Genomic DNA, 57,671 nt, shown 5'->3' on the forward strand with positions numbered 1-57,671 from the left:
TGAATGACAGGGATATCCAGACCCTCTGCCTTTACCTGAAAAAACAGAAACGGACCGTGGAAGAGTACCAGTGGCAACATTACGATGAACAATGCAATCTCCTGGAGCAACTGTTAAGGCAGGTGTTCTTGTGCCTTGAATGTGAGGCCGGTAAAGGCTCAGAAGCCGTCGTCGCCCAACTTCAACAGATGCAGACGGAAATCGCATTCGGTGGACCACTGAAGAGGCTGTACTTGGAGAACCACCGACTTTTCCAGTTTCATCCTTGGTATAAAGGTTTTCCAATAAATAGTCTCGATATCTCACGATTGGACTTTCCTCTACCTTCTCGGTGCAGTCATATATTGTTAACGGAGGTTTTTCATCAACCAGAAGGCCAGTCCTTGGGTGTGTATGTTCGGGGATTTCCGTGCTCAACCACCGATAGAAGCTCAATAACGCAACTGCATGGGATTGAATCGTCTTATCGGAGGATATATCTGGATCTGCCAACAAAGAGTGAAGATATAGATTCACTGGCACCACATTGATACCATCGGGGTCTATTAAAATTGGAAGTTTATGAGCAAATGGTTTTGAGTTGTCCCTAACGTCATGGATGATCTCGCCACTGTCAGGGTGTGGCCTACTTATAAATGAGGGATATTTCTCCGTACTAATCCACATAAGACAATAGTCAAAGCCGAAGTCATCTGGAAACGACCTATTTTGTTCAATCACATTAACACCTAAATCATCCGTTATTCACACTGCTAAGCCTTCCCCCAGGGGGTTACGCGTTCATACATCTACTTTTTCAAGATATTTCTTAACCAATAGTAAAAATTGTAACCACCCCTCATCTCGACGTCTAATTTATACAACCTGAAACATTACAACATGTGATGTCTAAAGTATTTCCCAACTGTAAGCGCATAGTTAGAGGAGAATGCCAAAATGCCATGGCGCTGCATTTCGGCTTTGATCTGAAAGACGGGTACGCCCATTTTAATACCGAGTAACTTAGCTTCACGCGAGCGCGCAACCACGCAGCCGTCATTGTTGGACAGCACCACAACCGGCGTATCTTTTAAATCAGGACGAAACAGCTTCTCACAACTGGCGTAAAAGTTGTTGCAGTCCACCAAGGCAAATACAGGCATGGGACAGTCACGACTTACGGCGCATGTTTCGCACCACATTGGTGACCACACCAAATATCTCTAACTCTGCCCCTTCAGGAATATGAATGGGCTCATACGCCTGGTTTCTTGGGATCAGCTTGACGCACGGCCTTAGTTGAAGCTCCTTTACCGTGAGTTCTCCATGGATGCCAGCGATGACAATGTCACCGTGTTCTGCTTGAACAGAACGATCAACCACCAAAATATCATCTGGGTGAATCCCAGCATCAATCATTGAATCACCTTCAACACGCACAAAGAACGTTGCAGCCGGTCGCTTGATGCACAGCTCGTTGAGGTCGAGCGTTTGCTCAACATAATCCTGCGCTGGGGAGGGAAAACCAGCAGAAACACGTTCCATGAACAATGGAATACGAAGGCGCTTGGCTTTGATGAAGGCAAGTGCGCCGCTACGGCCTATCAGCGAGACACTCATGACGAACCTCGAAAAAATAGAATTAATACTGTTTGTTTATACAGTATCTGATGCTATGCTGATTTCTACAAGTAAAATTGTAGGTAAAACTGTAGTTGTTCGAGTAAGACGTTGTGTCGTGGGTGATTTCTTTTTTGTGTTGAAAAGCTTGATGTGGGGATTGCTCGCCCTCGTCAAAGCCTGCAAGGCTTGGACAATACTGCTTCTGCCTACTGCTCTTGTTTCTGTTACTGATCCTGTTACTGCTACTGGTTAACGCATGGGTCAAGTAACCGTCAAACAAGGCTTGTTGAACCCTTTGCAAAGGGTTTAAAAACAGTTAGTAAAATTCTGCTTCGTATTGAATTTACTGGCTTAAAGCGAAGTCAGGAGCATCATTAAAATGCTCAGTCGAACTCAGTTCAAGCCTTTTTCAACCGTTTGAAAAGGGGTTGGCTAAGCCATACCTAAAGGGTATCGGTAAGGGTTACCTAAAGGGTTTAGCTAAGGCTTTCTGAAAGGCTTAGCCAAAGCCTTCATACATGGGTCACCCAGTAGAAAGATCAAAAAAACGCTGAGGTATCCAAGGTGCATTTAGAGAAACCTGTGGCACAGTGAAATAACCCAAAGCGAACAATAGAATTGAAGAGGAACCATCAATGACAAGAGCCCCTGCGCCATTTCCGCTAGAGCGCCTCGCGGATATTCCAGAAAGACCAGAAGATTTTAGATTGCTGGAGCGTATTCCATTAACCCGTGAGCCGCAGTCCTGGCCACTTGAACTTTCTCCTATGGTCGGTGATGAACAGCCAATGGTGCTGCTCGATACAGAGACAACCGGACTGTCTGCCGATGATGAGTCCATTATTGAGCTTGGTATGGTTAAGGTGCTTTACAGCCCCTCTGCTCAGCGGATTGTGTCGATTGTTGATGTGATCAGCTTGTATGAAGATCCCGGCAAGCCAATCCCCGAGCTGATTACCGAGTTAACCGGCATCACCGATGAGATGGTGCAAGGCCAGCACATTGATGATTCACTGGTAGCGAGTTGGTTATCCGATGATCCGCTGGTGGTTGCGCATAATGCTCAGTTTGATCGTCCTTTCTTTGAAAAGCGGTTTGCTGCATTAGGCCATCTATCTTGGGCCTGTTCAGCTAGCGGCATAGATTGGAAAGCACTGGGCTTTGAAAGTCGGAAACTTGAGTACCTGCTGCTTCGCTTAGGTTGGTTCTATGAAGGACACCGAGCTGCAACCGATTGTTTGGCGATGGCATGGTTGTTTCAATTGTTGCCCGAGTCCGTTACAAACTTGTTGTTTGAAGCAGACAGGCGAACTGTGTTAGTTCGTGCGTTTGGTGCGCCGTTTGACGTAAAGGACTATTTAAAAGAGCGTGGTTACCGCTGGCATGACGGTGTTAAAGGTGCCAACAAACATTGGTGGCGCGAAATCAGCGAAGACGAGTTGCCGCAGGAACAAACTTACCTGGATGATTTGTATCATCGTGGCTCAGAACATGCCCACTATGACTACAAAGATGCCCGCAATCGATTTAAAGCTTTGTAGCTCTCTACAAGGTAAGCCTTGCATATTTGAAAATCTCTGGAAAATGGAAAGTGAACTCATGGTTTAACCAATAAGAGGAATCTTTCCATGTACCAAGACACCTACATTGAATACTGGGGCGAAATCTTCATCTCTGCCCGCATCATTGAATTTGGCATCACGTTCGAGCGCTTTCTTAAAGATCCATGGAAGCATTTGATGTCCTGTGGCCAAGAGTCTGCCCCAGACGCGATCGCTGAAGGGATGCTGCCATTGCTACCAGCCCAGGCAGAAGTTGCCAGGCGTGTTCGAGAGAGTGAGCAACGAGCCCTGACCTCTACAGAGTCGGACAAAGGGGTATCGCATCGCGGTAACATCGTGGTGCCACTGGTTCGGGTAGCGCATTGATAGCGGCTATCAGCATTGGCACAAAACAAGGTCTTCACGCTCATGACTCAGCGGCAATTGTAATCCAGATCAAAAAGTTGCCGCTTAGTCTTCCCTACAAAATAATTTGTGATAGGATGATACCTAATAAATTTAATTAGGTTGAAGCCTATTCAGTGTTTTATGGCCATCTGTCCAGCTTCAACCGGTAGAGATTGCTAAGTCATTGCGGATAAAGAGCAGCATTGAGTGACACTATTCAATGTGATTACGCGATGTCTGACCGTACTTTATAAACAGAGTTTTAAGAATCTGGTTGAATTGGATAAACAAGACGCATGACAAATGATGGTCTGAAACAAACGGTAGTGGCGAAGCCAGATAGGCTTTCGCAGATAGCGCAGTTGCCACAAGCAACCAGGGATCGCATTGCACACATCGATTTCACCTTATTGTTTAAGGGAGAAGCGGTACGGGCGGACTTAGTCGATCGCTTCAGCATAGCCGCTGCACAAGCAACGAAAGACTTCACCATGTACCGAGAGCTTGCGCCAGGCAATATTGAATATGACCAAAAGCTCAAATTGCATAAGCGTGGTGAAGCTTTTGAACCCTTGTTCGACTACGACGTTGTGAGAACTCTGGCAACCATTAGCCAAGGCTACGGAGATGGCTTCACTGGAAAGGTAAAACCACCTCTTGCGTGTGAAGCGCCTTATCACCTTAACAAGCCGAGCTTATCGATAGTAGCGAAAGTCACCGAGGCCATACACAAAGGCAAAGCCTTGAGTATCACCTATGTGTCGTTATCGAGCGGTGAAACCACGCGTGAAATTGTGCCGCATACGCTGGTGGACAATGGCCTGCGTTGGCACGTTCGTGGTTTTGATCGCAAACATGGTGAATTTCGTGACTTTGTACTGACCCGAATTAAAGCAGCGGTTGTGCTTGAAGATTCCACTTTATCTGAAACCGAGTTCGAAACCCAAGACCGGCAATGGAACCGCTTTGTAGAGCTGGAGTTAGTGCCGCATCCTCGTATTGAGCACAGCGAAGCGATTGAACTGGATTATGGTATGGAGGGTGGCGTTTTAAAGGTTGAGATTAGAGCGGCATCGGCAGGCTACTTACTCAGACAATGGAATGTGGATTGTTCTACCAACGCCACACTCCAAGATGGTGGAGCTCATTTGTACTTAAAGAACAGAGCAACACTTTATGGAGTTAAAAACATCATGCTAGCTCCAGGGATTGAAAAAGAACTTGGTAACTAATACACAAAAACGAACTTGGCGCAGGGAATAAATTTTGATGAAAATAATCGATAACCTTAACAACCTATTAGGTGACGAGCTTCAACAGACGCTGACACCTAATACAAAGTTAAAGATTGCTGCGTCTTGCTTTTCTATTTATGCGTATGAGGCACTCAAAAAAGAGTTAGCGAAGATAGACTCACTTGAGTTCATCTTCACATCACCTACTTTTGTCGCGGATGAAGTTACCGATAAATTCAAAAAAGAAAAACGAGAGTTCTTTATCCCCAAAGCTGGGCGTGAACGCAGCCTTTACGGAACTGACTTTGAAATACAGTTAAAGAACAAGCTCACTCAAAAAGCGATCGCTAAAGAGTGTGCAAACTGGATCAGAAAGAAAGCGACATTCAAATCAAACAAAACTGATTCTCCAATGCAGTCGTTTGTTGTGACGGAAGCATCTAGACAGCAAGCAGAGGCAATAAGTGCAGTTTTTGCTCCGGTTAGCGGTTTTACGGCGGTTGATCTAGGGTATCAGCGAGGCAATGCTATTTCGAATTTTGTGCAAAAAATCGATGAGCCAAATTTCACAGCACAGTACTTACAGTTATTCGACCAAATTTGGAAAGACCCTGCGAAGCTTCAAGATGTTACTAAAACCATTTGCGAGCATATAGAATCTGTCTACCAAGAAAACTCGCCCGAAAAAGTCTATTTCATTATTTTGTATAACATTTTTAATGAATTTCTTGATGATATTACAGAGGATGTATTACCAAATGATCGAACCGGCTATCAGGACACCTTGATTTGGAAAAAATTATTTAACTACCAAAAAGATGCCGCGACTGGGATTATCAATAAGTTAGAGACCTATAACGGCTGCATTCTGGCTGATAGTGTTGGTCTTGGTAAAACATTTACAGCGTTAGCCGTCATCAAGTATTACGAGCTCAGAAACAAATCTGTGCTGCTTCTATGTCCGAAAAAGTTAGCGGATAACTGGCTCAACTTTAATCGAAACTTAAAGACAAATATCTTTGCTAAAGACCGTTTTAGTTACGATGTTTTGTGTCACACAGATTTGAGCAGAACCTCTGGCGAATCCTTCGGTACTCCGTTAAATAGAATCAACTGGGGTAACTATGACTTGGTCGTCATTGATGAGTCGCATAACTTTAGAAATAACGATGCAGTGAAAGATCGAGAAACTCGATATCAGAAACTGATGAATAAAGTTATTCGCGCTGGCGTAAAAACCAAGGTGCTGATGCTATCAGCGACACCAGTGAATAATAGATTTACTGACTTAAGAAACCAGCTTGCGCTAGCTTATGAAGGCGAGTCGAGCAATCTCACAAAGCATCTTAAAACCACAAAAAGCGTGGAACAGATATTCAACCAAGCACAAGCCGCATTTAACGCTTGGTCCAAACTAGACCCAGAGACGCGAACAGCTAAAGCCATTCTCGATGCCTTGGATTTTGACTTTTTTGAACTGCTTGATAGCGTCACTATCGCTCGCTCACGAAAGCACATCACAACTTTCTACGACACAACAGATATTGGCCATTTCCCTGAACGTAACAAGCCAATCTCGTTTCATTGTCCGCTTACTACTCGTTCGGATGTAGTTAGCCTGAATGAGATCTTTGAACAGCTTAAGCTACTCAAACTATCTGTTTATGCGCCAGTGAGTTATATCCTCCCGAGTAGATTGAAGAAATACGAGGAGATGTATGACACGCAAGTTGAAGGCGGAAAAGGTAAGTTAAAGCAAAGCGACCGTGAAAAAAGCTTAGTTGCACTGATGACAACCAACCTTCTAAAGCGTCTTGAGAGCTCCGTATACTCGTTCAGAAGCACCTTGCAATCTCTCCATGATAACCATGTTCGTGTTCTAGGTATTATCGACGAATTCTATAAGCGAGACGGGCAAACCGAAGTGAGCAGTCTCGTTGAAGCGCTAGAGTCTATTGAAGCAGATGAAGACGATTTGCCTTCTTATCACGATATGGAAATCGGTAACAAAATCAAAATCAAGCTAATGGATATGGATCTTCCATCCTGGCAGCAGGATTTAGATGGCGATTTGGAGCTGATCAAAGGGTTACTAGATTCTGTTAGCAAAATTAAGCCAGAAGAAGATGCCAAGTTGCAGCATCTGAAATCACATATTGCTGCAAAAATAAATAATCCGATAAATCCTGGAAACAGGAAAATCATTGTGTTCACGGCGTTTGCGGACACCGCTCAATATCTGTACGAGCAGTTGTCACCTGTGATGTTAAGCGAGCATAGAATCCATACTGCGATGATCACTGGTGGTTCCAGTTTACCTAAGACCACCTTAAAAACCGGACGAAAAGGTTACGACACACAAGAAGTGCTCACCTTGTTTTCGCCAGTTTCCAAATCGAAAGCCAGTGTATTACCCGATGAACCCGCTGAAATCGATTTGTTGATTGCTACAGACTGTATCTCTGAAGGACAGAACTTACAGGACTGCGATTACTTAATTAACTTTGATATTCACTGGAATCCAGTTCGGATTGTACAGCGCTTTGGTCGAGTTGACCGTATTGGCTCGCCGAATAAATGCATTCAGTTAGTTAACTACTGGCCTGATATATCGCTGGATGAGTACATCAACTTAAAAGAACGTGTTGAAAGTCGAATGACGATTGTTGACGTGACAGCGACTGGTGATGATAACGTCTTAAGTAGTCAAGCTAACGATGTGTCGTATCGTAAAGAGCAGTTAAAGAAGCTGCAAGAAGAAGTCATTGAGCTTGAAGATTTAAAAACGGGGGTTTCTATCACCGATCTAGGTCTAAACGAATTTCGGATGGACCTACTTAATTTAATGAAACTCTACGGCGAACCAAGAAACGCACCAAGTGGCATGCATGCGGTGGTTGAAGCTAAGCCAGAATTAGGGTTATTGCCTGGCGTGGTGTTTGCGCTGAAAAACGTCAATAACAGTATCGATAGAGATCTGCAAAACAGGCTCCACCCTTATTACCTTGTCTATGTATCGAATGAGGGGCACATCGTCGCTAATCATTTTGAGGTAAAGAGATTATTAGATTTAATCCGCAGTAGCTGCAAAGGGCAAACAGAGCCGCTCAGTGATATTTGTGCGTTATTTAATCGCCTAACACAAGACGGTCGAGATATGCAGCGTTACTCTCACCTTCTAACCGATGCCATAAAAAGCATGGTTGAAGTTAAGGAAGAAAAAGATATTGATAGTTTGTTCAGTGGTGGCGCTACCTCTGCTTTAGTGAATACATTTGCCGGGCTTGATGACTTTGAATTGCTGGCATTTATTGTGATCCAGCAAAAGCATCTGATGGAGAATAGTGCTCAGGATGAGGTTAGCTAGTTTATGAACTCACCTTGGATATTTCCTGACAACGCAAAGTTCGGTCGAGTCGTGCCTAAGAACAAAATATATGAGCACAGCGCGGCAACCACTGGGTTGAAGTCACTTTTTGTAGAGCAAGTAGATCAAATTCTTTGGGCTTACAAGCTATCGCCTAGCACGCTGAATATTCCCCAAACCAGTGAGGTCAGTGAAATACAGGTTTTCAGTGTGAAGCTTAAAGGTGACTCGATAGACGACAGCGTACTTAAAGCGATTGATTTGGCCATACCTTTTCCCATTCTATTTGAGGTATGGGGTGCTAGTGGTGAGCAAGGCCATTACGCCGCTTGCTATAAGCGTAAGGCAGAGAACGATCAGGCCAAATGGGTTTGTAGCCGTTATTTGTTCTCAGAAACGTTCTATTTAGTTAATGCATCAACAGTAACTTCTGAAGTATTGGGTTTGCCAACTGCAATCGATATGGAAGAGCTGTATCAAAAGCTTCTTGCTCGCTTGTTACCCATACCCAAACGAACCGCAGAGAGTATTGAAGAGGTCATTGAACGCTTGATGGCAATTCAGGCATTGGAAAAGCAAATCTCGCAATATAAGAAGAAGGTTCATGCTGAGAAACAGTTTAACCGCAAGGTTGAGCTCAATAAGCAGTTAAAGAATTTAAGGTGCGAGCTTGAAGAATTACTCGCATAAAGAATAAACAATTTCAATAAGTTAAATGGTGCTACATGCTTTTTATGCAAGGCATCACGCAAAAGGTGAACACATGGATAAATTAAAGATGCACAGCCCCGACATGACGCAGCAAAACATAGAGAAAATTCAGGCGTTGTTTCCGAACTGCGTGACGGAATCAAAAGGGGCTGACGGAGAGCTAAAGTTAGCCATTGATTTTGACCAACTTAAACAAGAGCTATCAAATTCAATCGTTGAAGGCCCGCAAGAGCGCTATCAGCTGAACTGGCCCGGTAAGCGAGAAGCACTACTAACAGCGAATGCACCTATTGCCAAGACCTTAAGACCTTGTCGAGAAGAAAGTGTCAATTTTGACACCACTGAAAACCTCTTTATTGAAGGCGATAACCTTGATGCGCTAAAGATGTTGCAAGAAACATACTTAGGTAGAGTCAAAACAATATACATAGATCCACCATATAACACAGGACGAGACTTTATTTATGATGATGATTTCTCTGAAAATACTGAATCATATTTCAAAAACTCATTACAGGCCGATTCGATAGGGAATAGGCTGGTGGCTAATATGGAATCAAATGGACGATTTCATTCCGATTGGCTATCTATGATGTACTCTAGAATAAAGTTAGCTAAAAACTTGCTCTCTGATAGTGGTGTCGTTTTTATCTCAATTGATGATGAAGAATATGCGAATTTAAAGAAAATTTGTGATGAGATATTTGGTGAGCAGAATTTTGTAGAAACATTTGTCTGGGTTAAGAAAACTGCACCGAATAATGTCGTTGTGGGCTCTGTACATGAATATGTTCTGATGTACGTAAAAGATTTTACTAAAGCAGAGTTGTATCTTTTACCTCGAGATCCAGCTAAAGATAAAGATTACAAAAATCCTGATAACGATCCAAGAGGACGATGGAAACCTGATAACTTGACTGCGGCTGCTAAAGGTGGTCGATCTACACCGAGCTTACTCTACAAGATTGTTAATCCGAATACGGGACAGGAGCATTTCCCGCCAGAAGGTAGGATGTGGGCTGTAAATCAGGAGGACATGGCAAAGAAAATCAAAGAAGGAACTGTTTATTGGGGGAAAAATGGTGATGGTAAGCCTATGGATAAAAGGTTTTTATCTCAAACCAGAGACGGTACAGTTGCCCAAACATTGCTTAATGATGTTGGCACAAACAGTACAGCATCTAAGTATCTGAATAAACTGTTCGATGGTTACGTGGTATTCGAGACACCAAAACCTATTGAATTAATAGAAAGACTCTTGAGGATTTCTACTCGCGGGAATGATTTGGTATTGGATTTCTTTGCTGGTTCAAGTGCTACCGCAGAGGCAGTTATTAAACTGAATAATGAAGATTTAGGTTCTCGTAAATTTATAATGGTGCAAATTCCAGAGCCATTAAAAGAAGGATCTGAAGGGTTTAAGCTGGGATGTAGGTCTATTGCTGATGTAAGCAAAGCTCGTATCAGAAAAATAGGAAGCAACTATAAAAATGCAAAGGATTTTGGCTTTCGAGTACTTAAAGTAGATTCATCAAACATGACGGATGTTTACTACTCTCCAGATCAAGTTACTCAGGGTTCGCTAGACTTATTGGTAGATAATATTAAATCAGACCGCACTGATGAAGATTTACTCTTTCAAGTATTACTTGATTGGGGCGTCGATTTAACCTTACCAATCAAAAAAGAAACGATTCAAGGTAAGCCGGTTTTCTTTGTTGATGATGATGCACTGGTAGCCTGTTTTGATCTGCGTATAAATGAAGCTTTGATTAAAGAGTTAGCTGCAAAAGAACCACTTCGCGTAGTGTTCCGTGATGACGGCTTTGAGTCTGACGCGGTAAAAATTAATGCTGAGCAGATTTTCAAGCAAGTTTCGCCGCATACTGAAGTTAAAGCGATTTAAGGAGGGAGCATGAAGTTAAAGTTCAAAGTCCAACCTTATCAAACTGTTGCCGTAGAGTCGGTTGTTGACTGCTTTGCTGGGCAACCTAATAGCTCCGGCGTAACCTACCGAATCGACCCTGGTGTTGCCAAAGATAAATTTGGTAATGCTGGCTGGGATATGAGCGACCAAGACGGTTTTAAAAATGCTGAACTCGCGATCACTGAATCGCAGCTATTGCAAAATATCCATGGTGTTCAAAGTAGACAGAACCTCCCTGTTTCAGAAGCGTTAGTCAGCAATGCTAGCTCTAAGATTAATCTCGATGTTGAAATGGAAACCGGTACTGGTAAGACATATTGCTACATCAAAACCATCTTTGAGATGAATAAGCGCTATGGCTGGAGCAAATTTATTATCGTTGTGCCTAGCATCGCCATTCGTGAAGGTGTTTACAAGTCGCTGCAAATCACAGGTGAGCATTTTGCTCAGAATTACGACGGTAAAAAGGCCCGGTTCTTTATCTATAACTCGAAACAATTGCACCAGTTAGAGAGTTTTTCTTCTGACAGTGGCATCAATGTGATGGTCATTAATATTCAAGCCTTTAATGCTTCAGGAAAAGACAATCGACGAATTTATGAAGAGTTGGATGACTTCCAGTCTAGGCGACCTATTGACGTTATTAGTGCAAACCGCCCAATCCTGATTTTGGATGAGCCGCAGAAGATGGAAGGCAAGAAGACATTAGATGCCTTAGCCAAATTCAAACCACTGATGGTACTTCGATATTCGGCCACGCATAAGACAACACATAATAAAGTGCATCGCCTGGATGCGCTTGACGCTTATAACAATAAGCTGGTTAAGAAAATTGCCGTTCGTGGTATTTCAGTAAAAGGCTTGGCGGGAACGACAGCCTATCTATATTTGGAATCCATCGAGATCTCGAAAAAAATGCCAGTGGCTCGCATTGAGATCGAAGTTAAACAACAAAATGGCATTAAACGCATACCCAAGAAGGTCACTAAGGGCGATAATCTTTTTGATCTTAGCAATGGTCTGGACCAGTACCGTGACTTTGTGGTTACTGATGTCAACGCGATTAACGACACGGTTGAATTCAAAAATGGCCATGTTTTAACCGCGGGCGATGCCACGGGAGACGTGACCGAAGAGACCATTCGCCGAATACAGATCCGCGAGACAATTAAAGCGCACCTAGAAAAAGAAAAAACTCTTTTCAGCCAAGGTATAAAGGTTCTCTCTCTATTTTTTATTGACGAAGTCGCAAAGTATAGAGACTACTCTCAAGCCGATGAGAAAGGTGATTATGCTCGTGTCTTTGAAGAAGAGTACTCTTTACTTGTACAGGAGTATCTTGATGAGTTATCTCTTTTACCCAGTGAGCAGACTGATGCCTATAAAGCCTATCTATCGGCCATTGAAGGCTCTAGAACGCATAATGGTTACTTCTCAATTGATAAGAAATCAAATCGTCTTCAGAACCCAGGCTTTAAAGTCCGTGGTGAAGATGCCGGGCTATCAGACGATGTAGATGCCTATGATTTGATTTTAAAAGATAAGGAAAAGTTACTTTCGTTTGATGAGCCTACTCGATTTATCTTTTCACACTCGGCCTTACGCGAGGGGTGGGATAATCCAAACGTATTTGTCATGTGTATGTTGAAACACAGCGACAATACTATCTCTCGTCGTCAAGAAGTTGGACGTGGTTTACGTCTGGCCGTCAATAGACATGGTGACAGACAAGATCATCCGGCAACTGTGCATGAAATTAATGTCTTGTCGGTGATTGCAAGTGAAAGCTATAAAGACTTTGTCACGAATCTACAAAAAGAAATCAGCGAGTCTCTCTCAGCGAGACCTAGAAAAGCAGATGAAGCTTATTTTACGGGTAAGACAATTACAACTGCTGATGGACCTGTAGAAGTAACAGCTGTCATGGCTAAGCAAATTTATAAGTATTTGCTTAAAAATGATTATACCAATGAAGCTGACGATTCAATCGCGCCATCATTCCACCAGGCTAAGGCTAGTGGGCAGTTAGCGCCAATGCCTGCTGAGTTAGAGCCTTACCGCGAGCAAATATTGACGCTGATAGACGGTGTTTATAGTGAAGCGCAATTGCCAGGTGTTGGTGATGATCGTAAACCTAAAATCAATCCGTTGAATGCTAATTTTGATAAGAAAGAGTTTCAGGAGCTTTGGCACAAAATCAATCGTAAAGCGGTTTATAAGGTTGATTTTGATTCGTCTGAGTTGATTAAAAATTGTATTCGGGTACTCAATAAAGAACTTAAGGTAACGCCTCTTCAATACACCATTCAAGATGGTGTTCAATTGGATGGCATTACCGACGAACAACTCAAAGCTGGACAAAGTTTCAAGGTGAAAAACACTGAGACTGAAACTCATCAATCGAGCATTCATTCTGCTGTTCGTTATGACTTGGTTGGTAAGTTGGCTGAAAATTGTGTGCTGACTCGCAAAACAGTCGCCGAAATACTGATTGGTACAGAACCTGTAGTATTTGCACAATTTAAGCAAAACCCTGAGCATTTTCTAGCTGAAGCTTCACGGCTTGTGAAAGAGCAAAAGGCATCTGTGATTATCGAGAAGCTATCATATGATCCAACGAACGAATCTTATGATGTTGATATATTTACGGCAGAGCAAAAAATCACTGATATGACAAAAGCCGTTAGTGGCGTTAATAAGCATATTTATGATTATGTTGTCGTTGATTCACAAGGCATTGAGCGGGACTTTGTTACCGAGCTTGATACAAGCAAAGAAGTCGTGGTTTATGCAAAACTTCCTCGTGGTTTTCTGATACCGACGCCTGTTGGCGACTACAACCCTGATTGGGCGATTTCTTTCAAAGAAGGAAGTGTTAAACACATTTACTTTATTGCAGAGACTAAAGGAACGATGTCTTCGCTTGAATTGCGTGGCATAGAAGATCGCAAGATTGAATGTGCTAGGAAATTCTTTGAAAAAATTAATGCAGAGATAACGAGTGAAAACGTCAAATATGATGTTGTAACGAGTTACTCGAAATTGATGGAAGTCGTAAGCGGCTAGTCGTTTCCGTTTTTATATCGGGCTGTCAGTTCATCTGGCTGACAGCTCACTTTTAGTTTCATAACAATAATTGGAAGATTCAGCCAGCAGATTGAGTCTAAATGTCGCTCACTCATGCGGTTAAATTTTAAGTATGGCTGTTTACGTGACGGAGAAATAGCATGAATCCTGAAAAGTACAATAGAAGTATAAGCTTGCTTTGCCCGACTTGTGGTTGTTCGGACTTTTCCTACGAAGACGGTTGCGATGAAACAATACAAGTAATGACTTGTGCATCTTGTGACCGAGAGTTTAATAAAGATGAGCTTATTCAAGAGAATAGCGAAAATATTGACGAGCACCTTTCTGAAATCAAGGAAGAAGTTTTAAAAGACGTTCAAGACGAACTACGTAAATCTTTAAAAAAGGCTTTTTCTGGTAGCAAGAATATAAGGATTAAGTAATGCCAGTAACTATTGATGCAGGTGATGTGATAGCTGGATTAGCTTTCCTTTTATCTGGCTACGCAACATGGCAAACGGTCAGCTTTAATAAGAGGCAGAAGTCACTTGTCGAAAGCCAGGAAAAGCTAAACACCATTCTCTTGGAAAAAGAAAATGAAGATGCTCTGAAAGGAAAGCAAGCTGACCTTGGTGCATCAATTATAAAACTTGGCAGCAGTAAGTATCGGCTTAAGGTTTGGAATAAAGGTGCTGCTACTGCAAGAAACGTCAGAATTGAGTTCCCCGAAGGTAACGATTTAGTTATTGAATCAGAAGTGACTGACAAATTTCCAATGGAAAGCCTCGAAAAGTATCAAGCCGTTGAGCTAATAGCCGCTGTTCATATGCAAACGAAACGAAAGCATGTTGTTCGGCTAGTTTGGGAGGATGATGCCCAGTCTTACAATGAAAAGCTGTCTTACCCCACACTGTAATGTAACTGTCGGTTTTCTCACTAGAACGAAAACAACTACAGATAAATGCATATTTCTTTCGGCTATCTAACATCTTCAGTTGCTAAAGAACCTTCACACTATCGTGTCGGAGGTTCACTATGTTCAAAAACCTATTTTTTCAAACCAAAGCACTACCAGAGCTGTCATCGCAACTGGATACAGAAATTCCTCGCTATCCGCCATTTCTGAAGGGGTTGCCAGCAGCGTCACCCGAGGATTTGCAGTCCACACAAGACGAGCTAATAGCCAAACTGCGTCAGGTACTTGGCTTCAACCAGCGTGATTTTCAAAGGCTAATTCAGCCCTGCATTGATCATCTGGCTGCTTATGTTCATTTGTTGCCAGCTTCTGAGCATCATCATCACAGTGGCGCTGGTGGTTTATTACGTCATTCGTTGGAAGTTGCTTTCTGGGCTGCACAAGCTGCTGAAGGGATCATCTTTGTTGCCAGTGGCACACCGGTTGAGAAAAAAGAGCTGGAACCAAGGTGGCGTGTTGCGGCGGCATTAGGCGGTTTGTTCCATGATATTGGTAAGCCTGTTTCAGACTTGTCTATTACAGACGAAGATGGACGCTATCAGTGGAACCCTTTTTTAGAAACCTTATCCCAGTGGACCACAAATAACAGCATTGAACGCTATTTTATTCGCTGGCGCGACGGACGGTGCAAGCGGCACGAGCAATTTTCAATTTTGGTTTTAAACCGGGTGATGACACCCGAGTTGCTCGCCTGGTTAACCCAACCGGGCCCTGAAATTTTGCAAGCCATGCTGGAGGCAATTGGCAATACCGATCCCGAGCATGTCCTGTCTAAATTGGTTATTGAAGCTGACCAAACCAGTGTCCAGCGAGACCTGAAAGCTCAACGAATTTCCGTTGACGACAACACCATTGGTGTCCCAGTCGAACGCTATCTACTTGATGCCATGAGGCGATTGCTTGCCAGTTCCCAGTGGTTGGTCAATCAGCGAGATGCCAGAGTTTGGATACGAAAATCGAATCAATCAACCAATCTTTACCTGGTTTGGAAAAGCGCGGCTAAGGAAATCATTGAGCTGTTGGCCAAAGACAAGATACCTGGCATTCCAAGAGATCCCGATACCCTTGCGGACATCCTCATTGAGCGAGGATTAGCCACAAAATCAGCCTCAAATGAGCGATATGAAAGCCTTGCCCCTGAAGTGCTGATCAAAGACGGCAAGCCAATCTGGTTACCCATGCTGCATATATCTGAGGCCGATTTATTGTTCAGTTCGAATGTACCAAGTGGTGTGAGGCTGTTTAGCAAATCTGAGTGGGAAGCAACACAGCAAACACAAGCAGAGCCTCAGAGTCGTTCCAGTGAGCAGCCAGGCTTGTCTGAAGCGTCATCATCAATTGAACTCAATAATTCGGCTGAGTCGCCATCGACAAAATCGTCCGAACAAGATGATGAACGTCGTCTTGCCAGTGATGTTAATCACCTTCAGGCAACTGAAAATGCTCCAGGTGATGAATGCGAAAAGCCTAACAACTCATATGATGGCGCTATCTCAAATAACGTAAACCAGCACGATGCAGAAGCATTGAATCTGCCTGAATCTTTGGCATGGCTCCCAGAGGCCAGTAGTGCGTTGGTTATGGTTGATGAACAGATACTGGTCCGCTATCCCGATGCCGTAAGACATTGGTGTGCTCCCCGAAAACTGCTTGCTGAACTCAGTCGATTGGATTGGCTTGAAATAGATCCGGCAAACCCGACGCGTAAAGCCAGAACTGTGACTACGAAAGGTGGCGTTCAGGAGCAAGGGTTACTGCTGAAAGTATCGATTTCTAAAGGGCTTACTGCACTGATTGACCTTCCCAAACAAGACGCAGAATCAGCGGCAGCAATTCAGAACGAAGAGGCTTCACCGCGACCGAGTCGAACTGAGACAACCAATGCCCGAGCAAAAGAGCCCTCCAAAAGAGCGGAGTGTAAGCAAAAGCCGATTGCGCCCAATGCGAACTCAAGTATCGACCCCAAACACGCGCAGCGCCAACAGATGGTTAATTTTGTGAAAGATTTGCCCATCTTACTGACCGATGGCGATTACCCAGACGTGGATCATAGTGCCGATGGTATTCGCGTCACGATTCAAACCTTACGCCAAGTCGCCAATGAGCATGGCATTCCAGCCGGACAGCTGCTTCGGGGGATCTCGGCCAGTGACCAATGCCAGTTTGATGAGGGGGAAACGGTTCTGTTTACCGCTCACGCTGAACGTTAATCCATTTGAAATTAAGCGGATTGCAAACGGTTATTTTGCGGAGCATGAATGAAAGAAAACGCATACGAGATGCCCTGGCGCACGAACTATGAAGCCATGGCCGCAGCAGGTTGGCTGGTTGGGGCAACAGGGGCAATAGCCGCAGAAATGCTGACTGAGTTACCACCTGAACCATTTTGGTGGATGACAGGGATTTCCTCGGGCATGGCGTTGTATCGCCTTCCTGAGGCTTATCGCCTTTATAAGTTGCAGATGGGGCTAAAAGGCAAACCATTGGCATTTATGGAGCTGTCGCATTTGCAAAAGGTGATGGCAAAACATCCTGATGAATTGTGGTTAGGGTATGGCTTTGAGTGGGATCAACGTCATGCCCAACGCGCTTATGAAATCCTAAAGCGGGATAAGCAAACCTTGCTTAACCAAGGTCACGGCAAACAAATGGGTTCGACCTGGATTCATGGTGTCGAGCCCAAAGAAGAAGATGTGTATCAGCCAGTTGGTCACACCGAGGGGCATACCTTAATTGTCGGAACGACCGGTGCCGGAAAAACCCGATGCTTTGATGCGATGATCACTCAGGCCATTTTGCGTAATGAAGCCGTGATTATTATTGACCCTAAGGGAGACAAGGAACTTAAGGATAATGCGCAGCGAGCCTGTATTGCCGCCGGTAGTCCTGAACGCTTTGTGTATTTTCATCCAGGTTTTCCAGAGCATTCAGTACGTCTTAATCCCCTGAGAAACTTTAATAGGGGCACTGAAATTGCCAGTCGTATTGCGGCATTAATCCCATCTGAAACCGGTGCTGATCCATTTAAAGCCTTTGGCCAAATGGCACTGAATAACATCGTGCAAGGTTTGTTGCTTACGTCACAACGCCCTGATCTGAAAACACTGAGGCGATTCTTGGAAGGTGGCCCAGAAGGCTTGGTAGTAAAAGCTGTCACGGCTTGGGGTGAGCAGGTATATCCGAACTTTAGTGTGGAGATTAAGCGCTTTACCGAAAAGGCCAACACCTTGGCTAAACAGGCCATGGCGATGCTGCTTTTCTACTACGAACGCATTCAGCCCGTTGCCGCCAATACCGATTTGGAAGGCCTTTTGAGTATGTTTGAGCATGACAGAACCCACTATTCCAAGATGGTGGCCTCATTGATGCCGGTGCTCAATATGCTCACATCAAGTGAACTTGGCCCACTGCTATCACCGATTGCAAACGATGTGGATGACAGCCGGTTAATTACGGATTCTGGCCGAATTATCAACAATGCCCAAGTGGCGTATATCGGCTTGGATTCATTGACCGACGCCATGGTTGGCAGCGCCATTGGTTCGTTGCTTTTATCCGATCTCACCGCCGTGGCCGGTGACCGCTATAACTATGGTGTTGAAAATCGTCCCGTAAATATCTTCATCGATGAGGCGGCTGAAGTCGTCAACGATCCCTTCATTCAACTGCTCAACAAAGGCCGTGGCGCAAAAATGCGTTGTGTGATTGCTACTCAGACCTTTGCTGACTTTGCCGCTCGTACAGGCAGTGAAGCTAAGGCTCGCCAGGTGTTAGGTAACATCAACAACCTGATAGCTCTTCGGGTGATGGACGCCGAAACACAGCAGTACATTACCGACAATCTGCCTAAGACTCGGTTGCAGTACATCATGCAAACTCAAGGTATGTCGTCCAACTCGGACAGCCCCGCGTTGTTTACCGGCAATCATGGCGAACGCTTGATGGAGGAAGAAGGCGATATGTTTCCACCGCAGTTATTAGGCCAGCTTCCCAACCTGGAGTACATCGCCAAGCTTTCAGGTGGCCGCGTGATCAAAGGCCGCATTCCTATTTTAACCAGCTCTACACAGGCAGCATAAGGAGTCTGTATGCATCATTCTGTCTGTCTGAAAATGACAACACTTACCAGTAAAGAAATGCTCGCTCAGTGGCAGCAACATAACCCCCAGTTCAAGGAAACCTTAAGACTGCTTGAAACCGACTGGCCTCATGCTTTGGCCTCGGTGTATTGCTTGGCGGACTATTTAACGGATGCGCTCACGTTAGATGGCCATTCCATCTTTGATTTGTGTCTGTGCAATGGCTTGGGTAGTTATGAAGAAGTCAGTTGTGATGATGACAGTGTTCGCCTTTGGCATTTCATTGAGGCACTGACCTGGACTGCCGCCAGTGCTTTAACGGGGATTCGTCTGCGTGATCCTGACCATTTCGAGTGGGCCGCCGTGGATGGTGTGTATTTCTACACCTGGATTCGTAATCGTCCAAATCGGATGACGTATTTGGCTGAAGGACGCATCGAGGTGCGTTATGTCAGTGGTCATACGACGACAAAGCGGCTTCAACAAGTGATTAAAGCCCGGATTATGACGCCAACCGTTGCAGCCATGCTGGCACGAGTAGAAGAGGATGTTTGGCATGAGCAAGCATAAGTCGGTTTGGCTGCTGTGTCTGGCACTGATGCTGGAGATTATTGCCATTGGCGTGTTAGTGCCCGGTGATTGGACTGGCCGGGTTATTAATAAAGAGAAGCAGATGATTCAAAACCAATTGGGCACACAAACAAGCTATTGGATTGGTCAAACTAGCCATGGCTGGTATCAGTCATGGATTGTGGATACACAGATGGAGCAATCTGTGCGTGATTTTCTAATCCCCACTGAAGAGCAACGACTGCGCTCTAAAGGGATGGAGAACATGGGAGGCTTTTGGTTTGTGTGGGTAGAAGACCGTATTCAGGCATTTTTTGATGTGTTGTACCAAGTGTTCACTCGATTTGCTTTGCTGATGGTCTGGTTGCCCTTTGCGCTTATTCTCATGTTACCGGCGTTGTGGGATGGCTTAATGACCTGGAAAATTAAGAAAACAACCTTTGATTTTTCGAGCCCTATCATTCACCGCTACAGCATGATTATCCTGGGCTCAGGTGTCATTTTGCTGTTTATGGGATTGTTCGCCCCGCTGGCTATTCCACCGGTGGTTCTACCGTCGATGATCATCGGCTTGGCATTGATGGCAGGGTTGGCGTTAAGCCACTTGCAGAAGAAGATATGAGGCCAGTTAGGCCTCATCTTGTAGAGCTAAAACCTTACGCCTACGGTATTGCCATTCTCGTCTTCCGCTGGCAAATGATAAGTATCAATAAGGTGACCTTGAAGCCAAATATATTGCGGCATCCAAAACGAGTACTGTCGTATAAGAGCCAATACTTCTTTCAGCGGTTTGTTTGCATGAGGCTCGGCAAGGCGAAAGTACATGAATGAGTAATCATCTCGAAAGTACTCCTGAAGCTCTGAATCTGATAGCGTTTCTTTTAGCGGCCTGTTTTGTTCGTCGTCCTCATCATGGGAGTTGGCATAAATTTCAAATAGCTGCTTTTCAGTGAGCATCTCCAAGAAATGGTCTTCAATTAAAACCCCATCACTGGTATCGACATCCATACCATCTTTGACATCAAAAGCCATGACACATCCAGAAGATAACGCCACCTCTGATGGCTTAAGTACGTCATTGGCTTGTACAACCTGATGCCAATGATTAAAGCCAACAGAGATTGCAATTTCATCGAGTGCTTGAGTGTGTGTAATGGATTTTTCACGTTTAAGCTTTCGTGCTTTTTGCTTTAAACGTTCAACCGTGTCAGAGGAAATGATTTTAGTAATTTGCATTGAGTTTCTCCTATTAGCGAATACGGTGCCCACTGCAGAGGTCGCAGAAAAAACCTAAGCAAAAAATAAATTTGATATGCATGTCGTCCCATCCGGGTTTGCTAAAGTGGGCAGCTGGTCTCGACACGACCAATATCCCCATCATATCAACCGCATCAAAAAGATTAATTGTTAGTATTGTCTGAGTAGAACCCTCAAAACCTTCAAGAATTCGGCATCTAGCTGACCACTGAAGCTGCCAATCCCAAGGCATCCTTCACTTCTCAATTCAAACAACGAGGAGTGACTATGGAACCTGTGAGTATTCCGTCCTATATCGATGACCCGCCGCACTTCCTGCTTTGGAGTGCCGATGAGATGGCTCCCATTCTGTTGGGGCTAGTGATCGGCATTTTTACCGGTAATGCCTTGGTTTTATGCCTGCTGGGGTTGGTGACAACCAAGCTCTATCGGCGTTTTCGTGATGGTCGCCCAGATGGTTTTATTCTTCACGCCATCTACTGGGCTGGGCTGTTGCCAACCAAAGCCAAGACGATCCCTAACCCATTTATCAGGAGCTATCTGCCGTGAAGTTCGACGTGTTTTTAAAATCATGGCAAGGCACGCAATTAGAGAACCGATGGCAGCGGTTCCTGATTGCGGTGCTGGTGCTATCTAATTTGCTGCTTGCGATAGCGGCATTTTCTCGCAATACCGTGGTAGCTATTCAACCACCAACCTTGTCTGAAACGGCTGAAGTGTCACGAAACCAAGCCACTCAACCTTACCTTGAATCCTGGGGACTCTACCTGGCTGAGCTTATGGGCAACGTGACGCCGGGTAATGTGTCTTTCATCCGGGTTGCCATTGAGCCGCTACTTTCTCCAGCGGTGTACCAGCAAGTGGTCGATGCACTGGAGATTCAGGCAAGACAGATCCGTGAAGACCGAGTCACGCTCAAATTCCAACCCAGACAAGTGGAGTATGAGTATGAAACCGGCCATGTCTTTGTGACCGGTTATTCCTTGGTCTCTGGGCCATCTGGAGATGAACAGCGCCAAACTCGCACCTATGAGTTTGACATCGATATTGAGCAATACCGTCCAAAGCTCAGTTGGATGGATACGTATGAGGGGCAAGCTAGAACGAAGGGAGTTCGTGAAAAGTTGACCCAAGAGCAAAACCGGAGGGTGAATGATGCGAACCAAAATTAGTCGATGGATAACACCAAGCTTAATCGCAATGAGCTTGAGTGGCGTCCTGTTATCTCAAGCGTCGTATGCAGACGTGGAATTGCCGATTGTGCCAGCCAGTGTGATGAAGCAGTCTGCTACTGCAAATCCACCGGTTCAAAGCAATTCGGTTGCAGCGGATACGCCAACAACGCTACTGATGACACCGGGGGTTAATGAACTGATCCCTGTAGCACTTGGTCATCTGAATCGAATTGTGACGCCGTTTGAATCGCCTCAGGTGAGAACAACCAGTGATGCTCAGACGCAAATCAAGGGGAATGTTGTATATGTGGCCACGGACAAAGAATCACCGGTTTCACTTTACATCACTCCGCCTGGTCTGGAAGCGCCCGCGTTATCTGTCACCTTAGTACCTCGTCGTATTCCACCGCGTGAAATCACCTTAGCTATTGATGGTCAGCAGTGGCCTATTAAGGGCGTCGTGAACCGCAAAGCCGCCACTTGGGAAACAGCTCAACCTTACGTCGATAACCTACGTGACTTACTGAGACGCCTTGCACTAAATGAGTTACCACAAGGCTATGACATCCGTTTAGCTGGCCAAACTGACACAAGCCCGAAATGTTTTCAGCCGGGCTTAAAGTTTGGTTTTAAGCAGGGGCAAATTGTGTCGGGACATTACTTCACCGTCTATGTAGGACTGGTTGAAAGCTTTGCCGATGAGCCGATAGAAGCCAGTGAATTAGCCTGTCATGCACCAGATATAGTGGCAAGCGCTTACTGGCCTCGCAATATCTTGTTGCCGGGTGAAAAGACTGAGTTGTATGTGGTTGTTCGCAATCATCGTGAAGAACCAGTGGAAAGTCAGCGACCTTCGCTTCTTGTGGGAGGTAAGTAACGATGAAAGCACAATGGGAACAAATGAGCCCGAACATGAAGCGGGGCCTATCGGTTGCCGGTATTGCTGGTGGTCTCATTCTTATGGTGATGGTGTTTTCACCTAATCCTGACGATGGCTCAAGCAGTCGGAACCGACAGGAAACAATTCGGCACATTCTTACGGATACCAATACTCGTGATGTTGGGGTCGATAGTTTGGCTGCGAACGTAAAACTACTCAGTGAGCGCAATGAACAGTTACGTCGTGAAGTTGAGCGCTTGCGTCGCGACGTCGATTCAGGACGGCTAAGCCCAGGTTCGCCTTCTATACCAAGTGAGGTCAATGCGGAGCTGGCCCGCCTTAGAGCGGAACTTGATGATGTTCGCGCAGGAGGTGATGCAGCAGTTGAAGGCAAAAATAGCCGTTTTGAAGTGCCTTTATCTGCCATGGAATTACCCAAAGACGAAAAGCCTCTGCCGTCTAACCCAGACGACTATTTTGCCAATGCGCCGCTGCCTGATCCGCTCTATCAGCAGCCAGCCAATGGCCAAGGTACACGAGCACGAGATGTTCCATTGCCGCCAATCACGATTCGTATGATTGAGCCTGAAGTGGTTGCTGAACCAGAGGTTGTTGTGCAAGAAGCGCCGCCTTTGTATCTACCGGCGGGCAGCATCATCTCAGGTACTTTGATCACAGGTTTGGATGCCCCCACTCACGAGTCCGCAAGACGCGAGCCTTTTCCAGCATTGCTGAGGATTCAAAAGGAAGCCATTTTACCCAACCGATTTAGAGCGGATATCAAAGAGTGTTTCTTGATCGCCGCAGGTTACGGTGATTTGAGCTCTGAGCGTGCCTATTTGCGAGGCGAGACCATTTCATGTGTGAGAGAAGATGGCGGCGTCATTGAAACACGACTGGATTCTTATGCCGTAGGTGAAGACGGCAAAGCCGGTATTCGTGGCCGATTAGTGTCGAAACAAGGCCAACTGGTGGCTAAATCGATGATGGCCGGATTCCTACAGGGCTTGGCAGGCGCATTTGATGTGAATCCTGTACCAACGATTCAGACGGGTAATGCCGGTGATACTCAGCTGTACCAGCAAGTCATGAGCCAAGAAGCATTACAAGGCGCTGCGATTAAAGGCACAGGTAAAGCATTGGATCGAGTGGCCAAGTTCTATTTGGACATGGCTGAAAATATGTTCCCAGTCATAGAGGTAGACGCTGCCAGGAAAATTGAAGTCATAGTCACTCGTGGTGCCTCGTTGTCGTTGGCCACTTCGCAAGGGGGAGGTGCAAGAAGATGAAAAAATCCTGCATGTTGCTAACCGATCGAAGTCCGTTTCAGACAATAAGATGTGTATCCAGAGGAGAGTTAACCATGACGACATCAATGCAGAACAACCCAAAGCACCAGTCAAAACAGTGGTCTAAAGCTGGATTACTTTTATTGGCAGTCGGCTCAACCTTATTGTCTGGCTGTAGTTCATTGGGTCTTGGGAGTAGTGAATATGGATGCCCAGGTATGCCTGACGGTGTGCGCTGTTTATCCGCTCGTGAAGTCTATGAGCTGACCAGTAATGGCGCTGCACCCAAGACGATTGATGCTGTGGCGACTCGAATTGGTTCTCCCTCTGGGTATTCACAATCTGATTTAGAGACAGGACTGCTGAGCCATCCAGCATTACCTGAGACGCAGCAATCTGCACCTATTCGCATTCCTTCAAGGGTAATGCGGATTTGGATTGCGCCTTGGGAGGATGACCGTGGAGATCTGAATTTATCCAGCTACGTGTTTACCGAAATTGAACCGCGCCGGTGGGATATTGGGGTGTCAGCACCTCGAACGGTTTCGCCAGTGCTACGTCCACTTCAGACTCAAAGCGATTCAGCCTCAGCGGGAGCTGATGGTAAGCGCGATAACTTGAGTATCTACGGAGAAACTAACGAATGACAAATGCAGTTCGCACCATTCAGACTCAGCGCCTAATGACCATTGGTGCGCTTGGTTTAATGGCGTTAATGATTTCGGAGCCCTCATTTGCGGGCACCGGTGGTGATGCTTTCACTGATGTGTGGGATACCCTAAAAGATTGGACCCAAGGTACTTTGGGACGGATCGTAGCGGGAGCCATGGTACTGGTGGGTATTGTGGGCGGTATCGCCCGCCAAAGCTTGATGGCTTTTGCCTTGGGCATTGGTGGCGGTATGGGTCTCTACAATACGCCAACCGTCGTTGAAAGTGTTATGTCTGCAACCTTACCTGTTGTTGCCAGCACTCAAGAAGTTATTGGCACAACTGTTCCAGCAATCAGCGCCGTTTTACTGGGCACCTGAATGTGAGCCATAGTAGGCAGTTCACTTAAGGTAATCAAACTAGGTCTACACAACATCGGGTTATTGGTGATGTTGTGTAGACCTTTTCATTTCAACAACGCCGCATTAGCGGGCTTGGTTTACAGTATTTGGTATATTAATACCTAAAGTGTTAAAATCACTGTCACAATAAACTATATGGTTTATACTGTTTGTGATATTCATACTTTGGGTGTTAAAATGTCATCTAAGATAAACTGGCTTGTTGCTCATACTTCTCCTGGTGCGCTAGTACTTCAGCAATGGCTGACTGAAAACGGTGTGAGCTATTCCTTGGCTCAAAAGTACGCGCAGAACGGTTGGCTAAAGAAGCTATGTTCTGGCGTGTATTATCGTCCAGATGCGCGGGGCGATATAAAGCCAACTTGGGTTGATGCCATTCAAGCATTAGATGTGCAATTGGGCGTTTCAGTTCATTTGGCTGGATTGAGCAGCTTAACTCACCAAGGACTGAGTCACTATTTACAGCTGAACAAAGAGCAAGTTTGGATTTGCGTTAAAAACAAGTCGTCCTTACCGAAATGGTTTCGTGAATTCCCTTATCAGAATTGGTTTTACTGTGGAAACCATAAGCTTGAAGTGAATCCCGAGAAAGATTTGAAAAGGATCACGGTTAAAGAGAAAGAACTCACTGTCAGCTGTGCAGAACTTGCTGCCTATGAAGTGGTAGATGCGATTGGAAAGCTGATTTCATTTGAGCATGTCGCAGAATTATTTCAGGGTTTAGTCAATCTTAGCCCTAGAAAAGTACAAGATATTCTTGAACGAAGCAGCTCTGTTCAGGCAAACCGAATATTTCTATTTCTGGGTCGATACTACGATCACCAGTGGGTCAATCGCATAGATGAAACAAGAATTAAATTGGGGGCAGGAAAGCGGCAGGTTGTCGAAAAAGGACGTTTTGATGAGCGATATCAAATCACAGTGCCAGAGATATTAAGCGTCAAAAAAGGTGAACAACATAATGGATAAAGATAGCCCATATTACAAACAGGTTTCTTTGCTCATAAGAATGCTGCCTGTGGTAGCAACAGAGACGGTTTTTGCACTTAAAGGTGGCACCGCCATTAATTTATTTGTGAGAGATTTTCCTCGGTTATCTGTAGATATTGATCTTGCTTATCTTCCACTTGAACCAAGAGATGAGGCTTTGATTAATGTCAGGGCTGCATTGCAGCGCATTACAGACAGAATCAATACTCAACCAGATATCAGAGCGGCATTTCAGGATAATAAAGCTGATGAACTGAGAATAGTTGTATCAAGTCCGGTTGCGACGATCAAAATTGAAGTGTCGCCCGTCGCCAGAGGTACATTGCATAGTGCAGAAATAATGGCAGTTCAAGAGTCTGTTGAATACGAGTTTGGTTATGCTGAGATTCAGGTAGTCAGTCTTCCCGATCTGTATGGTGGGAAATTGTGTGCTGCAATGGATCGCCAACATCCTCGCGACTTATTTGATGTGCGTATGTTACTTGGCAGTGAAGGGGTTTCGAGAGAGATTTTAGTGGGTTTTTTAACCTATACATTAAGTCATCCTCGGCCTATTAATGAAGTCATGTCGCCAAACTGGCAGCCGCTGAATGAGAAATTTCAGGCAGAATTTGATGGAATGACTTTTGAAAAAGTTGAATGCGAAGACTTAGCTTCTGTTAGGCCTATGATGTTAACTTCGCTGCAAAAACATTTCACAGAAAGGGATTATGCTTTCCTTATGTCATTCAAAAGAGGGCAACCTGACTGGGCATTGTTTGACTATCCTAATGCAGCAGACTTGCCAGCGATTCGTTGGAAGTTGCAGAACATAAACAAATTGGCAAAGAATCAAGCAAAACATCAAGAGCAATTAGATAAATTGAAGCAAGTGCTTGATGATTGGCTTGTTAACGCAAACGCCGAGTAATTCGTTTATAACAAACCTCAACGAGCTATAAGCCCCCTAGTTAGATTGCGATTTCTTCAATCTATCTAACCGAGTCCACATAGGACAACTGCATAGACTGGAGCCTCGATTTACATTAACGAGGACTCCTCATGCGAAAACTATCTCCAATCATTCTGGCGCTTGCGCTGTCTCCTTTGGTTCAAGCTGAACCTGTGTCTGAAGTGTCGCCCGTTGGCAAAATTGACGGCATGGTTTCTTTACCTGTCACGGGTATGAAAGCGGTCGAAAGCAATGGCCGTATTGTTTTCATGTCAGACAGTGGCCGGTTCGTCATTGATGGCACGCTCTATGATGCCTGGTCCAAAAAGCCGCTTACCAGCCTTGAAGAAATTCGTGAAGCGGGGAACACGCTGGACTTAGGTCGTCTTGGCCTAAAAATGGATGATTTGAATCCACTGACGCTGGGTGAAGGCAAAAAGAAAGTGGTGGTCTTTGTTGACCCACGATGCCCGCACTGCCATGAGCTTTTGAAACAAGCTTTACCGTTAACCAAAGAATACACCTTCCAAATACTCCCTGTGCCAGTGCTTGGTCCTGATTCAGAGCGTCAGGTTCGCCAGCTTGGCTGTGCGCGTGACAAAAAAGCGGCCACCGATGCATTGCTGAATGGCCGGATTGGTAACCTAGAACAGGATGATGCCTGCAACTTAGAACCAATGCAGCGTACCTTGGTGACGGCTCAAATCCTGGGCATTCAAGGTGTGCCTTTCATCGTCGCCAATGATGGTCGCATCAGCCGAGGCCGTCCTTATGATCTTTCTGCTTGGTTGGAGGGGCGTTAATGAAAGCCTCTCTGTATTCAGGGCAACGCGCTTCAGAGCTCTTGCCAGTATTGGCCTATTCCGACGATGAGCAACTGTTTTTCATGGAAGACCAGAGTGTTGGCTTTGGTTTTCTATGTGACCCATTGCCTGGTGGTGATGAGTCTGTTGCAGACAGGGTTAATGTTCTACTCAACAACGACTGGCCAAAAGACACTTTGCTGCAATTTGGCCTGTACGCCTCGCCTGATATTCAAACCGACCTTCAGCGCATGATGGGCTTACGGCATCGTCAATCCGATCCATTGCTTAGGGCGTCGATACGCAAACGTGCGGATTTCCTCGATGGGGGCACGGTTCAATCGATAGAAGAATCGACCCAGACTCAGGTACGCAACTTTCAACTGATCGTCACCTGCAAATTGCCTTTGGAAAGTCCTATACCGACGGAGCGTGAGTTGAGTCGAGCATCCGCGCTTCGAGCTTCTTTCTCTCAGGCGTTGGCAACGGTTGGTTTTCGCGTCACTGAGATGACTGACCGAAATTGGCTCGCGGCATTAAGTGCGCAACTTAACTGGGGAAAAGATGCTTCTTGGCGTAATCCATCTCCAATCCGCAGTGAGGCAGATAAACCACTTCGAGAGCAAGTGTTGGATTATGACCGAGCTATCAAGGTGGATAGCCAAGGTCTGATGCTGGGTGATTACCGAGTTAAAACCTTATCGTTTAAGCGCTTGCCTGAGCGGATCTGGTTTGGTCATGCCGCAAGTTTTGCGGGCGATATGATGACGGGCAGTCGCGGCTTACGCGGCAGCTTTTTGCTAAATGTCACCATTCACTTTCCTTCAGCCGAGGCGATGCGATCTCGTTTAGAGACGAAGCGTCAATGGGCGGTCAATCAGGCTTATGGCCCGATGCTCAAGTTTGTGCCGGTGCTGGCAGCCAAGAAAAAGGGGTTTGATGTTCTTTTTGAAGCCTTGCAAGAAGGTGATCGTCCTATTCGGGCAAATATGACCTTAACGCTGTTTTCCCCGACGGAAGAGGCGTCCATCAGCTCTGTTTCAAATGCTCGAACTTATTTCAAAGAACTCGGGTTTGAGCTGATGGAAGACAAGTACTTCTGTTTGCCCATTTTCCTGAATGCCTTGCCATTTGGTGCCGACCGCCAGGCGATGAACGACTTGTTTCGATTTAAGACCATGGCGACACGACATGTGATCCCACTGTTGCCTTTGTTTGCAGATTGGAAAGGCACGGGCACGCCAGTGATTAACTTTGTTTCCCGCAATGGCCAGATCATGAGTGTGTCCCTTTATGACTCGGGCAGTAATTACAACTGTTGCATCGCGGCGCAATCGGGATCGGGCAAGTCATTCCTGGTGAACGAAATCATCTCCTCCTACTTATCTGAAGGCGGGCAATGCTGGGTAATTGATGTTGGCCGCTCTTATGAAAAGCTGTGTGAAGTCTATGATGGTGAGTTCTTACAGTTCGGGCGGGACAGTGGCATTTGCTTAAACCCGTTTGAAATCGTTGAGGACTATGACGAAGAAGCGGATGTACTGGTTGGGTTATTGGCCGCAATGGCCGCACCTACGCAGTCATTAACCGATTTTCAGATGGCCAACCTAAAACGTCAGACCCGTGAACTGTGGGAGAAAAAAGGTCGTGCCATGTTGGTTGATGATGTGGCAGAGGCTTTAAAAAATCATGAAGACCGACGTGTGCAGGACGTGGGTGAGCAGCTCTATCCGTTTACGACACAGGGCGAATATGGCCGCTTCTTTAATGGTCACAACAATATTCGCTTCAAAAACCGATTCACCGTTCTGGAGTTAGAAGAGCTCAAGGGGCGTAAGCATCTGCAACAAGTGGTGTTGCTTCAGCTTATCTACCAAATCCAACAGGAGATGTACTTAGGTGAGCGGGATCGTCGCAAGATTGTGTTCATTGACGAAGCCTGGGATCTGCTGACTCAAGGTGATGTCGGTAAGTTTATCGAGACGGGTTACCGTCGATTTCGAAAATATGGCGGCAGTGCTGTAACAGTAACGCAGTCGGTCAACGATTTATACGACAGCCCTACAGGTAAAGCCATCGCTGAAAACTCGGCCAATATGTACCTGCTTGGCCAAAAAGCCGAAACCATCAACGCGCTCAAAAAAGAAGGCCGTTTGCCATTAGGTGAAGGCGGCTACGAATACCTGAAAACGGTTCATACCGTCACGGGTGTCTATTCCGAGATTTTCTTTATTACCGAGATGGGCACCGGGATTGGCCGCCTTATCGTCGATCCGTTTCACAAGCTGTTGTACTCGTCCCGTGCAGAAGATGTAAACGCGATTAAACAGTTAACGCGCAAAGGCCTTTCTGTTGCTGATGCCATCTCTCAGTTGTTGAAGGAGCGAGGCTTTGACTGCTCCCCTCCCTAAAGGAAGGGGATTCTTGTTTCAAGGCGTTATGCCCGAAGTTCATTAGAACAATCGGGACTTACTTACGCTCCACAAGCTAACACCGCTTGCCCAGCGGCTTTGATATTAATAGCGGCATTGGTATCACGGTCTAAGCGCGCTTCACACGCTGGACAAGTCCAATGCCTTATATGTAACGGTAGAGAATCAACTACGTGACCACAGCAATTACAACGCTTACTAGACGGATACCACTTGTCAATCTGGACAAGTGTTCTGCCGCGCCATTCTGCTTTGTACTCAAGCTGCCTAACCATTTCGCCCCAATTGGCGTCACCAATGGCCTTAGCAAGTCGCGGATTCTTGACCATGTTTTTAACGCTCAAACTCTCACAGCTAATCACTTGGTTTTCGTTTATCAACGTAGTGGTGAGTTTGTGGGTAAAGTCGCGGCGGCAGTCGGCAATCTTCGCCTGAATGCGAGCAACTTTGATTCTGGCTTTGTGGAAGTTGGCAGTTCCTTTCTTCTTCTTGGAAAGGCGGCGTTGCGCCTGAGCCAATTTCTTCTCGTACTTTGCAGTATGGCGGGGATTGCCAGATTTAAACCCGTCAGCGGTAATCACAAGGTCGGTCAAACCCAAATCAATACCCGTTGTCTTTTTGGTAACAGGCAGTGGTTTAGGCTCGAAGCGGCAAAGCATAGACACGAAGTAGCGGCCTGCACTGTCTTTCGAGATAGTGACGGTAGTTGGTTCGCTAGGAAGTTCACGCGACCAGCGAATATCAAGCGGCTGTTTGGACTTGGCAATGTAGATATTGCCATCTTTGAACTTAAACGCCGACTTCGTGAATTCTGCGCTTTGCTTGCTGCGCTTCTTCTTAAAGGCTGGATACTTCGCCCTTCCTTCAAAGAAGTTCTTAAACGCAGTTTGTTGATGGCGCAAAGATTGTTGGAGCGGTACACACGACACGCTGTTAAGCCATTCAAACTCAGTTTGCTTCTTGAGTTCGGTCAGCTTAGAGCTTGCCGTGTTGTAGTTAACCTTTTTGCTTTCGTTGTAGAAAGCGTCGGTACGCCATTTAAGGATCGCGTTATAAACGAAACGCACACAGCCGAAAGTCTGCGCAAGCAATTGAGCCTGTTCAGTCGTTGGGTAAAAGCGTTGTTTAATAGCGATCTCTTTCATAGTTCACAAGAATACAGTTGTTTTTGTGAAAGTAAATATTAACATTAACCAATCGGGTAGTTTTTGCTCCTTCGGAGCAACCGCTATCCCTCCTCGCCCTAGAAGGACGGGGTTTCTCGCGGGATTTAGATGAATAAGACCACGCTTTGGCCATTTATGGCCTCTATTACTTTGTCTATTGCTGGTAGCGGTTTAATGACCAGCTGGCTTTTAATGAAAACACTCGAACCCATCCACAGCCAGTTGGCGTTAAGTACGCCCATTGCAGTCGTGGATTTTGGGGATGCGGTGTTGTCACTGGGTCCTAATGCCAGCGAACAAGACATCGAATCCAGGTTGCTTCAGACCAATCAGCAAATTGAAAAGTTAAAAGCAGCCGGTTTTATCGTGCTGGATGCCCAAGCGGTGGTTGGCGCTGATGATTCTGTTTTCGTGCCAGTAGGCTCAAAGGAGGTGTCTCATGCAGATACTCCGTAAAAGAATGCCTTGGCGGCCATATCTCATCCGGCTGACCATTCTTGCGTTAATCATGGCCTTGGTAGGCACCTATGCCATGATGCGCTACCGAATAGGTATTGATACCCAGCAAGAGCGCTGCCTTCCTGATACCACGGTATATCTGATTGACTTATGGAATAAAGAGCCCGTTAAGGATGGTCTGTATGCCTTCCACTCAAAAGGACTCGCTCCGTTATATAACGACGGTACTCGGATGCTGAAACGCCTAACAGGGATGCCAGGGGATGAAGTCAAGGTGACGCCTGAGCATGTGCTGGTGAATGGTGCTGAAGTCTCTACCGGCATGGCATTAGCCCAGCGTCTTGGTGTGGCTGAAACAGAATTTAGCCGCTCATTGACGCTGCAAGAAAACGAGTATTGGTTTTCCGGTGAGGCCGCAACGAGTTTCGACTCCCGTTATTGGAATGCCGTTAAGCGCGAGCAGATTGTCGGTCGCGCTTGGCCGCTTTGGTAGGAGGTGGATGATGAGAAGACTATGCCTCTTATTTTTGTTGGTTGCTCCATTGGCTTGGGTGCAAGTGTCCTGGGCACAAGAGCCTTATCCGTTGTCTGACGAGGACAAAAAGATCGTCGAAATGAGCCGCAGCATTTTACAAAGTGCTGTGGATGGTGCATCTGAATTTATAGAGCCTTTTGCACCGGTTGAACAACCTGCGTCGCTCAAACACAGCGATGAATGGTTGATATTTGCGTCGTCCTCACTGGGAGATTCGTCACTGAAGCAGCTTTTCAAAGAGGCCAGTGCTACCGGCGCTATTGTGTTGTTTCGGGGAATTCCTGAAGGAAAGACCTTGGGGGCAGCTATCCGTGATTGGCATACCCTGATGACGGGGCTTGATCCTGTTCCTCAGGTTCGAATCGATCCGAAAGCCTTTGTGCACTGGCGGGTGACTAGCGTGCCTGCCATTTTTCGCATAGACGATGACAAGGTGACTGCAAGTGCACTAGGGGTTTACAGCAAGGACTGGTTGCAACGCCAAATTGAAACCGGCAATACCGGTTCATTGGGTCAACGCGGTCCGATTCATTCGATTTTAGAACCGGATTTGATGCAAGTGGCGATGCAGCGATTACAGTCGATTGACCTGGGCGCATTAAAGAAAAAAGCCATTGAGCGTTTCTGGTCTCGCCAAACATTCACTGACTTACCCAAAGCCACGCAGTATCGGATAAGAACGGTTGATCCAACCATCGTCATGCAGCGGCCACTATTGGATGCCAATGGCCGAACATTGATCCCAGCAGGAACGCGTATTAACCCGCTCAAAGCCTTGCCATTTACTCAGCAGCTCGTGGTGTTTAATGCGTCGAACGCTGAAGAAGTGGACGCAGTAGCGCATTGGCTTGAGACGCAAGATAGGACGCTGCGCCGCATTACGCTTATCACCACGCAGCTCGACCGTGCCCAAGGCTGGAATCGCCTCAATGCGCTCGAAAAGACATTGGATAGTCCGGTTTACCTTCTCAATGCCTCGCTAAAGCAGCGCTTTGATCTGCAAGTCACCCCATCGTTTGTTCAAGCAAAGGGGCTCGCGTTTGAAATAGAAGAAATTCCAGCAAAGGAGCTTGTTCATGAAAAAGCTCAATAATACGTATCGTCTGATGCGGACTCTCGTTGTCATGTTTGTCCTAAGCGCCTCTATTCCTGCAAAAGCCGAATTGACTTGCCCAGACGCGGGGTTATTGTCCGGCAAGTTGCTGACGGATGTTTGCTGGTCATGCATTTTTCCTATCCGGGTTGCCGGTCTTCCTCTTGGCTCTGGCAATGTCCCAAGCGGCGCATCAAATAAGTCATTTTGCTTATGTGAAGACAACTTAGGCGTGCCAAGGCCAGGTATTGTTACCAGTATGTGGGAGCCAGCGCGTTTGATTGAACTGGTCAGAACGCCAGGTTGTTCGCCTTCACTGGGAGGGATTCGCTTACCGTTAGGTGATAGGCGATTGCAAGGTGGTCATGGTGAAGGTGAATACGATACCGGTGATCTTGCTTTCTACCATTACCATTATTACGCCTTTCCGCTTTTGGTCATGCTCGATTTGTTCATGGATGGCAATTGCAATGCCGATGGTTACATGGATTTTGACTTGATGTATTTGTCGGAATTGGACCCAACATGGCTGAACGATGAACTGGCCTTTTTTACTCAGCCTGAAGCTGCTGCTGTTGCTAATCCATTGGCTATCTCTGCTTGTACCGCTGACGCTGCTTCATCAACGCTTGGTAAACCCATCGATCAGTTGTTTTGGTGTGCTGGCAGTTGGGGCCATCTCTATCCGTTATCTGGCCACACCTTAGCCTTTGGTTCATTAGCAGAAAACACCAGCCATTTAGCGGCGCGTGCAATCGCGGCTCAACACAGGCGTGGTCTTGCAAGACGAACAATGGGGAACAGTGCGCTATGCCGACCTGTTATCGAACCCATGCTGCCGAAATCCCAATACAAGATGAGTATGTTCTTCCCTGTACCAGAAACTGAAAGTGCGCATGTCATCGGTGAAAGCACCATGAAATGGGGAGAGTGGCGAACGATCCCCGGTGCCGGAGAAGATGCGCTCTACATTTTGTGGCGCTGGCAAGACTGCTGTAACTCGGGAGGTTAACTATGAAACCAACATTTTTTACCCGAGTGTTAGCGGGTATTTTATCTATCACTATGGCGTGCTTGCCCTTACATGGTGTGGCCGCTGATGTACAGCGCCAATCCGGCCTAAGCGGACAACAAGAAGGTAAGCAATTGCTGCAAAACTGGACGATGCCCGCACTCAATGGCAATACATTGTCGGTGCCGAATGGCAGTGGTAATGAGTCCATTAACTTGCAAGAGCTTTTCCCAGGTATGGATCAGGGCTCATTGGATGTCTTAACAGGCGTTTATGGCTCTGATGCCAGCATGAATCAATTGGGGACGCAGCGCCAAGAGAGCATGGTATCCGAAAGTGGCGCTACGGGTGAGGCATTTCGTTCGCTACAACAAATCAAAGACAGGTCTCGGCCAGATATGGTCAATGATCCCCTTTGGGCATTAACTGATGCGGTTCAAACTGACCCTAATCTATTGACGCAAAGCTTCCCAGGTTGTGAGTCTCAAGGTGAAGGAAGCCCAAACTACCAGCAATGTGACAGACTCAATACAGCGGTTAACAGCTGCACTATTACTCACGATTACACGGCAGGCATTATTGAGCATGTTTCAGGACCAATGAACCTTCGCTCTTGTGGTGAGGGATGTCTTGAAGTTTGGATTGGACGAATTGGCGACAACTACTGGAGTGGCCGTTGTAAAGTGTTTGAACAGGCCATCACACTCAAAGTCGTGAACCCCGATGCGATTACCTCAGCCGTTCTTGAGTACGCCAAATGGGATGACTACATGCAAGTTTGGCTTGGCGATCAGAAAGTCTGGTCTGGGCCGAACAATAACTTTCCACCAGAAACGGCTGGCCGCTGCGAGCTCAGTACCAGTTGGGAGCGCAATCCAAATACCGATCTCACTGCTAAGCTAAAAGCGGTAGAACCAGGTTTAGAAGTGCCGGTAAAAATTCGCGTATCGGTTACTGGTAGTGGTGAGGGGTATGCACGCATCAAGGTGCGCTTTGATCCAACCAAGGTGGTGATGAATGATAGTTGGTCGCCACAATCCTGTATCGAACAAGCAGCGGATATCCCGACGAAGTTTTCAGACTACAGCATTCAATGCACGGATCAGCCGTCTTCAACCAACGGATGTACGGTGGTCAATGGTGTTTCAGTTTGTGAATCCTACTTTGCCCCAAGCCCTGTGGCGGGCATATCGCCTTTGTGTCGGCGTATACAAGTCAGTGTGGATGACGAAAGCTATAAGGGGATTGAAAATCAGGCCTGCCAAGTGCTTGAAGCGAATCCTTCCTGTGGATTCATGTCGTCAGAATGTGCCGAAACCAATGATAAAGGTGAATGCATTCGTTTTACCGATACCTATGACTGTGGATTGCAAACCAGCGATCCAAAGTGTGTGGTATCCAACCTTATGCCAAGTAGTTTTGAGGCCTGTGAGCCTACTCAGACTATTACGCCATTTACTGAAACCAAGCATGTACCGGATTACCAGGTGTGCGAAAAGATCAGCACGCTTACTCAGTGTCAGTTAGAGCGACGTGTATCCGCCGAAACACATCAACAAAGCTTGTACATTGAGCGCGGTTGCTTTAGCTCTGAAACGCTCAGCTTTGTTCCACAGCACAGCAGTACTATGCAAACTGGAAACGCGACACTGAGGATTTTTGATAATCAAAATACTGAGATAAAAATCACCGAGTCGCCGTCAAAGGCAAATGGTTGGAAAACGACACTCTCACTGACGGGCAATAAAGAAGCGGTCACAGAGACGAAACCGTCCATTAAGTACCCTGAAATGACCTGTCCAAAAGGAACCTTGGTTGGCTCATTGTGCAAGGTCGTTAATGGGTCGATTATTTCGTGGCATGAACCTCAGGAAGTCACTCGTTCCAGATGCGAATCCGGCTGGTACAAAGTCGATTTCGACACTTGCAGCCGAGAAGTTCAGAAGTGTTTGGTTCCTGCGAAACTGAGCGCTTCATTGACCTTCTCTGGCAAGTACTTAGAGCAAGACATTGTTCATCAATCAAGTGATCCGGGCATAGAGCAATGCTTGATGCAAACGGATCAGTTTACTGCGGTGCAGTGGCAGTGTTTGGATACGGGCACAAAACGAATCGACGGGTTAACGGTTGGTAGTGGCGAGTTGGCTAATCTTGGAAGCCTTTATCCTGCGGTTGTTTCGTCTCCTGCTCATTTAACCAGTCGCGGCAGTTCTGATGGACTGGGACTCTCATGCTGGAGGGCAAGAGCGACCTACAATGCTTCGACTGCTCATCCTGAGTTCAACATGGGCAGCTCAGATAGCTGGGTAGATGCCAATGGTAATACTCAAACTATCGTCAATAACGGACAAAACACGACCACCAATACGTGTGCCGCGCTAGAGCAAAATCTGGCTTGCCAATATGTCAGAACCGAATGCACTGAAGGCGGGGCTGGTCATGAAGGCTTCTGCTATATCCAAAGTTTGGTGTATGACTGCGGACAAAGCGTAGAAGTGCAAAATGCACGAATGGAAACTCAATACAACTGTGAGGGGCCAGTTCGCTGTATGGGCACAGATTGTTTAGAGCCAGAGTCAATCAAGCAGGCTAACTTTGCAGAAGCCGCTGCGATGCTTAATGCGGCGCAGTTTATGACCAATGATATGTCATGTACGGGAGCTGATGGCCAAGATAACGTCGAGTGTACGGTTTTTAAAGGTAATGCTGGCCAGTGCAAAAAAGCCGTTGGCGGCATAGTGGATTGCTGTGAAAAGCCAAGCGGCGTGTCGTTATCGGACTACATCACGATGATAGTGGCGGTTAACAAGCTTGATACGGCAGTCATGGCCATGAATCCGTCTTCGGCAATCTATGGTTCTTGGAATACGCTCAGGGAGCCAATCACGAGCACTTGGAGTGCGGTCAAAGAGCCTTTTGTGTCAGCATGGGACTCTCTCATGGGAGCTGGGCCATCAACGGCTGCTGGCGCGGGAGCGGAGCAAGCTGCGACTGGCTTCATGCAGGTGTTGACCAATAAGACGGCTGAATGGGTAGGTACGACCTTTGGTTCGGGGGCGCAATCGGCACTGTTTAGTAACGTTGGTGGCGCGGTTGGAGCCGATGGTGTCGTTTCGGGTGGTAACTTTGCACTGGGAGGCGCAGCGGGCGCAGTTCTGAGTACGGTTATGACGGCCTACATGATTTATTCAGTCACCATGATCCTCATTCAGCTTATCTGGAAATGTGAGCAGAGTGAGTTTGAGATGAACGCCAAGCGGGTATTGAAGAGTTGCCATTACGTGGGCTCTTACTGCAAGTCCAAGTTCTTAGGTGCCTGTGTTGAAAAACGGCAGTCATATTGCTGCTTTACTTCGCCACTTTCACGGATCATTCAAGAACAAGTACGTCCGCAATTAGGCCTTGGCTGGGGCAGTGCGAAGTCACCAAACTGTGAAGGTTTGACCGCGAGTCAGTTAAACCAGGTAGATTGGAGCCAAGTCAATTTGGATGAATGGATAGGTATCTTGTCGATCACGGGCAACCTACCCGAAATACCGTCACTGGATCTGGAACGACTCACAGGCTCAGGAAGTACGCTAAACGTTGATGGGAACCGTCAAAGTGCCGCAGATAGAGCCATTGAACGGCTAAACGGAATGGATGCACAGAAACTGCGTCAGGAGGCGACGGAAGAAATTTCGGGGAATAATTGAGCTCGTCCTTCTAAAATAGCAGCGACAATAATGTTCCATTTTGGTTACTTTAATGCGATTTTACGCTTTAAAGTAACCATTTTTGCACTTTGTGATCACAGATCGAACAATTTCAGCTAACGCGCTTTTGCCCTTTTTTGTGTTAGCTACGGGGCAAAGTTAAGCCATTGATTAAGATTTTGACTCACTCAATCCTATCACTTTGTCATTCGTTCAATGAGCGCTGGTTTTAGATAGTAGATTAAGTACAGCAACACCACATACGATTAATCCAATTCCAATCCACCCCCATGTATCCATTTTCTGTCCATATACAAGCCAAGCAATGCCAGTAACAATGGCCACGCCCAAGCCCGCCCATACAGCATAAGCGATGCCAACTGGTATAGATTTAAGGGATAACGATAGAAAATAGAAAGAAATACCATAACCTAAGCAAACAACGAATGAAGGAATCAACTTTGTAAAACCATCGGTTGATTTCAATGTAGTGGTTGCAATCACTTCACCAAGTATTGCTATTGTCAAGAATAACCAGTGTTTCACAAATATACTCCTAGTAGGTTTAGCTGAGGGCTAAGTATATGGAGTTTATTGATTAAATATCAGTCTTGTTAAAAAACAGAATTTCTGAGCAATGATTGCTTTATCAACGTTTCAATGCGCTCTCGGCTGACTCAAAAATGTCCAAAACTGTTTTACAAAGTTCACAACTGCAATTTAGAAGAGCCCCTTCGAGAGGGGCTGGTTGATGGGAGCCTAGTTGGCTAGTTGGCGGGGTTATCTGTTTCCTCTTCAGTGATATCGTCATCGGTTGAAGGCACCGCTTGCTCAACTTCTGCTTCTTTACCCTTAGCTTGGGCTGATTTTCGTGCTCGAATTTCGATATCAATTATGCGTCGAGCCAGTTTGATGATGCGCTGTTGCCATGCGTAGTTGCCATCAACACGTTGCTTGTTGCTAAGCACGCTAGACAACCAGAGTGTGTCCATTGAGAGCATCAACGCATCGAGTTTGCGAACTAATCCGACAAACTGGCCAACCTGAGGCGAGCTGATTTTGGCGTTGAAGGTAATCGGGTCGGTGTAGTCAGGTACTTCATCGATACCGTTGGACTCCATCAGTTTGTCCAAACGAGCTTGTTCGTTGTCTACCGCTTTAGCGCAATCCTCGATCAATTGGCTAATGATCTGTTCCACTTCATCAATTTCGTTCTCATCGCCAATGATGCGCAGGATGACATCGATTCCGTAAAGCGCACTGACCGTCCGTCTAAAAACACGGTCAACGACACGTTGCGCCTGTAAGCTGTTAATTGTGAATGATTGTTCAAAGATGGGTTTTGAGTAATTGGGTTTTGCTTGGGCCATAAGTTTGCTCCTGATATGACAAAAATCAGTCCCTAGCCTAATCCTCTGTGCGGTAATGGCCTTTCAGCTAGGTGGAAGAATTGAGCATCTTTCTGACTATCCTGTCTGGATAAGACGGTTACACTGACTTTCAAATATTGCTGATCTGTTTCAGTGATATCTGCGCCTGAGAGCATGAGCTCAAAGGAAGCCCGCCGCTGAGTATTCTCAGTGGTACTAAGAGGTAGCTAGCCTCCCTAAACAAATAGCCTGCATGTTTTTACATGCTCAACCATGCGTTCCTTACGGTTCGCCTTTTCACCACCCAACTGGGGGAGTTTTCCCCAGTTGGGGGTGACTCCTTCACAACCAAATTAAGGAGTCACCAATGGAATATATCTTCGGATTTATTATCCAAATCGCAGGCATTATGTTGCTTGCAAAACTGAGCTGGTCGCTTTTGCGATTGCTTGCTCGTCAAAGCGTGCGCCCGTTTCGATTTGTACTTACTCAAATCAAGCGATTGCTCACACCAACACCAAAACGTCGTCCAATGGCAGTGCCTAAAGCTCCTGGTATGCCCCGTTTGACATCTGCGTTTTACAAAGAGCCACATCAGTACGACATGGCTTTACTCGACATACCAACCTATCTGCGCCGTCAGTCATCTTTGCCCAGCCGGGCAGAAACGACTGTGTGCACAGAGTTCAACTAAGACGAGGAGAACATTATGAAAAACCAAGTAACACTCATAGGCTACGTTGGCTCTGAGCCAGAGACACGAGCCTATCCATCAGGTGATTTAGTGACCAGCATTTCACTGGCCACTTCTGAGAAATGGCGCGACCGTCAATCCAATGAGCTCAAAGAGCATACGGAATGGCATCGGGTCGTTTTTCGAGATCGTGGTGGATTTAAGTTAGGGCTAAGAGCAAAAGATTTAATCCAAAAAGGAGCGAAGCTTTTTGTTCAAGGTCCTCAGCGCACGCGCTCATGGGAGAAAGATGGTATTAAGCATCGATTGACCGAAGTGGACGCGGACGAGTTTCTGCTTCTTGATAGTGTGAACAAAACATCTGAGCCATCAGCGGCGGATGATGCGGGCTCCCAAGCTAATTGGGCACAAACTTATCCTGAACCAGATTTTTAACCGAGCAAAAACGCTTAAACCCAGCCGGGAGTACTTTCCCGTCAGGGGCAGACTCCCACTTTGATTGTCGGAGTCCACAATGGAAAAACCAAAGCTAATCCAACGCTTTGCTGAGCGCTTTAGTGTCGATCCAAACAAGTTGTTCGATACCCTAAAAGCAACAGCATTCAAGCAACGTGACGGTAGTGCACCGACCAATGAGCAGATGATGGCGCTCTTGGTGGTTGCAGATCAGTACGGCTTGAACCCTTTCACCAAAGAGATTTTTGCGTTCCCTGATAAACAAGCTGGGATTATTCCAGTGGTAGGTGTCGATGGATGGTCTCGCATCATCAATCAACACGACCAGTTTGATGGCATGGAGTTTAAGACTTCAGAAAACAAAGTCTCACTGGATGGCGCGAAAGAATGCCCTGAATGGATGGAATGCATCATCTACCGGCGCGACCGTTCGCACCCAGTCAAAATCACTGAGTATCTGGATGAAGTCTATCGGCCGCCTTTTGAAGGTAACGGCAAAAATGGCCCTTACCGTGTAGATGGTCCATGGCAGACGCACACTAAGCGAATGCTAAGACATAAATCCATGATCCAGTGTTCCCGCATCGCGTTTGGCTTTGTGGGAATTTTCGATCAAGACGAAGCGGAGCGAATTATCGAAGGCCAAGCTACACATGTTGTTGAGCCATCTGTGATTCCACCCGAGCAAGTTGATGATCGAACCCGAGGGCTTGTTTACAAGCTTATCGAGCGGGCGGAAGCTTCAAACGCTTGGAATAGTGCATTGGAATATGCCAATGAACATTTTCAAGGTGTTGAACTGACGTTTGCGAAACAAGAAATATTTAATGCACAGCAACAAGCAGCCAAAGCGCTCACACAGCCTTTAGCTTCTTAGCGCCACGCATTCATTCTACTAACCCTGGCGGGATTATTCTCCCGTCAGGGGGAAGGTCTCGTCTTTTTTTGGAGATCTTCCATGACTAAATCAGCCTCACTTTTTCGCTTGGTACTGGTTGTTGCCCTTGTCGTAGGTTCGATTCAAGCCGGTAAAGCGGCAATTGATTCGGTTCAAGCAAGTGTTGTTCAGCACCAAACAGCGTTAGCACAAGCTGCAAAGTAACCACTTAACCCTGAAGGGGAGTTCTCTCCTTCGGGGGAGTCTCCCCTCAAAGGAGGCAATATGAAGGTTATCGACCTATCACAACGTACTCCTGCATGGCACCAGTGGCGCATTGCAGGGGTTACGGCATCTGAAGCCCCAATTATTATGGGGCGTTCACCCTACAAAACACCTTGGCGATTATGGGCAGAAAAAACCGGATTCGTATTACCGGAAGACCTGTCTAATAATCCCAATGTGCTTCGCGGTATACGGTTGGAGCCTCAAGCAAGGCGAGCATTTGAGAATGCGCATAATGACTTTCTTCTGCCGTTATGTGCAGAAGCCGATCATAACGCAATCTTTCGAGCCAGCTTTGATGGCGTCAACGATGCGGGCGAACCCGTTGAACTGAAATGTCCTTGCCAGTCAGTTTTTGAGGATGTGCAAGCTCACAGAGAACAAAGTGAGGCGTACCAGTTGTATTGGGTGCAAGTTCAGCATCAAATACTGGTCGCCAATAGCACGCGTGGTTGGTTGGTTTTCTATTTTGAGGACCAACTGATTGAGTTTGAAATACAACGAGACGCGGCGTTCTTAACTGAGTTGCAAGAAACAGCGCTTCAGTTTTGGGAGTTAGTACAGACCAAAAAAGAACCGTCAAAATGCCCAGAGCAAGATTGTTTTGTTCCCAAGGGTGAAGCTCAATACCGCTGGACATCGTTGTCTCGCCAGTATTGCTCAGCACATGCCGAAGTGGTCCGACTGGAAAATTACATCAAATCTTTGAAAGAAGAAATGCGAGACGCTCAGTCGAAATTGGTCGCTATGATGGGTAACTACGCTCATGCCGATTATGCTGGGGTCAAACTCAGCCGCTACATGATGGCGGGTACGGTGGACTATAAGCAATTGGCCACCGATAAGTTAGGCGAGCTGGATGAACAGGTTTTAGCCGCTTACCGAAAAGCGCCACAAGAGCGGTTGCGCATTAGCACCAATAAGCCAGAGCAGCCCGTTGAAACACCAATCAAAATCAGTCTTGAGCAAGATAACTTGGTTCTGCCAGGTGACTCGCCGAGCTCATTTTACTTTTAACGTTCACTTGGAGCCGATTTCGGCTCCTTTCTCATGCGCTTACATCGAGTGCATCAGAAAGCAGTTTCACTCGTAGCCAATGCTGGGTACGAATGATAGAGCGAGCTGAACTCTTACATACACAGCCATACCACAATCAACACACCACCCGACGGGGACTTCATTCCCTGTTGGGGCATGGGGCCTCGTTAAAACTAATGAGGTTTACCATGACAGAACAATCCCCATTTTTGGTTCAAGTGAATCAAGCGTTTAATGTCCCGGCTCCTGATGCTTTCGTTCTGGAAGGATATGGTGCCGACACTACCCATCCAAACATTCCCGTTCGCAAGGACGAGTATGTTTTTAGAAAAGAAGACTTACGTGACGTATTGGCGTTCTTGTCTCACCCAGACGGTGACGGTTTGTATATTACAGGCCCCACGGGATGCGGTAAGACCTCGCTAATTTGCCAAGTTGCTTCTCGATTGAATTGGCCTGTTCAGCAAATTACTGCGCACGGTCGATTGGAGTTGTCCGATCTTATCGGTCACCACACACTGGTTAATGGCAACATGACCTTTGTGTATGGGCCGCTGGCACTGGCTGTCAAGCATGGCCATTTGCTGATCATTAATGAAATGGATCTTGCTGAGCCTGCTGAACTGGCTGGGCTCAATGACATTTTGGAAGGTGCCCCGTTGGTCATCGCACAAAATGGCGGTGAGATCATCATGCCACATGCCAAGTTTCGTTTTATCGCTACCGGCAACAGTGCGGGCAGCGGTGACCAAACGGGCTTGTATCAAGGTGTGCTCCAACAGAATTTGGCTTTTCTTGATCGCTTTAGAATCATCGAAGCGACCTATGCAGAGCCTTCTGTAGAGGAAGCCATTCTGGAGAACGTTGCGCCGGGCTTGCCAGAAGTCTTTCGCCAGAAAATGGTGAAAGTGGCTGGTGACATTCGTCGTCTCTTTATTGGGGGCGCGGATGGCGGTGCTGAGCTTAGTATCACCATGTCCACTAGGACCTTGGTGCGCTGGGCAAAGTTAACACTTGCTTTCAAAGGTGCTCCTAACGCAGTGGAGTATGCACTGGTTCGGTCTTTGACGGCTCGTGCTGAGTTGGAGCAACGTGAAGCTATTCACCGTATTGCCGCTGATGTCTTCGGTGACCACTGGGAGGATTGATGATGGAAAAGTGCTTTGCTCTTTACCGTTACAGTCATTCTGATGGGACAGCCAAAGAATGGGCCATTTACGTTGGATCAGACACCCAGGAGATTGAAGTTCGGTTTGGAAAAGCTGGTCAAATGTCGCAGCAGCGATTGATTGACTCGACTGATCCTAACGCTGAAGCAGACCGACGAATCAATGAGAAAATCAACAAGGGTTATCGATTTGTTGGACAAGTCGGCATTGATCATCAAGGGCGGCCATTTGAACTCTCAAATGCGCTAGATAGCGTCGCGTGCGCCAATAACGTCAGTTGGGAGTTTCGTACTCGCAAGGACGTCAATGGCCAAATCTCGCTGGCTCAAAAAGCGTTGTTCGATATGGCAAAGCTGCTTGAAGCCTATGGCTTGGCTGTTATTGATGATAACCAGGTCAGGATTGGAAAATGGTCATTAGGGTTTTGCAAAAGCGGATTACCTAGTACCAATCAAATCAGCATGGTGTCAGGTGAAGGCGCTGGCATTGTTAACACTGATGATGGCCCGTGGCCATTGTTGCTGTTACTGGCCTTTAAGCGTCAATTACCACCATTGTGTTCGCTCACAGTAGCGAGTCCTGAAGGGATAGAAGTATCCGACCAACTGAAGTTGGAAAAAGATGTATTGCGGTTGCTAGGCAGTGATTTAGAGCGGGTTCGCCCGATTGCTGAAGCACTGGACTTAATGCCTGCGAAAATCGATCTCAACCAATCGTCGCCTGATTCGCAAAATTACTATTTCTGATAGTGGTATTGCCATTAGCGCGTCAACTACTACCACCCAAACGGGGGCCATTGCTCCTGTTTGGAGTGGTGCGTCCCCATCTCGCATGAGGATGCACTATGAGTATTCAAACCCTCGACAAACTTTTGATTTGTCACATCGACTGTTCCATCTGGAGCGGTAGAAAAAAACTAAGGCCTGAAGATTTCAGATTAGCCAATGGCAGCCAACTTCCACCGAAGGATGTTGCCAGCTTAGGGAGTAAAAAAATTTGCGACCCAGAGGCATTGGCGAACTTTGAACGGCTTAAAAAAGAAGCGCAGCGCTTGTGTGAGCAAGTCGGTGTGCGGTTTTTAGGTGGCTATGCCGTCCCTGAAGACCGAATTGATCAGATTGTTCCAGAGCTTGACCGGATCGGTCAGGAGTTTGCGCAGTGTAAGCAGTTGTTCTTGGACAACTATGATCAGGTGACGTTTGACTGGGTTGCGAAACACCCGGAATTTGCAGATGCAATCCGGCGTGCGCTGTCACCCATCGAAGACGTGGAACAACGGCTTCAGTTCGATTATGCCATCTATCGAATGCAACCGGCTGAACAAGCTGGAGGCTTAGATGACAAGGTCAATGGTATGGGACACACCCTCTTTAGGGAGGTGGCTCGTGATGCCAATGAACTGTTTGAGCGTTCCGTTGCAGGCAAGAATCAAATCAGTCAGCGAGCCCTTAATCCGCTCAAGCGATTAAGAGACAAGTTGGATGGTTTGTCCTTCCTGGATCATCGAGTTCAGCCGATGGTTGAAGCGATGGACAATTTATTTGTTCGTCTGCCGAAGACCGGCCCTGTGACAGACAATCTCTATCACGAACTGATGGCGACCATTTTAATTTTGTCTGATCCAGACAAGATGAGAATGCACGGTGAAGGTCAATTGGATATCAGACAACTGATGCCCAAACCTGAACCTAAACCCGCACAGCCAGTATCTGCTCAGGCAGATAACTTACGTGCAATACCACAACCAACCGTCAGACCAAACCTTGGTTCGACTGTACCAAACTCATTTTATTTCTAACGTCCTTGAGGGCATGTTGCCCTTAAGGGCGCATGTCCTCTGAACTATGTAAGAGGAAATTATGCAATCAACCATCCATAACCCCAGCCAACTGAACCAGTTTGAACCGCATTTTCGTGGTGTGACTGATGCGGTTGAAAGTGAATCGATACCAGAAGTGGCGTGTTGTCGAACGTTAGTACAACGGTCGTACTCAACACATAGTGTCTTGATCCCCAAGAACCCTGTTTTGATCGCAGATGCGGACGCACAAGGAGTTTGGGTAACGGCCATGGTATTTGTTCCAAACATGGCATTGCAGCAAACCGCTTTTGAGCGGGCCTGGCTGCAATATCAGCACGAGGTGTCTACTCAGTTACAAGACCAGTACGGTCTGACATTGGATGACATCCTGAGTTTAGACCAGCTTAAAACGTCATTTGAGCAGCACGAGAGTCCAGCTCAATTGGTGGCTTGGTTAGGTCAAAAATATGACCTGGATAAGCTAAAAGCACAGGTTTAAACACTTACATTCCCAGCGGGGAAACGCTCCCGCTGAGGGAGTATTCCCCCTAATGATTAGGAGACTCCCATGAATCATCCATTAAAAAACGCACTGCCAATCGTTGCCGCCGCTTATGGCGAAAAGTTTGGTGTGAAGGTGCTTATTCAAGGACAAGATGCGTTTACCGATGGTGAGCGGATTGTGATCCCAACAGCAAACCCAGACGACCCACACTATCAACAGATAGCTTGGGGTTATCTGGCTCATGAAGCGGCGCATATTCGGCATACCAATTTTGACATGGTGAAGAAGGCGTCGTCTAAGCCGATCCGTAAGGCACTTCTCAATATTATTGAGGATGTGCGCATTGAAAACGAATTGGCAAAGGATTACCCCGGAACCCGGCGCAGTATTTCGCAAGTGATTGAGTACATGGTGGACACACAGCAAATGTGTGTACCTGAACAGCCTGAGCCTGCATCTAACTTGCAAGCCTGGTTGTTGTTTCGCTTGAGATGCCATTTTCTGGGCCAGAAAGCACTGACGCCTTTGTATCAAGCTGTTGATGAAAGGGTGAGACAACTCTTTCCTGCCGCAGCGATGAGCCGGTTAAGCGCCATGCTGACAGCAGTGCCTAGCCTGGCATCTACAGGTGAAGTGCTGAAACTTGTCGATGCCATCGTTGCCATGTTGGAAGAAGAATCTCGTCCACCACAGGATGAGTCGGATGCTGATAACGGTGATGACATTGGACAAGATGCGAGTAATGACAGCAATAGCAGTAGTGACAGTCAAACCCCGGAAACAGGTTCGTCTGCAACGGGGGATGCTGCTGAAACGGGAGATTCTGATAACTCTGATCAAGCTGACAATTTGCGACAAGCCTTAGAGGCCAGTGCCGCTCAGTTTGAATCCGATACCTTTGCACAAGTGGCAGAAGTGTTGTCGGAACAAGCTGAAGGACATCAGGGTGTCACTCCACTCAGTTTGCCCCAAGCAGAGCAGGCTATGTTGGGTGATGAGGCCATCTTGACCTTATCGGCGTCTGAGTCCGCTCAAATTCGAGCCCGACTTAGGGGCATGGTTCAGTCCAGTCAGGACAATCGGAATCATGCCAAAAGGCACGGTCTTCGAGTTGCAACCCATCGTCTTGCCGCTTCACAAGCCGGTGAGTCGAGATTGTTTATTCAAAGGCAACCTCGCATTGCGCCTAATGCTGCTGTGCACTTGCTGGTCGATATATCGGGTTCAATGGGTAAACCCATTGGCGAAGGTAATCGAAAGTACTTTCATGTTGCCAATGAAGCCGCTTTGGCTTTGGCCATGGCACTGGAAGGCATACCGGGTGTTGTACCTGCGGTCAGTTATTTTCCTGGTATTCATCAGGAAGTTTCTATCGCGTTATTGCCCAAGCAATCGGTTCGACATCGGGCCGCCTGTTTTGACCAAAAAACACGAGGTTGTACGCCTATGGCACAAGCGATGTGGTTTGCGGCAAACAGTTTGTTAGCGCAAAAACAGAAGCGAAAGCTAATGATAGTGCTAACCGATGGTGACCCAGATGATTGGGCTGCCACGCATGACATTGTTGACCGGTGCAGACGCAGTGGCTTTGAGCTGCTGGGGATCGGGATTCAAACACGCAGTGTTGAGAAATTCTTTCCTCAAAGCATCGTGATTAACGACGTCAAAGATCTGAAGCGTGAGTTATTCGAAGTAACACAACAACTGTTAATTCAGTAACCACATCAACTTTACCACCCTGCGGGGACGATTCCGTCCCCTTCAGGGCATGGGTTCGTCTCCGCTTTTTTTTTGGGGAGACTCCTATGAAAAACAAAAAGTTCTTAGCTGGCGAAGAAGCCGGTACTTATATCGTTCCTGAGCAAGTGACTGAAGCGGATATCTTAGATATGGCGCTCAAGCTTGCCCGTGGTCGATTGAGTAAAGGTCGAAAAATTGAACAGCCATCGTCGGCGTTCTCATACCTGCAAACACTGATGCACGAGTATGAGCACGAAGTCTTTGGCGTGCTGTTTCTTGATACAAAGCATCGTGTCATTCGATTTGAAGAGCTGTTCAAAGGCACTTTAGATGCGGCGAGCGTGTATCCAAGGGAAGTAACAAAACGAGCGCTAGAACTTAATGCGGCAGCAGTGATACTGGTTCATAACCATCCATCGGGTGATCCTGAACCCAGTGAAGCTGATAAACGCATCACTCATCGACTCCGTGACGCCTTGTCACTTGTTGATATTCGAACGCTTGACCATGTCGTGGTCGCATACGAGGGCTGCGTTTCGCTTGCCGAACGCGGTTATCTTTAATGAATGGGGGCATTGCCCATTCACCTTCATCACAAAAGCAGTCCCATCAACACACGTTATCACAGCTCGAATTTCTATTTGAGTTTGATGATGCCCCAGTCACTTGGTCTGACACGGAAATCTGGCAGTTACGCGAAGGCATTCTATTGGATGCGATCCGTGTATTGCTGGACGGTCGTGTCAGTACTCGGTTGCGCAAGGATGTGTTGTCGTGGATTCAAAATGACGAAATTGCGCCATTTTGCTTTCGTGTTTGCGCGATGGCTGCGGTTGTCGATCCTGATGTGCTTCGTGAGTCCATCATGTGGCTATTAAGACGACATGGTATCCAGCTTGACTAACGCTCCTGTATTAACCGAACGGCTAATGCAGGACCCAAGCTGACTTTTACCACCTGTGGTAGGAGTCGGCATTTTACTGAAGGAGGTTATATGGCGTTACCTTTACAAATTGAAACAGTAAGGCCATATCTTAATGGCCAATGGCTTCAAATACTGGCGGCGTTGGTGCCAGAACTTGATGCCGCTATTGCTCGAAAAGGCCGTCATGTGGCTTGTCCTGTTCATGGCGGTCGTGATGGCTTTAGGCTGTTCAAAGATGCTGAATATACCGGTGGTGGCGTTTGTAATACCTGCGGTATCTTTCATGATGGCTTTGAACTGTTGTCTTGGATTAATGGGTGGAACTTTGCTCAGTCTATTGAAGCAATTGGCCAAGTTCTTGGTATTCAACCCGGACAAATACAAGCACCTTCTCGGGCAATAACGCGTAACGCTGTTGATTGGAAGGCTAGAAAGCAGGACGAGGACAAAGCGATTATCCATCGCTTGAATCAAACCTGGGGAGAAACGCTATCTCTTGCAGATGCTCGTGCGCAACCAGTTTGGAACTACTTGCATCGTCGTGGCATTGTTACCCGGCTTCGTCCTGAATGGGATTCGGTGCTGAGGTTTCATCCAAACTTGCCTTACCATGATGAAGATGGTCTGTTTATCGATAGCTACCCAGCGCTGCTAGGTAAAATCGTTACTCAGCAAGGGCGTTCGGCCACGTTTCATCGGATCTACCTAAGTGAAGATGGATTCAAAGCGCCGGTTGAAAAGCCTAAAAAGATGATGCCCATACCAAGTGACAGAACAATCACTGGCGGTGCCATTCCGATTGGTGAGCCTGGTGAAGTATTAGGTGTTTCTGAAGGCATCGAAACAGCTTTAGCGGTTACCAGAGCAACGGGACAAACATGTTGGTCGGTTGTGAATGCAACCCTACTGGCTAGGTTTGAACCACCAAGTAATGTGAAAATGCTGTACATCTGGGCAGATCACGATCTCTCTGAGACCGGCCTGAATGCAGCGAATGAACTCAAGAAAAAAGCCTGGCAAAAAGGCATTCTGACACAAGTGTTGATCCCTCCGATACCAACGTCACTTGGCGTGAAAAGTTGGGATTGGAATGATGTGCTGAATGTTTACGGTGCCATGGGCTTTCCTAAAGTTCATATCTGATCCAAGGGGCTTCGGCCCCTTTTTTTGCGCCTTGCATATTTGAAAAAACATGGAGAATGAAAAATAGATAACCAATAGGAGAAACAAACATGATGGTATTAACCCTGTTAACAAAGCAGATTGATGGTGAGTTTACGGTTTACTGGAAGACCGGCCTTCGAAGAGGTGGTGAGCTAAAGGTCGATTTAGGTGAGCAATACGACAAGCTACCTGAGCAGCAAAAGCCAATTGCAGCTGAGCTCTATGCGATTCACCACCTATTGTCAGTGAAAGAGGTGATGGGGAGTAACCGAAGCGGCAATGGCCTTCAAATCCGGGTCAGTAAAGGAGCTATCAAAAAGTTACAGAAACAACGCTCAACTCAGCATTCACTATACAGCCTGACCAGGTTCTTGCTCACCCGTTACCAAGAAGCACAGATATCGGTAGAGAAGCGGGACGATTGGCTCTCACATTCCTTCGAAGAATACAGCGTCGATAATGCTACAGTGAGAGAAATCGATGAGGTCATCAACGTTCCGAACATTGGACCTGTCGTGGTGACTCGTCATGCACTGGAACGGTTTGTGGAACGGCTTTCAGACGGTGCTCCTAAGCATCCTTGGAAGGCTTTGTGCGCCAAATTGTGTAGCACAGAATTGGCAAAATCATTATTGCCAGAATATATAGCTTCAAACAAAGCCAAAAAATACTTCGTACAGGCTGAGTTTTGGTGTCATGGCAGCTCTGGTATGCACTTTGTTATGGTGCCATCAGCTAACGTACTTACGTTAGTAACAGTGTTTAATAGATAGTCAGAAACACACACGATTCCTTCATCTATCTGGCCAATCGCTCTTATGGGGATCTTTAGCATGTAGCTCTATGAAATTTTCTGGAGCTGACAATGAGAACCCCCTTGTTACCTTGGTTCATCCTATGGGTGACCATCCCAATCATTATTTTCTTTCTATTCATCTTGCCCGCCCATGCCAGTGATGGGCCATTCTATCAGCGTGGTCAGGAAGGCTGGTTTTGGTATCAGGTCATTCCTGAACCTGAGCAGCCTGATGAGCTGATAGAGCCGGAAGCTGGTGTCTTGGAGTCCAGTCAGAGCGAACTAAAGCCCTTCAGTGCCGCATGGTTCCGAGAGCATATGCAATCGTTTATGGACAAGGCAATTGATGAGCCAACGAGTGAGAATGTCAGAGCCTATCTTTATCTTCAGCGCGTCATGATGGATAAGGGCTCACTATTTGCTGATGTTAGTCAGCAGGTGGTCATGGGCGATCCTGTTTTGGATGAAATCAGTCGAAGACCCTTGGCGACTTATGCCGCCAATCGGATGGATAGAGAAGCTGGCACTCAACGGGATGTTGCTTTAGGTGAGGTAGCAAAACGAGCTGGCTTGTTCTTCTTCTATCGTTCGGATTGCCCTTACTGCCATGCTCAAGCGCCTATTATCGAATCCATGGCTTTGAACTACGGTTTTGAGGTGTTTGCTATTGCTGTTGATGGCTTGCCTTTACCCGGTGGAGAGTTTCCCAATTACAAAGTTGATTCAGGACAAGCACAATCCTTGTCCGTTACGACTGTCCCTGCCGTGTTCTTAGTTGATCCGCCTAATGTCATCACTCCGATTGGCCAAGGCGCAATGAGCCTTGATGAGCTCAATAATCGAATCATTCTCGCAGCCCATCAAGCCGGTTGGATTGACGATCAAACTTACTATGCCACCAGACCTGTTCAACCCGGCGTGTCACTCGCGATGTCAGCCCAAGAGCTTAACGAAAAGATATTACAGGACCCTGAGTTCCTTGTTCGCTATCTGCGTGCACAAGGAGGGTTATAACGATGAAAAAAGTATTCCGAGTATCGCTAATCGCCTGTGCGATTGGTTTTTCATCTATGAGCCAAGCAAGCTTGCAACAGGAGATGAACCAGTTGTTTGGTTCAATGACCAACGCCACTGCGCCAGGTGTATTCGAGAGTCAGCGGCGTGGCGTTATATCTGGTGGAAGCGTTGTTGTCCGTAACAGGATCATGAACGAGAACCTCGTCTCTATGGTGCCTCCGTCATTCCAAGCCGGTTGTGGTGGCATTGATATGTTCGCGGGAAGTTTGTCATTTGTTAACGCGGATCAGTTTGTTCAATTACTTCGCTCTGTTGCTGCAAACGCCAAGGGGTACGCATTCCAATTGGCGCTCAGTGCTATGTGTGAGAAATGCTCCCAGCACATGGAGACACTGCAAAAGAAAATCCAGCAGTTGAACGAGTATTTTGGCAATTCCTGTCAAATGGCTCAGGGAGTCGTGAACGATACCCTGGCTGCTTTTGGTAAAAAGGGGCAAACAGAAGCCAGCATGTTGAGCTCACTAAAAGGGGCTGGAGACGTTTTTACCAGTTGGAGTGAGTCCAATGGTAAGAACCCATATGAGAACGCTTCGAGTGTCGCGGCATCTGATGTAAACAGAACGATTAAAGGTAACTTGGTCTGGCGAGCACTGAAACGTCATTCGGCATCAAGCTGGTTTGCATCGGGGGATGACCGTTTTCTTGAAGCAGTTATGTCGGTGACTGGTTCGATCATTGTTGGTGATCTAGCTAATGCCGCTGATGGCCAAGGTAAAGCCCCAAAACTGACCAGGCTGAATGGCAATAAAGTGACTATTGAGCATCTAATTCATGGCGGTAACGTCGCTATGTACCGATGTGACACAGTGACGCAAGACGGTTGTCTGAACCCAATAATCACTAACGTGACTCTTACCGGGTTATCAACTCAGGTAGAAAATTTACTTCTTGGTACAGGTTCTAGTAACGGCATTATTTTTAAGTTTGCTCGAAATACAGGGGCTGCTAGCGCCACCGAAAAGGCTTTTATGACCTCGGCTCCTGCCAGCATTGGGGGCATGATTCGAACTCTTTCTGCATTAAATGAAGGGGCCGCTAGGTCGTTTGCTTCACGAGCGGCACCATTTATTGCTGTTGAGATGGCCCGAGCATTGGTTGAAGACATGCTCAATGCAGCTAGAAGTACCTCCGGTGTGGAAGATCATGCCTATGCGAAGTTATTAACTGAAGACCTTGAACGTGCACGTCGCCAAATCAATGAGGAGTACGCCGCGTTGCAGCGAAGATACGGCTCAGAGCAAGAGTTGCTGGCACATTTTAACCAGGTGATTCAGACCATTCGCAAACAGCGTTATTACACCGTTAAATCTACGGCGCTGGGGGAATAGGTCATGTGGGAAATCTATTCCATCGGGGATTCGGCTTTTTTAGAGCAGGTCCTGAACGCTGTCGCGATGATCACTGGTACAGGCGATTTTACTTCAATGGTTCGCATTGGCTTGCTCATTGGGGTATTGATGGTCTCTGTCCAGGCCTTAATGCAAGGCGGTCGTGGGATTAACTTTCAACACGTTTTAGTCTCATGGCTAGTCTTTGCAACCATGTTTGGACCCAGTACCCGAGTGAGCATTGAGGATGCGTACACCGGACAAGTTCGAGTGGTTGATAATGTGCCCATCGGTGTTGCTGCCGCAGGTAGTACGATTTCGACTGTTGGCTTTCAAATCACGCGATTGTTTGAAACCGCCTTCTCAACTCCCGCGATGACGGAATACGGCTTTGCATCCAGTTTACAGTCACTGATTAAAGTGAGAAAACAGGTGATGGATCGCTCTGGGTTGGGTGATGCAAATCGTGTCGGCGGCTCGGACATCGAGCAATCGTGGTTTAACTACATCAAAGAGTGCACCTTGATTGGTATCGACATCGGCCAAAAGAACCTCGATCAGGTGCTGAGTGATCCTAACCCGATGACAGCGATTAGGTTTGATTCGCGCATTTATGGCACTCGAATCATGCTCAGTGGTAGCAGTAGCGATCTGGACTGCACCGATGCCTATAGCCAACTGAAACTCATGACAGAATCAACCTTCATTCCAAGGCTTAAACAGGTTCTGTCAGCCTCATTGGGGACTTCGTCAGCAACGGACACTGATGACGTGATCCGAAATGCACTGAATAACCTTGGTTTGGCTTCGGTTAACACCCAAGAGTATATGACCGCGTCAGTGCTTTTGCCTATTTATGAGCAAAGCGTGACGGGCAAGTATATGGATGATCAAGCTTTCACCGCAGCCGTTATGGTTAACCAAGCGATTGAGCAGCGTAATACGCAATGGGCGGCGGAGCAGACCCTGTTCCAGAGTATCGTTCGTCCGATGATGACGTTTTTTGAGGGGTTCATTTACGCCATCACCCCATTGATGGCCTTTGTGATAGCCCTTGGCCAAATCGGGATGCGAATGGCTGGGAAGTACTTGTTAATCCTGCTTTGGATTCAACTTTGGATGCCTGTCATGGCCATCATTAACCTATATATTCATTTAACCGTTGCAGGGAAAATGTCTGCTCTTGATGCCTTTGCAGGTACAGAAGTGCCATCTTTTGCTGGGATGATGCAGATGGATTCAGTGCTGCAAACCTGGATAGCTACTGGCGGCATGTTGGCGTCGAGTGTTCCGGCGATTTCGCTCATGCTCGTTTATGGCTCAGCAATAACCGCTACCCACTTGGCTGGGCGTCTACAAAACGGTGATGCCATTGATGAAAAGCTGGCAAGTCCAGATGTCGCGAAAAATGCCCCGGTAATGCAATCACAGTCAATGTTCCAAAATTCAGCCCTCACTGGTTCTGCTATGACCGGCGCGTCAAACCTACTAAGCAGTTTCTCTGTCGGAAACGCAGTGGGTTCAATGGTCGGCTCTGCAAAAGAATCCATGACTCAGGCAACTCAAGCCTTTAGCCGTCAGGTTGGCAATACCATGAGTCGAACCTTTGGTGAAAAGCTAAGTTACGACAACCTTTCTTCGGTTGGACGTCAGATCGGTTCTTCTAATTCCGCATCTAGCGCCGTTGTTAATCAGGTTACTGATGACCTGCAAACACGGTATGGTTTCGGAGACGATAAAAAAGACGCTGTACGTGGCTTGGTATCGGGCGTGTTATCGGGAGGCCTTAGGGTCGGTGGAGATGGAACCATTACAAATACCGGTGATAAAGAAGTAGCAGATAAAGGGTTCTTGGGAAGATTACTTGGTACAGGGGGGAATGACTCCCCACAAGGCAACCTACCAGGAGTGGATAAGCCTGAATCATCAAGAGTGCCAAAAATATCACGGTTACGAGCAGGCTTGGATTTAGGTGGTAACTTTAGTGGCCAAGTTGAGTCATCAGAGGGCAGTTCTCGGTCAACGACCGCAAATACGCTCACTGGGGAGATGCAAAGCTTGGCATCAAGTGATTCACGACGTGCTGAGTATCGCGATGCAATGGTTAAAGACCTTTCAGATTCAAGACGCTCTGGCGTTGAGATGTCGTTGTCTAATCAAGACTATCAGTCACTTCAGAGTTCAGCACAAGACGTTATCACGGCATCAAACCGCTTTAGTGAGCTTGATCAGGCCAGCTACAGTCTATCAGGACAAAGGAACACGGATGGTGCGACGTTAACTCGATTAGCAGCGGATAATCCTGAAGTCATGGATTATTTAGGTCGCTATATGAACCAGCATGTTGAAGCAGGTAACCGATTACGTGAAAACCTTCCAATGTATCAGCGCTTGCTACCTGATGATAATCAGGCGTATGTGGCCGCAGCTATGGAGTCTTTAACCTATAGCAACTCCTCAACGCCCGCTGAACGAGACAATGACTATCAAGCAGCAATGACTGTTATGGCCATGGCTACCGGAGCCGATTTACGATCTATTCAGCCACGCTCTAATGAAGGCTTGTCATCAACTGCACCTACTTTTGGTGGCACTCAAAGCCAAGTGGAATCGGGTGTATTGAGAGGCTACGAGGATGCTGCAACTGTTCAAACTCAGTTCAACGCAGCTCAATCAGCTTACCAAACTAATTTGTCTGGTGTTGATGGACAACTAAATGCGCATCAACAACAAGCCCAACAGGCCGTAGTTTCTGACACAAGTACCTATCAATCTGGACTAAACAGTGAAGCTGGCTCTCAGTGGCGATCTCGCATTATGGCTGATGATAGCGGAGTTTCTGGTGCTGAAATGTTCTTCAACAGCGCCAGTGCTATTGGTGACTTCAGTGGCAAGCATACTGATGCAGCACTGCATACCTTGAATCACTTTGGCGAAGACTATGAGAGTTACAAGGAGCAAGCACTTGAAGACCCTAGCTCACGAGGTTTCTTGCACAATGCAACGGTGGCCAGTAAATCAACCTGGGATGGCTTAAAAGCAGCCGTTGACGCCGGAACCTCTTTGGAAAACCCATTGACGGCGTTTAATGATGCATACAGTGGATCGAGTGCGCAGTATGCCTCCGAAGTAAACTGGGGTACTAAGTCTGAAGCCATGTTGGCTGGGGCATTCGGTGCGGCAGTTAACAATCGATATGGTGAGTTCTTAGAACAGTATGCCGATGATTTTAAACAGGAAGCATACAGCGAAGGGCAGAGAATGGGATTGACCCCGATTCAAAGTCAAGTGTTCGCTCAAGCTTTCAATGAAGGTTTGGCGGGGCGCGTTTTCAACTCTGAAGACTCATCGAGTTGGTCGCCTGAAATGCTTGGTCTAAGGGAGCAAATGCTAAATGAGTATCGTCAAAAAGATGAGAGCGGTGCTTACATCCCCGACAGTGTGTCCGAAGAAGATAAAGCATTTGTGGATAAGCAGATTGCAGTGATCTCAAATGCATCCCTTGCTGGAGATTATGCTCAGAACAACTTGATCGATATTAGGGCCTATAACCAGGCTTCAGGAAGGAACTAAAAACAGAAGGTAGCCAGCTTGTGATGGGCTGGCTATTTTTTTGGCCTTTTGGGGAGGATAGATGAGCGACCGTCTGCAAATTCGTTTACCCAGTACCAATATTTTTTTTCGCTCAGGCTTAGTTCTCGACCGGTATCTTTCAGTTGTCTTTGAAATAAATGGATTAGTCCGCTTAAGCCTAAGAAAGCTAAACCGACACATAAAATTGCCCAACTCGCTTGCCAATATGCGATTGCTAAACACATAGTGGTGATGGTTATAAGTCCGATAGGACTAGCAGTTGCTTTGAATCCCAAGTAGCTGAAAAAAACGATGGTGCAAATCAGAAATGGCAAAGCCGCTAACTTGGCAGATGCCGTAAATATTTCTGATGGAAAAAAATGAGCCGCTGCCAAAGTCGCCAGAAAAAGCCCCAGTGATATAAACCAGCAGCGTGCTGGTAAAGATTTAAGTAAGTTTGTCATCTTCTTAGTACTCTCAAAGTGCACGGGCGGTGCCCAATCAAATCATGCATCAGCATGTTAGTCCTCAAAAAGTGCTCTAGTGGTTTGCTCGGCCATAATCTCGCACACAGGACATTTAAGCTGAATGCGCTGTTGAGA

53 protein-coding genes and 2 pseudogenes (1 of these 55 running past the window's edge) are annotated in these 57,671 nt (G+C 46.7%); 47 read left to right on the forward strand and 8 right to left on the reverse strand.

Going from position 1 to position 57,671, the window contains the following annotated elements; all coding sequences use genetic code 11:
- A pseudogene (locus KU855_RS04160) lies at positions 1-230 on the forward strand (hypothetical protein); the annotation flags it as partial.
- Positions 231-908: 678 nt separating this feature from the next.
- On the opposite strand, the pseudogene KU855_RS04170 reads toward KU855_RS04160, so the two are convergent.
- Together KU855_RS04170 and umuD are read right to left on the reverse strand one after the other, a co-directional pair.
- Positions 909-1,142 (reverse strand): annotated as a pseudogene (locus tag KU855_RS04170) (DNA polymerase V subunit UmuC); the annotation flags it as partial.
- A 7-nt stretch (positions 1,143-1,149) separates the two neighbouring features.
- The gene (gene umuD / locus KU855_RS04175; RefSeq protein WP_000116661.1) at positions 1,150-1,599 is read right to left on the reverse strand and encodes a translesion error-prone DNA polymerase V autoproteolytic subunit; all 450 of its coding nucleotides are present in this window, start codon (positions 1,597-1,599) and stop codon (positions 1,150-1,152) included.
- Here umuD and KU855_RS04180 point away from each other — a divergent pair.
- The 14 genes from KU855_RS04180 (at position 1,598) to KU855_RS04245 (ending at position 20,104) form a co-directional block, all read left to right on the forward strand.
- A complete protein-coding gene (locus KU855_RS04180) occupies positions 1,598-1,855 on the forward strand; it encodes a hypothetical protein (RefSeq protein WP_000182836.1) in 258 nt (85 codons plus the stop codon). The two genes, umuD and KU855_RS04180, sit on opposite strands and share 2 nt — an antisense overlap.
- A gap of 382 nt (positions 1,856-2,237) precedes the next feature.
- Positions 2,238-3,143 carry a 3'-5' exonuclease gene (locus tag KU855_RS04185; protein WP_149151576.1) on the forward strand — a complete coding sequence of 302 codons (906 nt, stop codon included), beginning with the start codon at positions 2,238-2,240 and terminating at the stop codon, positions 3,141-3,143.
- Positions 3,144-3,230: 87 nt separating this feature from the next.
- Positions 3,231-3,530 carry a hypothetical protein gene (locus KU855_RS04190; RefSeq protein ID WP_216578580.1) on the forward strand — a complete coding sequence of 100 codons (300 nt, stop codon included), beginning with the start codon at positions 3,231-3,233 and terminating at the stop codon, positions 3,528-3,530.
- Between the two features lie 317 nt (positions 3,531-3,847).
- Positions 3,848-4,783 carry a WYL domain-containing protein gene (locus KU855_RS04195; protein WP_218529096.1) on the forward strand — a complete coding sequence of 312 codons (936 nt, stop codon included), beginning with the start codon at positions 3,848-3,850 and terminating at the stop codon, positions 4,781-4,783.
- Between the two features lie 37 nt (positions 4,784-4,820).
- Positions 4,821-8,153, forward strand: coding sequence for a helicase-related protein (locus tag KU855_RS04200; protein ID WP_218529097.1), 3,333 nt, complete (start codon positions 4,821-4,823; stop codon positions 8,151-8,153).
- Positions 8,154-8,156: 3 nt separating this feature from the next.
- Entirely contained in the window at positions 8,157-8,843 is a 687-nt protein-coding gene (locus tag KU855_RS04205) for a DUF4391 domain-containing protein (protein WP_218529098.1), read from the forward strand.
- Positions 8,844-8,916: 73 nt separating this feature from the next.
- Positions 8,917-10,770: a site-specific DNA-methyltransferase gene (locus KU855_RS04210; RefSeq protein ID WP_218529099.1), complete on the forward strand. Its 1,854-nt coding sequence runs from the start codon at positions 8,917-8,919 to the stop codon at positions 10,768-10,770.
- Between the two features lie 9 nt (positions 10,771-10,779).
- Positions 10,780-13,857: a type III restriction-modification system endonuclease gene (locus KU855_RS04215; protein ID WP_206989662.1), complete on the forward strand. Its 3,078-nt coding sequence runs from the start codon at positions 10,780-10,782 to the stop codon at positions 13,855-13,857.
- 161 nt (positions 13,858-14,018) lie between these two features.
- Positions 14,019-14,300: a hypothetical protein gene (locus tag KU855_RS18810; protein WP_001067695.1), complete on the forward strand. Its 282-nt coding sequence runs from the start codon at positions 14,019-14,021 to the stop codon at positions 14,298-14,300.
- On the forward strand, positions 14,300-14,773 hold the full coding sequence (locus KU855_RS04225; protein ID WP_001145412.1) for a hypothetical protein: 474 nt from the start codon (positions 14,300-14,302) through the stop codon (positions 14,771-14,773). The genes KU855_RS18810 and KU855_RS04225 overlap by 1 nt, the downstream gene beginning before the upstream one ends.
- 119 nt (positions 14,774-14,892) lie before the next feature.
- Entirely contained in the window at positions 14,893-17,043 is a 2,151-nt protein-coding gene (gene mobH, locus KU855_RS04230; RefSeq protein WP_218529100.1) for a MobH family relaxase, read from the forward strand.
- 48 nt (positions 17,044-17,091) lie between these two features.
- On the forward strand, positions 17,092-18,912 hold the full coding sequence (gene traD, locus KU855_RS04235) for a conjugative transfer system coupling protein TraD (protein WP_024008839.1): 1,821 nt from the start codon (positions 17,092-17,094) through the stop codon (positions 18,910-18,912).
- A gap of 9 nt (positions 18,913-18,921) precedes the next feature.
- Positions 18,922-19,482, forward strand: coding sequence for a conjugative transfer protein (locus tag KU855_RS04240; RefSeq protein WP_218529101.1), 561 nt, complete (start codon positions 18,922-18,924; stop codon positions 19,480-19,482).
- Entirely contained in the window at positions 19,469-20,104 is a 636-nt protein-coding gene (locus KU855_RS04245) for a DUF4400 domain-containing protein (protein WP_206989657.1), read from the forward strand. Before KU855_RS04240 ends, KU855_RS04245 begins: the two co-directional genes overlap by 14 nt.
- A 26-nt stretch (positions 20,105-20,130) precedes the next feature.
- Here KU855_RS04245 and KU855_RS04250 read toward each other — a convergent pair whose 3' ends face one another.
- Positions 20,131-20,718, reverse strand: coding sequence for a plasmid-related protein (locus KU855_RS04250; RefSeq protein ID WP_218529102.1), 588 nt, complete (start codon positions 20,716-20,718; stop codon positions 20,131-20,133).
- Between the two features lie 288 nt (positions 20,719-21,006).
- Between KU855_RS04250 and traL the strand changes: the two genes are divergently transcribed.
- From traL to traC, 10 genes are all read left to right on the forward strand, one after another.
- The gene (traL, locus tag KU855_RS04255; protein ID WP_000433891.1) at positions 21,007-21,288 is read left to right on the forward strand and encodes a type IV conjugative transfer system protein TraL; all 282 of its coding nucleotides are present in this window, start codon (positions 21,007-21,009) and stop codon (positions 21,286-21,288) included.
- On the forward strand, positions 21,285-21,911 hold the full coding sequence (locus KU855_RS04260) for a type IV conjugative transfer system protein TraE (protein WP_218529103.1): 627 nt from the start codon (positions 21,285-21,287) through the stop codon (positions 21,909-21,911). Before traL ends, KU855_RS04260 begins: the two co-directional genes overlap by 4 nt.
- Positions 21,895-22,791, forward strand: coding sequence for a type-F conjugative transfer system secretin TraK (locus KU855_RS04265; RefSeq protein WP_206989670.1), 897 nt, complete (start codon positions 21,895-21,897; stop codon positions 22,789-22,791). The genes KU855_RS04260 and KU855_RS04265 overlap by 17 nt, the downstream gene beginning before the upstream one ends.
- Positions 22,792-22,793: 2 nt before the next feature.
- Positions 22,794-24,083 carry a TraB/VirB10 family protein gene (locus tag KU855_RS04270; protein WP_206989652.1) on the forward strand — a complete coding sequence of 430 codons (1,290 nt, stop codon included), beginning with the start codon at positions 22,794-22,796 and terminating at the stop codon, positions 24,081-24,083.
- 74 nt (positions 24,084-24,157) lie between these two features.
- A complete protein-coding gene (gene traV / locus KU855_RS04275; protein ID WP_001944091.1) occupies positions 24,158-24,730 on the forward strand; it encodes a type IV conjugative transfer system lipoprotein TraV in 573 nt (190 codons plus the stop codon).
- On the forward strand, positions 24,727-25,113 hold the full coding sequence (gene traA / locus KU855_RS04280; RefSeq protein ID WP_000180225.1) for a TraA family conjugative transfer protein: 387 nt from the start codon (positions 24,727-24,729) through the stop codon (positions 25,111-25,113). The genes traV and traA overlap by 4 nt, the downstream gene beginning before the upstream one ends.
- A gap of 219 nt (positions 25,114-25,332) precedes the next feature.
- On the forward strand, positions 25,333-26,124 hold the full coding sequence (locus KU855_RS04285) for a type IV toxin-antitoxin system AbiEi family antitoxin (RefSeq protein ID WP_008844784.1): 792 nt from the start codon (positions 25,333-25,335) through the stop codon (positions 26,122-26,124).
- A complete protein-coding gene (locus KU855_RS04290) occupies positions 26,117-27,055 on the forward strand; it encodes a nucleotidyl transferase AbiEii/AbiGii toxin family protein (RefSeq protein ID WP_008844785.1) in 939 nt (312 codons plus the stop codon). The genes KU855_RS04285 and KU855_RS04290 overlap by 8 nt, the downstream gene beginning before the upstream one ends.
- A gap of 131 nt (positions 27,056-27,186) precedes the next feature.
- Positions 27,187-27,879 carry a DsbC family protein gene (locus tag KU855_RS04295; RefSeq protein ID WP_008305510.1) on the forward strand — a complete coding sequence of 231 codons (693 nt, stop codon included), beginning with the start codon at positions 27,187-27,189 and terminating at the stop codon, positions 27,877-27,879.
- Positions 27,879-30,290 carry a type IV secretion system protein TraC gene (traC, locus tag KU855_RS04300; RefSeq protein ID WP_008844786.1) on the forward strand — a complete coding sequence of 804 codons (2,412 nt, stop codon included), beginning with the start codon at positions 27,879-27,881 and terminating at the stop codon, positions 30,288-30,290. Before KU855_RS04295 ends, traC begins: the two co-directional genes overlap by 1 nt.
- A gap of 62 nt (positions 30,291-30,352) precedes the next feature.
- Here traC and KU855_RS04305 read toward each other — a convergent pair whose 3' ends face one another.
- Positions 30,353-31,456: an RNA-guided endonuclease TnpB family protein gene (locus KU855_RS04305; RefSeq protein WP_032479266.1), complete on the reverse strand. Its 1,104-nt coding sequence runs from the start codon at positions 31,454-31,456 to the stop codon at positions 30,353-30,355.
- A gap of 129 nt (positions 31,457-31,585) precedes the next feature.
- Between KU855_RS04305 and KU855_RS04310 the strand changes: the two genes are divergently transcribed.
- Genes KU855_RS04310 through traN form a run of 5 tightly spaced genes read left to right on the forward strand, consistent with a single transcriptional unit; the run spans position 31,586 to position 38,271 of the window.
- Complete coding sequence (locus KU855_RS04310; protein WP_008305502.1) at positions 31,586-31,933, forward strand: hypothetical protein; 348 nt, start codon at positions 31,586-31,588, stop codon at positions 31,931-31,933.
- On the forward strand, positions 31,917-32,429 hold the full coding sequence (locus KU855_RS04315) for a S26 family signal peptidase (RefSeq protein ID WP_169666767.1): 513 nt from the start codon (positions 31,917-31,919) through the stop codon (positions 32,427-32,429). The genes KU855_RS04310 and KU855_RS04315 overlap by 17 nt, the downstream gene beginning before the upstream one ends.
- Positions 32,430-32,439: 10 nt before the next feature.
- Positions 32,440-33,564, forward strand: a complete 1,125-nt coding sequence (locus tag KU855_RS04320) for a TrbC family F-type conjugative pilus assembly protein (protein ID WP_008844790.1) — start codon at positions 32,440-32,442, stop codon at positions 33,562-33,564.
- Positions 33,548-34,576, forward strand: coding sequence for a TraU family protein (locus KU855_RS04325; protein WP_039995231.1), 1,029 nt, complete (start codon positions 33,548-33,550; stop codon positions 34,574-34,576). The genes KU855_RS04320 and KU855_RS04325 overlap by 17 nt, the downstream gene beginning before the upstream one ends.
- Positions 34,577-34,578: 2 nt before the next feature.
- On the forward strand, positions 34,579-38,271 hold the full coding sequence (traN, locus tag KU855_RS04330) for a conjugal transfer protein TraN (protein WP_008305498.1): 3,693 nt from the start codon (positions 34,579-34,581) through the stop codon (positions 38,269-38,271).
- A gap of 213 nt (positions 38,272-38,484) precedes the next feature.
- Here the strand turns inward: traN and KU855_RS04335 are convergent, their stop codons facing one another.
- Positions 38,485-38,817 (reverse strand): multidrug efflux SMR transporter, encoded by a 333-nt coding sequence (locus KU855_RS04335; protein ID WP_008305497.1) that lies wholly within the window; start codon positions 38,815-38,817, stop codon positions 38,485-38,487.
- 221 nt (positions 38,818-39,038) lie between these two features.
- Positions 39,039-39,641, reverse strand: a complete 603-nt coding sequence (locus KU855_RS04340; protein WP_008305494.1) for a hypothetical protein — start codon at positions 39,639-39,641, stop codon at positions 39,039-39,041.
- Positions 39,642-40,008: 367 nt separating this feature from the next.
- Here KU855_RS04340 and KU855_RS04345 point away from each other — a divergent pair, with 367 nt between their 5' ends.
- The 17 genes from KU855_RS04345 (at position 40,009) to KU855_RS04425 (ending at position 57,069) form a co-directional block, all read left to right on the forward strand.
- Entirely contained in the window at positions 40,009-40,335 is a 327-nt protein-coding gene (locus KU855_RS04345) for a hypothetical protein (protein WP_008305491.1), read from the forward strand.
- Positions 40,336-40,350: 15 nt separating this feature from the next.
- Positions 40,351-40,770 carry a single-stranded DNA-binding protein gene (locus KU855_RS04350; protein ID WP_072155941.1) on the forward strand — a complete coding sequence of 140 codons (420 nt, stop codon included), beginning with the start codon at positions 40,351-40,353 and terminating at the stop codon, positions 40,768-40,770.
- A gap of 79 nt (positions 40,771-40,849) precedes the next feature.
- Positions 40,850-41,668 (forward strand): phage recombination protein Bet, encoded by an 819-nt coding sequence (gene bet / locus KU855_RS04355; RefSeq protein WP_000414662.1) that lies wholly within the window; start codon positions 40,850-40,852, stop codon positions 41,666-41,668.
- A gap of 81 nt (positions 41,669-41,749) precedes the next feature.
- Positions 41,750-41,893, forward strand: a complete 144-nt coding sequence (locus tag KU855_RS04360; RefSeq protein WP_000167275.1) for a hypothetical protein — start codon at positions 41,750-41,752, stop codon at positions 41,891-41,893.
- Between the two features lie 60 nt (positions 41,894-41,953).
- Positions 41,954-42,970: a YqaJ viral recombinase family protein gene (locus tag KU855_RS04365; protein WP_149150974.1), complete on the forward strand. Its 1,017-nt coding sequence runs from the start codon at positions 41,954-41,956 to the stop codon at positions 42,968-42,970.
- 209 nt (positions 42,971-43,179) lie between these two features.
- Positions 43,180-44,139, forward strand: a complete 960-nt coding sequence (locus KU855_RS04370; protein ID WP_067206276.1) for an AAA family ATPase — start codon at positions 43,180-43,182, stop codon at positions 44,137-44,139.
- Positions 44,139-44,906: a hypothetical protein gene (locus KU855_RS04375; protein WP_067206273.1), complete on the forward strand. Its 768-nt coding sequence runs from the start codon at positions 44,139-44,141 to the stop codon at positions 44,904-44,906. Before KU855_RS04370 ends, KU855_RS04375 begins: the two co-directional genes overlap by 1 nt.
- Positions 44,907-45,004: 98 nt before the next feature.
- Complete coding sequence (locus tag KU855_RS04380) at positions 45,005-45,958, forward strand: DUF3150 domain-containing protein (protein WP_000027441.1); 954 nt, start codon at positions 45,005-45,007, stop codon at positions 45,956-45,958.
- Positions 45,959-46,019: 61 nt separating this feature from the next.
- Entirely contained in the window at positions 46,020-46,460 is a 441-nt protein-coding gene (locus tag KU855_RS04385) for a hypothetical protein (protein WP_111804987.1), read from the forward strand.
- Between the two features lie 69 nt (positions 46,461-46,529).
- Positions 46,530-48,185 carry a VWA domain-containing protein gene (locus KU855_RS04390; protein ID WP_218529104.1) on the forward strand — a complete coding sequence of 552 codons (1,656 nt, stop codon included), beginning with the start codon at positions 46,530-46,532 and terminating at the stop codon, positions 48,183-48,185.
- 86 nt (positions 48,186-48,271) lie between these two features.
- Positions 48,272-48,769: a DNA repair protein RadC gene (gene radC / locus KU855_RS04395; RefSeq protein WP_049195485.1), complete on the forward strand. Its 498-nt coding sequence runs from the start codon at positions 48,272-48,274 to the stop codon at positions 48,767-48,769.
- Complete coding sequence (locus KU855_RS04400; protein ID WP_102887291.1) at positions 48,769-49,110, forward strand: plasmid-related protein; 342 nt, start codon at positions 48,769-48,771, stop codon at positions 49,108-49,110. The genes radC and KU855_RS04400 overlap by 1 nt, the downstream gene beginning before the upstream one ends.
- Positions 49,111-49,200: 90 nt before the next feature.
- The gene (locus tag KU855_RS04405) at positions 49,201-50,274 is read left to right on the forward strand and encodes a primase-helicase zinc-binding domain-containing protein (RefSeq protein ID WP_102887292.1); all 1,074 of its coding nucleotides are present in this window, start codon (positions 49,201-49,203) and stop codon (positions 50,272-50,274) included.
- A gap of 89 nt (positions 50,275-50,363) precedes the next feature.
- Complete coding sequence (locus KU855_RS04410) at positions 50,364-51,068, forward strand: hypothetical protein (RefSeq protein WP_119788452.1); 705 nt, start codon at positions 50,364-50,366, stop codon at positions 51,066-51,068.
- 92 nt (positions 51,069-51,160) lie between these two features.
- Entirely contained in the window at positions 51,161-52,105 is a 945-nt protein-coding gene (locus KU855_RS04415) for a thioredoxin family protein (RefSeq protein WP_169631897.1), read from the forward strand.
- Between the two features lie 2 nt (positions 52,106-52,107).
- On the forward strand, positions 52,108-53,496 hold the full coding sequence (locus tag KU855_RS04420) for a conjugal transfer protein TraH (protein ID WP_169631898.1): 1,389 nt from the start codon (positions 52,108-52,110) through the stop codon (positions 53,494-53,496).
- 3 nt (positions 53,497-53,499) lie between these two features.
- Positions 53,500-57,069 carry a conjugal transfer protein TraG N-terminal domain-containing protein gene (locus KU855_RS04425; protein WP_169631899.1) on the forward strand — a complete coding sequence of 1,190 codons (3,570 nt, stop codon included), beginning with the start codon at positions 53,500-53,502 and terminating at the stop codon, positions 57,067-57,069.
- Positions 57,070-57,101: 32 nt separating this feature from the next.
- Here the strand turns inward: KU855_RS04425 and eexR are convergent, their stop codons facing one another.
- Both eexR and KU855_RS04435 read right to left on the reverse strand, forming a co-directional pair.
- Positions 57,102-57,533 carry an entry exclusion protein EexR gene (eexR, locus tag KU855_RS04430; RefSeq protein ID WP_000183214.1) on the reverse strand — a complete coding sequence of 144 codons (432 nt, stop codon included), beginning with the start codon at positions 57,531-57,533 and terminating at the stop codon, positions 57,102-57,104.
- A 57-nt stretch (positions 57,534-57,590) separates the two neighbouring features.
- On the reverse strand, positions 57,591-57,671 hold the 3' portion of the coding sequence (locus KU855_RS04435; RefSeq protein WP_169631900.1) for a FlhC family transcriptional regulator. 453 nt of this gene lie beyond the right edge of the window; only the last 81 of its 534 coding nucleotides appear in the window; its start codon lies beyond the right edge, outside the window; the stop codon is at positions 57,591-57,593.

This window comes from Shewanella sp. NIFS-20-20, assembly GCF_019209865.1.
Lineage (GTDB): Bacteria > Pseudomonadota > Gammaproteobacteria > Enterobacterales > Shewanellaceae > Shewanella.

Bases quoted from the DNA above. Each gene is read 5' to 3' on its own strand.
- KU855_RS04215 (WP_206989662.1), top strand. From the start codon at position 10,780: ATGAAGTTAAAGTTCAAAGTCCAACCTTATCAAACTGTTGCCGTAGAG.
- KU855_RS04320 (WP_008844790.1), top strand. From the start codon at position 32,440: ATGAGAAGACTATGCCTCTTATTTTTGTTGGTTGCTCCATTGGCTTGG.
- KU855_RS04265 (WP_206989670.1), top strand. From the start codon at position 21,895: ATGCGAACCAAAATTAGTCGATGGATAACACCAAGCTTAATCGCAATG.
- KU855_RS04295 (WP_008305510.1), top strand. From the start codon at position 27,187: ATGCGAAAACTATCTCCAATCATTCTGGCGCTTGCGCTGTCTCCTTTG.
- KU855_RS04200 (WP_218529097.1), top strand. From the start codon at position 4,821: ATGAAAATAATCGATAACCTTAACAACCTATTAGGTGACGAGCTTCAA.
- KU855_RS04375 (WP_067206273.1), top strand. From the start codon at position 44,139: ATGATGGAAAAGTGCTTTGCTCTTTACCGTTACAGTCATTCTGATGGG.
- KU855_RS04315 (WP_169666767.1), top strand. From the start codon at position 31,917: ATGCAGATACTCCGTAAAAGAATGCCTTGGCGGCCATATCTCATCCGG.
- eexR (WP_000183214.1), bottom strand. From the start codon at position 57,533: ATGACAAACTTACTTAAATCTTTACCAGCACGCTGCTGGTTTATATCA.
- KU855_RS04305 (WP_032479266.1), bottom strand. From the start codon at position 31,456: ATGAAAGAGATCGCTATTAAACAACGCTTTTACCCAACGACTGAACAG.
- KU855_RS04385 (WP_111804987.1), top strand. From the start codon at position 46,020: ATGCAATCAACCATCCATAACCCCAGCCAACTGAACCAGTTTGAACCG.
- KU855_RS04390 (WP_218529104.1), top strand. From the start codon at position 46,530: ATGAATCATCCATTAAAAAACGCACTGCCAATCGTTGCCGCCGCTTAT.
- KU855_RS04405 (WP_102887292.1), top strand. From the start codon at position 49,201: ATGGCGTTACCTTTACAAATTGAAACAGTAAGGCCATATCTTAATGGC.
- KU855_RS04290 (WP_008844785.1), top strand. From the start codon at position 26,117: ATGGATAAAGATAGCCCATATTACAAACAGGTTTCTTTGCTCATAAGA.
- KU855_RS04180 (WP_000182836.1), top strand. From the start codon at position 1,598: ATGACGAACCTCGAAAAAATAGAATTAATACTGTTTGTTTATACAGTA.
- KU855_RS04310 (WP_008305502.1), top strand. From the start codon at position 31,586: ATGAATAAGACCACGCTTTGGCCATTTATGGCCTCTATTACTTTGTCT.
- KU855_RS04285 (WP_008844784.1), top strand. From the start codon at position 25,333: ATGTCATCTAAGATAAACTGGCTTGTTGCTCATACTTCTCCTGGTGCG.
- traC (WP_008844786.1), top strand. From the start codon at position 27,879: ATGAAAGCCTCTCTGTATTCAGGGCAACGCGCTTCAGAGCTCTTGCCA.
- KU855_RS04205 (WP_218529098.1), top strand. From the start codon at position 8,157: ATGAACTCACCTTGGATATTTCCTGACAACGCAAAGTTCGGTCGAGTC.
- traL (WP_000433891.1), top strand. From the start codon at position 21,007: ATGGAACCTGTGAGTATTCCGTCCTATATCGATGACCCGCCGCACTTC.
- KU855_RS04185 (WP_149151576.1), top strand. From the start codon at position 2,238: ATGACAAGAGCCCCTGCGCCATTTCCGCTAGAGCGCCTCGCGGATATT.
- KU855_RS04365 (WP_149150974.1), top strand. From the start codon at position 41,954: ATGAAGGTTATCGACCTATCACAACGTACTCCTGCATGGCACCAGTGG.
- KU855_RS04225 (WP_001145412.1), top strand. From the start codon at position 14,300: ATGCCAGTAACTATTGATGCAGGTGATGTGATAGCTGGATTAGCTTTC.
- KU855_RS04410 (WP_119788452.1), top strand. From the start codon at position 50,364: ATGATGGTATTAACCCTGTTAACAAAGCAGATTGATGGTGAGTTTACG.
- KU855_RS04340 (WP_008305494.1), bottom strand. From the start codon at position 39,641: ATGGCCCAAGCAAAACCCAATTACTCAAAACCCATCTTTGAACAATCA.
- KU855_RS04345 (WP_008305491.1), top strand. From the start codon at position 40,009: ATGGAATATATCTTCGGATTTATTATCCAAATCGCAGGCATTATGTTG.
- KU855_RS04350 (WP_072155941.1), top strand. From the start codon at position 40,351: ATGAAAAACCAAGTAACACTCATAGGCTACGTTGGCTCTGAGCCAGAG.
- KU855_RS04425 (WP_169631899.1), top strand. From the start codon at position 53,500: ATGTGGGAAATCTATTCCATCGGGGATTCGGCTTTTTTAGAGCAGGTC.
- umuD (WP_000116661.1), bottom strand. From the start codon at position 1,599: ATGAGTGTCTCGCTGATAGGCCGTAGCGGCGCACTTGCCTTCATCAAA.
- KU855_RS04240 (WP_218529101.1), top strand. From the start codon at position 18,922: ATGCATCATTCTGTCTGTCTGAAAATGACAACACTTACCAGTAAAGAA.
- KU855_RS04325 (WP_039995231.1), top strand. From the start codon at position 33,548: ATGAAAAAGCTCAATAATACGTATCGTCTGATGCGGACTCTCGTTGTC.
- KU855_RS04420 (WP_169631898.1), top strand. From the start codon at position 52,108: ATGAAAAAAGTATTCCGAGTATCGCTAATCGCCTGTGCGATTGGTTTT.
- KU855_RS04245 (WP_206989657.1), top strand. From the start codon at position 19,469: ATGAGCAAGCATAAGTCGGTTTGGCTGCTGTGTCTGGCACTGATGCTG.
- traA (WP_000180225.1), top strand. From the start codon at position 24,727: ATGACAAATGCAGTTCGCACCATTCAGACTCAGCGCCTAATGACCATT.
- KU855_RS04210 (WP_218529099.1), top strand. From the start codon at position 8,917: ATGGATAAATTAAAGATGCACAGCCCCGACATGACGCAGCAAAACATA.
- KU855_RS04270 (WP_206989652.1), top strand. From the start codon at position 22,794: ATGAAAGCACAATGGGAACAAATGAGCCCGAACATGAAGCGGGGCCTA.
- KU855_RS04370 (WP_067206276.1), top strand. From the start codon at position 43,180: ATGACAGAACAATCCCCATTTTTGGTTCAAGTGAATCAAGCGTTTAAT.
- KU855_RS04195 (WP_218529096.1), top strand. From the start codon at position 3,848: ATGACAAATGATGGTCTGAAACAAACGGTAGTGGCGAAGCCAGATAGG.
- traD (WP_024008839.1), top strand. From the start codon at position 17,092: ATGAAAGAAAACGCATACGAGATGCCCTGGCGCACGAACTATGAAGCC.
- radC (WP_049195485.1), top strand. From the start codon at position 48,272: ATGAAAAACAAAAAGTTCTTAGCTGGCGAAGAAGCCGGTACTTATATC.
- traV (WP_001944091.1), top strand. From the start codon at position 24,158: ATGACGACATCAATGCAGAACAACCCAAAGCACCAGTCAAAACAGTGG.
- KU855_RS04360 (WP_000167275.1), top strand. From the start codon at position 41,750: ATGACTAAATCAGCCTCACTTTTTCGCTTGGTACTGGTTGTTGCCCTT.
- KU855_RS18810 (WP_001067695.1), top strand. From the start codon at position 14,019: ATGAATCCTGAAAAGTACAATAGAAGTATAAGCTTGCTTTGCCCGACT.
- KU855_RS04250 (WP_218529102.1), bottom strand. From the start codon at position 20,718: ATGCAAATTACTAAAATCATTTCCTCTGACACGGTTGAACGTTTAAAG.
- KU855_RS04415 (WP_169631897.1), top strand. From the start codon at position 51,161: ATGAGAACCCCCTTGTTACCTTGGTTCATCCTATGGGTGACCATCCCA.
- traN (WP_008305498.1), top strand. From the start codon at position 34,579: ATGAAACCAACATTTTTTACCCGAGTGTTAGCGGGTATTTTATCTATC.
- mobH (WP_218529100.1), top strand. From the start codon at position 14,893: ATGTTCAAAAACCTATTTTTTCAAACCAAAGCACTACCAGAGCTGTCA.
- KU855_RS04400 (WP_102887291.1), top strand. From the start codon at position 48,769: ATGAATGGGGGCATTGCCCATTCACCTTCATCACAAAAGCAGTCCCAT.
- KU855_RS04190 (WP_216578580.1), top strand. From the start codon at position 3,231: ATGTACCAAGACACCTACATTGAATACTGGGGCGAAATCTTCATCTCT.
- bet (WP_000414662.1), top strand. From the start codon at position 40,850: ATGGAAAAACCAAAGCTAATCCAACGCTTTGCTGAGCGCTTTAGTGTC.
- KU855_RS04380 (WP_000027441.1), top strand. From the start codon at position 45,005: ATGAGTATTCAAACCCTCGACAAACTTTTGATTTGTCACATCGACTGT.